The following is a 57,671-nucleotide window of genomic DNA, read 5'->3' on the forward strand; positions in this document are numbered from 1 at the left end:
TTTACATTGATTGGGGCGACGACTAGAGCCGGTTCTTTGTCCGCTCCGCTTCGAGACCGTTTTGGTGTGCCGCTCCGTCTAGAATATTATGGAGAAGTTCCATTGAAGGAAATTGTAATTAGAAGTGCAAGCTTGTTCGATGTCGATATCGACGCCAATGCAGCAGTTGAAATAGCGAGGCGCTCAAGAGGAACGCCACGAATTGCCAACCGTCTCCTGCGCAGAGTGCGTGATTATGCACAAGTGCGTGGCGACGGCAGTATTACAATGAATATCGCGAAAGAAGCGCTTGAAATGCTGCAAGTCGATTCGCACGGTCTCGATCACATCGATCATAAATTGCTTGTCAGTATGATTGAACGATTCCGCGGCGGTCCGGTCGGGATTGATACGATTGCCGCAAGCATTGGCGAAGAGTCCATCACGATTGAGGACGTTTATGAGCCTTATTTGTTGCAAATCGGTTTCCTTCAAAGAACACCTCGCGGCAGGATTGCTACTCGACTCGCTTATGATCACTTCGGTTACGAGCCGCCCGAATCGATTACGTAATAAAAGATGTTCAATTATTGATAGAAGGAGTTCACGCGGATTATGGATGTAAATGATTTTGATTTTGATTTACCTGAAAGCCTCATTGCACAAACACCTCTCAAAGATCGGACTGCGAGCAGGTTGATGGTTTTGGATAAAGTGACGGGAGACGTAAAACATCGTCAGTTCCGTCATATTGTGGACGAGCTGCAGGAAGGGGATATCATTGTTCTGAACGATACAAGAGTCCTGCCTGCACGTCTCATTGGCACAAAGGAAGATACAGGCGCGTCGATTGAAGTTCTCCTTCTGAAAGAGACTGGCTCTGACGAGTGGGAGACACTCGTAAAGCCTGCAAAACGAGTGAAAGTAGGAACTGTTGTTTCGTTCGGGGACGGCAGTTTGGAAGCTGAATGCACTGAAATCCTCGAACAAGGGGGAAGAATATTTAAATTCCGGTACGAAGGCATTTTCTATGAAATTCTAGATGCCCTCGGACAGATGCCCCTCCCACCTTATATAACAGAGACGCTCGACGATCAATCGCGTTATCAAACTGTTTTTGCAAAAGAAAGAGGCTCCGCTGCTGCGCCAACTGCCGGTCTTCATTTCACCGAAGAAATATTGCAGGAGATCAAGAGAAAAGGCGTTGGCGTCGAATTTATCACATTGCATGTCGGCTTGGGAACATTCCGCCCTGTCAGTGTAGATTCCATCGAAGATCATACGATGCATTCGGAGTATTATCAAGTGACTGAAAAGGCGGCAAACGCAATCAATGAAGCGAAGGCGAGAGGTGGAAACGTCATTGCGATCGGTACGACTTCGGCGAGAACTTTAGAGACAATCGCTTCGCAAAATGACGGAAAAATCGTGCCGACCAGTGGGTGGACGTCAATTTTTATCTACCCTGGGTACGAGTTCAGCATTCTTGATGGTATGTTAACAAACTTCCATTTGCCGAAATCGACGTTAATCATGCTTATTTCGGCTATGGCGACACGTGAAAATGTGCTCGCCGCCTATAAAGAAGCGGTGAAGGAGAAGTACCGTTTCTTTAGTTTCGGGGATGCGATGTTCATCAACCCGCACAAAAAGTAAAGAGGTACTAATCCTCGAAATAGAAAGGATCACACGAAATGGCAGCAATTACTTACGAACATATAAAAACATGCAAGCAGACAGGAGCACGGCTTGGCATCGTCCATACGCCTCATGGTTCATTTGAGACACCGGCATTCATGCCTGTCGGGACTCAAGCGACGGTGAAGACGATGTCTCCTGAGGAATTGAAAGAGATGGGAGCCGGAATTATCCTAGGCAATACGTATCATCTTTGGCTCCGCCCAGGAAATGATATTATTAAAGAAGCAGGCGGCCTCCATAAATTTATGAACTGGGATCGACCGATTTTGACAGATTCAGGCGGTTTTCAAGTGTTTTCATTAAGTGAATTCCGTAAAATCGAAGAGGAAGGCGTCCATTTCCGTCATCATTTGAATGGCAGTAAGCTTTTCCTAAGCCCTGAAAAAGCGATGGAAATTCAAAATGATCTAGGTTCGGATATTATGATGGCTTTCGATGAATGTCCGCCATATCCTGCAACTTTCGAATATATGAAGGCGAGTGTCGAGAGAACGTCGAGGTGGGCAGAACGGTGCTTAAAAGCGCATGCCCGTCCTGGAGATCAGGGGCTTTTCGGCATCGTGCAAGGAGGCGAATTTGAGGAGCTTCGCAAACAAAGTGCTAAAGACCTCGTCTCGCTCGACTTCCCAGGATATGCAATTGGTGGGTTATCCGTAGGGGAGCCGAAAGATGTCATGAATCGCGCGCTAGAATTTACAACACCATTATTGCCGGAAAACAAGCCTCGCTATTTGATGGGGGTCGGTTCTCCAGATTCGTTGATTGACGGAGCAATTCGCGGAGTTGACATGTTTGACTGTGTATTGCCGACGCGTATCGCACGGAATGGAACGTTGATGACTAGTGAAGGCCGCCTTGTTGTGAAAAATGCGAAATACGAACGCGATTTCGGACCATTGGATCCGAATTGTGATTGCTATGCTTGTAAAAACTATAGCAGAGCATATATCCGTCACTTGATCCGCGCGAATGAAACATTCGGCATCCGTTTGACGTCCTATCATAATCTGTACTTCCTACTACGATTAATGGAACAGATTAGGGATGCAATCCGAAATGATCGCCTCGGCGATTTCAGAGAAGAATTTTTTGAACAATACGGATTCAACAAACCAAATGCAAAAAACTTTTGAATCTTGTATAATAAACCGAGAGAAGAGGGGGGAATAGAATGAATGATGGTAGTATGCTTGGAACGTTGCTTCCAATTATTGCGATGTTCGCGATCATGTGGTTTTTGTTGATTCGACCTGCACAAAAAAGACAAAAGCAGACGAAGCAGATGCAAGAAAGTTTGAAGCGTGGCGATAAGGTCATTACAATCGGCGGTCTTCACGGCGTGATCGATGCTGTTGACGATACATCCGTATTTTTGAAAGTCGCTGACGGCACAACTTTGCAATTCGATAGACAAGCTGTCGGTCGTGTTGTAGCATCTTAATAATGTACATGTTCAAAGAGGCGGATTCACAGTATTGAAACTGTGAACCGCCTCTTTTTAATTTGGGTATATTCCTGATCGGGAAAAGGCATGCTTTCCTGAAGAGGAGGGATACATAATGAATGATCTTCTTATCATTGGATTCAGGACAATATTGCTATATGCGTTCATCCTGATTATTCTCCGGCTGATGGGAAAACGGGAAGTTGGAGAACTAAGCGTCATTGATGTCGTAGTCTTTGTAATTATGGCGGAGGTTGTTGCGGTTGCATTGGAATCGCCAGATAAAAAGTTGAGCCACTCTGTTTTCCCGGTGCTCCTTCTACTTGTAATCCAGCTGCTGACATCTTTTCTTTCCTTGAAGAGCAAAAAATTCAGAGATGTTGTCGATGGAGACCCGACGTTGATTATACAAGATGGAATCATCCAAGAAGAGCAGATGAGAAAACAGAGATATAACTTGGATGATTTATTTCAACAGCTTCGTGAGCAGCAAATCGGATCAGTACGCGATGTGTCCTATGCATATTTAGAGCCTTCTGGAAATTTGTCAGTATTCACATATGAAAACACCCAACCAGTCCTCGCTCTCATATCCGATGGCGTCGTCCAAAGCCGCCATATTCAATTGATCGGAAGGTCCGAAGATTGGCTCATTCAAGAGCTAGAAAAACAAGGTGTAAATGAAGTAAATCAAGTCTTTTATTGCTCATTCGAAAATGGGAAGATACACTTTCAGCTGAAAAAAGCTTTTCAATAGTTTTTTATCAATCTCTTCAACATGAAAACATCGTTTTTCTTCACTTGCCCGAAAAGCAACAAAATGACGAGAAGGAATGCTGTCGTAATTATGCATTCGGTCAACAGACCGAAATTGCCGATTGGTATGAAAATAGGGCGTATGACGGCAACCATGATAAAGGATACATAAGGCAGAGCGAACATTGTGAAGCCGGCCGCCGCTGCTTTGTTTTTTCGTAATGTTGCTATATGAAGAAATGAAGTGACAAGGACTCCGAACCCAATCGCAAGCACTGCCCCTGTTTCCTGTAAGCCTGGCTGGGATGCTAAGACGAACATGACTCCCAGCTTAGCAATTCCGCCATATACTGAATTCATCATTCCTGCCTTTGCATCCCCAGTTGCTTGCAAAATGGAGTATAACGGGCTTTGGATATAATAAAAGAAAAATATAGGGGCAAGCAATGTCATATAGGAACCGCCATCACTAATATGAAAAAGCTTCTCGGCAAGCGCCTGTCCGTGAATATAAAAAACAGCTGCAGCGAAAGCGCCGGTCAATGCTGAAAGCCGCAAAGCCAAATGGATCCGCTCTTGCAGTCTTTTCTTATTGCTTGCAGCTGCAGCTCCACTTACAGCAGGCACAAGCACGACAGACAATGCGTAAGGGATAAATGAAGGAAAGAGCAGCAAAGGGATGAGAACACCTGAGATGACCCCGTATAGCGATGTAGCCGCTACTGCTCCGACTCCTGCCATTGATAAGGCACGAAGAAAAATGATTGGCTCTAGGAACCATGTGAACGTGCCGAATAATCTGCTGCCAGAAGACGGCAACGCAATCGATAATAGCGGCTCCATTGGATAGCGTTCTTTTTTGACAACAGGCTTCCTGTCACGACGTTTATGTTGTTGATATTTGAACCATAAATAACAGGCGGACAGCCCTTCGGCAAGCAATGTTATACCCATCGCGTAAGCGGCATTCATAGGGTTGTTATCGGGTACTAGAAAAATAGGCAACATCCATGTAATCAAAACGATTCGGAATAGCTGCTCAATAATTTGCGACCAAGCCGTTTCTTCAATTCTGACTATCCCTTGAAAATATCCACGGATCAAACCGCAAACAGCTGCGATCGGAATAATGGCGATTCCAACATATAACGTAGTGGAAGTAGCAGCATTTCCTAATAACGTTTCAGCTAAATAAGGGATGAAAAGAATGGATAGCGGGATGAATATCGCACCTGTGAAAATTGTTATGAAAGTTGCAGTCTTCATGACGGCAGGAAGTTTTGCAGTTTCCCCTTTTACCTTTAATTCCGCAATCACCTTCGCAACTGCGATTGGCACGCCTAGTTGAACGAGTGATAAGAAGAATATGAACGCCGGATAGGCGGTCATGTAGATTCCGACCGCTTCTTCTCCTGCGACGCGCATGAATTGGATGCGATAGACGAATCCTAATAGCTTTGTCATGAATACGGCAATCATCAGTATGGCAGTTCCACGGATGAAAGTGGACAATAAAAACAACTCCTTCTCAATTCCGGTCATTTCGTATACACTAAATCTATGCATAGGTTTGTCTATTTACGACTGAACGGGAAAGGGATGGAAATGGTGACGATTCAATTCGAGCAGATATTCAAACATGCACTGCCTGCTATTCAAAGTAAAAGGGATGAATTCCGTCTTTATGGCTATCACACAGTGACAAATGAAGAAATATGGAAATTCTGTATTCGTAAAAAATGGCGGAAGAAAAATGTGTCTACGATGCGAATCCACGAAATCGTGAATGGCATCTTGGCATTGACGCCTGCTGAATTCATGACGTATACCCAAATCGAGGAACAAAGGGATTCGAATTGGTTCTCAGATTTGAACAGCGATGAGCTGCAGTTGCTACTTTCACCGAAAAGTAAATCGTAATTAGATGTTCAATGAATGTCCAACTATTTGACAGATGCAATACTCTGTTTCATAATTGGAGTGTTGTATTTTCTTAAAAACTGTACATAGCAAACGTCTTACCGTTCCACGTACAGAGGGGGAACTAACTTATGAAAAAAAGAAGCCGGATCGTATCGTTCCTATTATTGCTTGTCTTGTTGGGTTCTTTAATAGGCGTTACGGTAAATCCGATTATAAAAGATGTTAGGCTCGGACTTGATTTACAGGGGGGCTTCGAGGTCCTATACGAAGTTCAGCCACTCAAAGACGGTCAAAAAATTACGGAAGATGTTGTGGCCGATACAGCTGGTGCATTACGAAACCGTGTTGACGTGCTCGGAGTAAGCGAGCCGGTTATCCAAGTCGAATCCAATAACAGGATCCGCGTGCAGTTGGCCGGTGTCGAAGATCAGGAAACGGCACGTGAACTATTATCCACTCAAGCAAATCTGACATTCAGAGATGCAGACGATAACCTGATGTTGGATGGAAATGATTTGAAAGAAGGTAAGGCGAAAGCCAACTTCGATCCAAGTGGTAATCCTGTCGTTACACTCGAGATGAAAGACCCGGACAAATTCGGGGAAGTGACAGCTGAAATTAAAGCGAAAGCTCCTGAAAATGTCATGGTCATCTGGATGGATTTTGAAGAGGGCGTCGATTCATTCAAAGAGGAAAGAATGAAGGAAAAGCCAAAATTCATTTCCGCTCCTTACGTAAGTAATGTTATCAATTCATCCAGTGTTGAAATTTCAGGAAGCTTCACAGTGGAAGAAACAAAAAGTTTGGCAGGCATCTTGAATGCAGGTGCGTTACCAGTTCATCTTGAAGAAATCTACTCTACTTCTGTTGGTGCTCAATTCGGAGCACAGGCGTTGGATAAAACGATTCTAGCTGGTATTGTTGGTATATCATTAATTTTCATTTTCATGTTAATTTATTACCGTATTCCTGGATTTGTCGCTGTTATTACACTGTCTGTTTATATTTACCTTATCCTTACTGTCTTCACAAGCATTAATGGCGTTCTTACACTTCCTGGAATTGCAGCTCTGATGCTCGGGGTCGGTATGGCGGTCGATGCGAATATCCTGACATATGAGAGGATTAGAGAAGAACTACGTGTAGGGAAATCAGTGAAGACGGCATTCTCGGTAGGTGCGAAATCTGCATTCACTGCCATCTTGGATGCCAATATTACAACTTTGCTAGCAGCTGTCGTCCTATTCATTTTCGGGACAAGCTCTGTCAAAGGCTTTGCAACAATGCTAATCATTAGTATCTTAGTCAGCTTCTTAACAGCTGTATGGGGCTCGCGTCTATTGTTGGGCCTACTCGTTAATAGCGGTATGCTTGATGGCAAGACTGGCCTATTCGGAATTTCGAAAAGGCGGGTCCACGCACCAGAAGAAAATGTGGATACGCTTGAACTATCAACGAAATTCGATCGATTCGACTTTGTTCATTCTCGAAAGAAATTCTATGTCATTTCGATGGCATTAATTATTGCTGGCATCATTGTCCTTGGTATTTTCAAATTAAACCTCGGGATTGACTTTGCAGGCGGTACGCGTGTAGAAATTTTATCGGATTCTTCTTTAACGACTGAAGAAATTTCAAATACGCTTGAAAAAATCGGCCATCCAGCAACGGATATTGTCATTTCTGGTGATACGAACAATATTGGCGTTGTACGTTATAAAGAAGAATTTAAGCAAGAAACCGTAAATAAATTCAAAAAAGATCTAGAAGCTCATTACGGTGCAGACCCAAATATTTCAACAGTTTCCAATACTGTAGGTAAAGAACTTGCTGAAAATGCATTGAAAGCTTTGATAGTCGCTGCACTCGGAATCATCATCTATGTTGCCTTCCGTTTTGAATGGCGCATGGGTGTATCATCCATTATCGGCTTGATCCATGATGCTTTCTTCATGGTAGCAGTATTCAGTATTACGAGGCTGGAAGTGGATATTACGTTCATTGCCGCTGTCCTAACCATTGTCGGATATTCGATAAACGATACAATCGTAACATTCGACCGAATCAGGGAGAATTTGCATAAGATCGGGAAAATTGATAATGCGGATACGTTGGCTGATGTCGTCAATAAATCGCTTCGTCAAACATTGGGACGTTCCGTGAACACTGTATTGACAGTCATATTTGTAGTAGTCGCACTAATTGCTCTTGGAGCAGAAGCGATCCGCCCATTCTCGATCGCCTTGCTGATCGGTTTGCTCGCAGGTACGTATTCCTCCATCTTCATCTCAGCTCAAATCTGGTTTGATTTGAAGAAGAAAGAGCTTCAAAAAACAGGCACGTTGAAAGTCGATAAAGTGAAAAAACAATGGGGTTCAGACGAGCCTGTAGTGTAATAACTACGGCTCCGACGACGTTTCAAACCTCAACAGGACAGGGTATACTCTACGTATATCCTGTTTTTTTATTTCAAAAGCGTAGGGCGCTTGCCCAGATACAACAGGCATAAGGCGAAGATGCGAAGTGGCGCTTTTTGCCACATAGCAGATTTGACTTATGACCCGAGCAAATCGAACTGCGAAGGGTTCGATTTGCCTTAATTTCTGCAGCTTTTTACAGAAATTAAGGCATCCTTATAGCGCCTGAAGCTGGATGTTAATTTTTTGAAAAGGAAGGTGGAGAAGAATGAAGATGCAATGGTCGTTAATACTCAGTATTCTTTTCGCCATCATTATCGCTGTATTCGCAATACTTAACGTTGACCCAGTCCAAGTAAACTACTTGTTCGGAGAAGCGCATCTGCCACTCATCCTCGTCATTCTTTTTACAGCTCTACTCGGCGCAGCCATTAGCGGCTTCCTAGCAATGTTCAAATCCATCCATGCCAATAGACAAATCAATGAACTAAAAAAGGAAATGACTGCAAAGGAAATTACAATCGCAAACCAGCAAAACGAACTAGCTGCATTGCAACATCTTGTTGATCCAACAGCCAAAGAGGAGAAACTTGAAGGTGAAACGTAAACAAAGCATCCTATTCGGGTGCTTTTTTCATGCAGTGCAACATAAACGATTTATTTATTAAGGAAACCGGCTATCCCCTTTAAGAGTCCGCCATCTTCCGATATAATGGGGATAAGAGGATGTGAGTCATTATGATAGAATCAATGAAAAACTGGACGATTAACCGTCCGGATGAAACAATCGTAAATACATTCATGAAAGAGCTTAGTATCCCTTCCATCCATGCTAAAATTCTAGCTTCACGAGGGTTTACGGATGTAGAGGTAACTAAGTCCTTTTTACATATGGAAGAAAATTGCTTGCATGATCCGTATCTTCTTTTCGATATGGAAAAAGCTGTCAATCGGATTCAGCTAGCAATTGATACAGGTGAAAAGATTACCGTCTATGGCGATTATGACGCAGATGGCGTCACAAGTGTCACTGTATTGACAACGGCTCTTGAACAGCTTGGTGCAAACGTCGACTTCTCTATTCCGAACCGCTTTGAACACGGATATGGACCGAATATCGGGCTGTTCGATGAACTGCATAAGTCAGGAACAAAGCTGATTATCACGGTTGATAATGGAATTTCCGGCTTGGAGGCTGTTGCCTTTGCTAAATCCGTCGGTATGGATATCATAGTGACAGATCATCATGAAATTGGTAACGAACTGCCGATTGCAGATGCGATTATTCATCCGCGTCATCCAAAAGGCGATTATCCTTTCGGTGAGCTAGCGGGTGTTGGTGTTGCTTTTAAGTTGGCTTGCGCATTACTAGGTGAAGTGCCGGAAGAACTGTTCGAAATCGCTGCGATCGGCACTGTCGCCGACTTAGTTCCATTGAAAGACGAAAACAGGTTCATCGTCAAGGAAGGCATCAAGAGGATGCGCTTGTCGCATCGACCAGCGATTCAGGCGCTCGTCAAAGTAAGTGGGACCGATCAGCATTCGCTGTCCGAGGAATCACTCGGTTTCATGATAGGGCCGCGCTTGAACGCCCCAGGGCGTCTAGGGAGTGCGGATCCCGCTGTCCATCTGTTGAAAACGGATGATCGGATGGAAGCTATGTCCATTGCGCAGCAATTGGATTCATTGAATAAAGAAAGACAAGCACTTGTTACAAAAATAGCAGATGAGGCTGAACAGGCGATGGTTGACATGTATGGCGATATGTTGCCGTATGTCATTGTCATTGCAGGGGAAGGCTGGAATCCAGGGGTAGTCGGAATCGTTGCTTCCCGATTGACCGAAAAATATTACAGGCCATCAATCGTCCTTTCCATAGATCATGATACAGGAATCGCAAAAGGTTCTGGGCGGAGCATAGCAGGTTTTGATTTATTCAAAGAGCTTTCGAAAGCTAGTGACCTATTGCCTCATTTTGGTGGCCATGAGATGGCGGCAGGCATGTCGCTTTCGATAAAAGATGTTGTGGCCTTGCGGAATCGGTTGAACGATCAAGGAAAGTTGAGTTTAACGGATGAAATGCTAACTCCGCAATTGCAAATAGATGTGCCGCTAGAAATCGGAGAGATTGATGTCGACGTTTTGGAAGCATTGGAATTGCTACGGCCATTCGGTGTATCATTCGAAAAGCCTGTTTTTTTAATCGAGAACTTATCATTGTCTTCTGTAAGGAAGATCGGAGCAGCCAAAAATCATTTAAAGCTTGAATTGTCCGATGGAGTGGATAGCCTTGATGTAATTGGTTTTGGTAATGGATATCTCGCCGATGAAATGAGTCCTGGCGTCACTTTATCCATCACTGGCGATCTTCAAGTGAATGAGTGGAATGGACGTAAAAAACCGCAGATGCTGCTCACCGATATCCAATCTAAGGATTGGCAGCTTTTCGATTTGCGTGGTATAAGAGAGCCAAATCGGTGGATTTCAATCATTCCTGAGAAAAATAATTTATTCATCGCCTTCCAGGAAACAACGATTGCCCATTTCCAACCAATCCTGAAAAATATACAAATTCATCAGTTCGGGCAAATAGAACTGTCGGAAACCGATCATATAATCATTTTAGATATGCCGGCAGGGACGGAGCAAATGAAAGAGTTGATTGAAAGAACGAATCCCAAAAGGGTATATGCTCATTTCTTCGTGAATGAATCATTATACTTCGAAGGAATTCCTAGTCGGGAGCATTTTGGATGGTATTATAGCTTTTTGAAGAAGCGGGGTACATTTGATTTGAGGAAGCAAGTACATGAATTGTCCAAGCACCGAGGTTGGAAGATCGACACAATTTATTTCATGACAAAGGTGTTTTCCGAGCTCGGATTTGTTAAGATAGAGAATGGTCTTGCTATAGTAAATGAAGACGCAGGAAAGAAAAATCTTTCTGAAGCGCCTTCTTACCAACAGAGAGAGCGTCAAATCGAATTGGAAAAGATGCTTGTATATGCACCCTATATGGAATTGAAAAATTGGATTGATGGGATTTTCAAAGAAACCGTCAACAGGGAGGAACAATTATGGATTTAAAAAGTTACGTGACAATCGTCCCGGACTATCCAAAAGAAGGTATTAGCTTTAAAGACATTACGACGATTATGGATAACGGGGATGCTTATAAATATGCGACCGATCAGATTGTCGAATTTGCAAAGAAAGTTGGAACTGACATTATTGTTGGTCCTGAGGCGAGAGGGTTCATTATCGGATGCCCTGTCGCATACGCATTGGAAGTCGGTTTTGCACCCGTCCGAAAACCTGGCAAGCTGCCTCGCGAAACGATAGCTGTCGAGTACGATCTTGAATACGGCAAGGATTCGTTAACAATTCATAAAGATGCCATCAAGCCTGGTCAGCGTGTATTGATCGTGGACGATCTGCTTGCAACAGGCGGAACGGTCGGTGCAACAGTTGAGCTTGTTGAAAAACTCGGTGGAGTAGTGGCTGGGTGCGCGTTCCTTATCGAACTATCGTATTTGAGTGGCCGTGAAAAGCTAAAAGGCTACGACATTCAAGCACTTATCACTTATTGAAGAAAAAAGATCCTCGCATTAGTTGCGGAGGATCTTTTTTGTTCTAAGGGCTTTACATTTTTATCTGTTTATACATACAATAGAATTATCTTTAATTTTTTTGCGGAATTAGTCGAAAGGAGTAGAAAAATGGCGAAAAATCGTGACATGACGGCAGAAGATATATTTGAAATCGTTGCCTCATATATGAATGAACAGCATGTCGCGTTCGTCAAAAAGGCGTATGAGGCAGCAGAGGCTGCTCATGAAGGGCAGTTCAGAAGTTCGGGTGAACCTTATATTCTTCACCCTATCCAAGTAGCTGGCATTTTAGCAGAATTGCAGATGGATCCTTCCACTGTCGCCGCAGGTTTTCTCCATGATGTCGTGGAAGATACCGACGTAAGCCGTGAAGATATCATACGTGACTTCGGTGAAGAAGTGGCGATGCTCGTCGACGGCGTGACGAAGCTGGAAAAGCTGAAATTCAAATCGAACGAGGAAAAACAAGCAGAGAACCACCGCAAAATGTTCATTGCGATGGCGAGAGATATCAGAGTCATTTTAATCAAGCTCGCGGACCGTCTCCATAATATGAGGACATTGAAACACGTCCCTGAGGAAAAGCAACGGAGAGTAGCGGCTGAAACTCTTGATATTTTCGCGCCGCTTGCACATCGGCTCGGAATTTCCACAATAAAGTGGGAACTGGAAGACACTGCCCTGCGTTATTTGAATCCGCAGCAATATTACCGGATTGTCAATATGATGAAGAAAAAAAGGGACGAACGGGAAAAGTATTTATTGAATGTGATGGAAACGATTCGTGCGGAAATTTCCGAAATGGGCATTGAAGCTGAAATCAATGGCCGGCCGAAACATCTGTATTCCATATATCGCAAAATGATCCTTCAAAATAAAGAATTCAATGAAATTTACGATCTTCTAGCTATCCGTATCATCGTTAAAAGCATCAAGGATTGTTATGCGGTGCTTGGAATTATCCATACATTATGGAAACCGATGCCGGGCAGATTTAAAGATTATATCGCTATGCCAAAACAGAACCTTTATCAATCTATCCATACGACGGTAGTCGGACCGGCGGGGGATCCGCTCGAGGTTCAAATCCGTACCGAGGAAATGCATAGGATTGCTGAATATGGGGTTGCGGCACACTGGGCGTATAAAGAGGGGAAAACCGTATCGGAAAAGCCGGATAATATTGATTCTAAGCTGAAATGGTTCCGTGAAATACTTGAATTCCAAAATGAATCTTCCAATGCTGAGGAATTCATGGAATCATTGAAATTCGATCTGTTTTCGGATATGGTTTACGTTTTCACACCTGATGGAGATGTCATTGAAATTCCGAAAGGATCGGTTCCAATCGATTTTGCGTACCGGGTCCATTCGGAAGTTGGAAATCGAACAATTGGCGCTAAAGTGAATGGGAAGATGGTTCCGTTGGATACAGAACTATTCACAGGTGACATCGTCGAAATTCTCACATCAAAGCAATCATTCGGACCGAGTCGTGACTGGTTGAAAATTGCGAATACATCGCAAGCTAGAAATAAAATTCGTCAATTTTTTAAGAAGCAGCTGAGAGAAGAGAATATTATTAAAGGCTCAGAACTTGTAGAAAAAGAAGTGAAGCTGCAGGAATTTGATCTGAAAGCCGTCCTCACTCCAGAAAACATTCAAAGGGCCATCGACAAATTCAGCTTTACATCAGAAGAGGACATGTATGCAGCTGTTGGCTCCAATGGCATCACGGCGCAGCAAGTCGTCAACAGGCTCGCTGAAAAGATTCGCCGGGAGCGCGACCAACAGGATGCGATTGATAAAATCGTGTCTGACATGAAAATGCCGCAACAAATGCGAACGACAGAATCTGGTGTTATCGTCAAAGGTCTTGAGAACTTGCTCATCAGACTTTCAAAATGCTGTAATCCGATTCCGGGAGACGAGATAGTCGGTTTCATTACAAAAGGCCGTGGCGTTTCAGTACACCGCGCAGATTGCCCGAATATCCTCACTGATGAAGATAATGATCGACTCATAGACGTCGAATGGTCGGTCGGCATGAACAATGAACGGAAGGAATTCCAAGTCGATATCGAGATTTCCGCATTTGACCGCCAAGGCCTTCTGAATGAAGTGATGATGATGGTGGCGGATACGAAAACACCGATAGTTGCAGTAAGCGGAAAAGCGGATCGTGATAAGCTTGCGAAAATTAGCATGACGATTAAGATTATGGACATTGCCCATTTGCATAGAATTGTCGATCGGATTAAACAAATTCGAGACATTTATTCTGTCCAGCGGGTGATTCATTAAGCAGGAAGGTGTTTGCATGAAAGTTGTTTTACAAAGAGCTAGAAATGCATCTGTAACAGTCGATGGCGAAGTGACTGGTTCCATTATGAAAGGGTATGTCCTCCTTGTCGGAATTACGCACGAGGATACTGAGCAGGATGCGGACTACGTTGCGAAAAAGATTGCGGGTCTTCGTTTATGGGAGGACGAAGAAGGGAAGATGAACCGGGCTATTGATGAAGTGGACGGTGAAATTCTTTCTGTCTCCCAATTCACACTGTATGGCGATGTAAGAAAAGGTCGCCGTCCAAGCTTCATTGAAGCTGCAAGACCGGAAAAGGCAGAACCTATATGGAATTATTTCAACGAAGCGCTCCGCCAGCAAGGCTTGAAGGTGGAAACCGGTGTATTCGGCGCCATGATGGATGTAAGCCTCGTTAATGATGGTCCTGTAACGATAATAGTTGAATCGAAATGATCTCATTGCAGCCCTAATAAAACGGGGCTGTGATTTTTAATTCCATGGCTTATTTTTTCATCAAAAAAACACCATGGAATTAAAAATCCCATGGTGTTGCAAGTCATTCGCCATCGAAAAACTCAAGCAGACCTTGATAAATTCCGTGAGTTGCCTGTTCGCGGAACATTTCGGTAGTCAGAATCCGTTCCTCGGATGGATTTGATAAGAATCCTAATTCGATGAGAACTGCATTTTGACGATTTTCCCGTAATACTAGGAAGTTGGCCGGCTGCGCTCCGCGATTTCGCAAGTTAATCGTCGATGCTAGTCCTTCATTGATAGAAGAGGCCAACGATTTTTGATTGCTATGCGTGTAATACGTTGTGAAACCAGTGACCGATGTATCAGGGTTAGCATCATAATGAAGGCTGACAAATGCATCGGCATTCGATTGCTGGCTGACGGAAACGCGTTTGCGAAGAGAAATGTATGTGTCTGATTCACGCGTCATGACAACAGTGGCACCTGCAGCTTTAAGCTTTGCAGACAACAGCTCTGCAGTCGCCAATGTCAAGAGCTTCTCGTCTGTTCCACGCGCTCCTGTCGTACCGCGGTCATTGCCTCCATGGCCAGCATCCACGACGATTGTGAGACCGTTTAACGTGCCTGATGCCCTAGCTGTCTTCTTCTTGTCGTCAGTACGTTCTGTCTGGGCCACGTTACCTGTTGAAACGACCCACTTGGCAATATAAGCCGTTTCTCCTGAAGATAGTGAAACATTATACCAATCGCCGTCTTCACCGACGACAGATAACTTCTCCCCGGCATTCGCCCTTGTGACGATGGACGATGATGTCGTTGCAGAGGATCTTAAATTTGTTCCATTCGTTAACACGGTTACTTGTTTATTACTAGCTGTTGATTTGCCGCCGGATGTGCTTTTTGGGCTCAATGTTCCGTGGAATGAATACACCCAACCGGAGGATTTCTTTCCTAAGGATAGACGGACCCAGTTTCCATCAGTTTCTTCGACTTGGTAGGATTCTCCTTTATGAATTAAGCCAACTCTCTTAGATGATAAATCTGGATTTTTTCTGACATTCAGCGCATCGACAGATACTGTAAATTGCCCAGTTTTATTCGCTTCCGCCTGCTTATTTTTTGTACCGGCTTGTCCTTTAGCACTTTGTTGAATTTCAGTAATGTAATCAGTATGTACCCATCCGTCAACGGCATTTGTAGAGATGGAAGCCCATTCACCTTGACGGCCTGTCATCACAGCTTCTTCACCGGCATTCATTTGTCCAATGACCGCTGCGTTTAATGAAGGCTCGGTCCGGATGTTCAAGGCATTCACTTTCGATACGGCAGTTGTTGCCGTTTGCTTCGTAGCTCCTTCATTGACAACAAGCCATGAAGCAATCCATCCTGTACCCGCTCCGAATTTGATTTCTTGCCAATCGCCTGCAGTGGATAGCACTTCTGCTCGTTCCCCTCTTTTCATAGAACCGGTCACAGGATAGGTGAGTCCTGGTCCTGAACGGACATTTAGGGATTTTGTATTGATGATGACTGTTTCGCCTTGAGCAGAAATTGTAGGCATCTCACAAACAATCGAAGCGAAAAGGATGATAGCTAGAATCCACTTGCTAAATTTCGACAAACTATCACTCTCCCTTTTTTCCATTGTAGAAGTTTTGTGAAGAAAAAACCACAATGAAATGAAAAAGGTTGACACTTCATGAATGAATGATTAAGATTATGGTTAATTCAAAACAACTATTTGCCGAAGACATGGAAAGTAACTGTATTGCAGGCTGACAAGAGAGGGATGGACGTGGCTGAAATCCATCCTACAGACGGATATAGTGAACAACACCATTGAGGCTCCATGCTGAACAAATTTTATCAGTAGGTATGGACGGAACCGGCCGTTATCCGGGTACGAGTGGGCATGTTTTTTGTGCCAATTTGGGTGGAACCGCGGAAGCTGACATAAGCTCTCGTCCCTTGTATAAACAAGGGATGGGGGCTTTTTTTGTTCTCTCGGTTCAGAAAAAGTGAAAGAAGGGGAAGTCAAATGAATTTCAAAGTGCCAAGAGGAACGCAAGATATCTTGCCTTCTGAATCGTGGAAATGGCAGAAAGTCGAATCGATCATTCGCGATGTGTGTGACAAATACCGTTACAAGGAAATCCGAACGCCAATTTTTGAGCAGACTGAATTGTTTCAAAGGACGGTAGGGGATACTACTGATATTGTGACAAAAGAAATGTACACGTTCACGGATCGTGGTAATCGCTCGATGACCCTCCGTCCGGAAGGGACTGCACCGGTTGTACGTTCATTCGTCGAAAATAAAATGTTTGGCTATCCTGATCAGCCAGTGAAACTGTACTACCAAGGTCCGATGTTCCGGTACGAACGTCAGCAAGCAGGAAGATATCGTCAATTCGTCCAGTTTGGAGTAGAAGCGATCGGCAGTGCGGATCCAGCAATCGATGCTGAAGTAATAGCTTTGGCAATGGGTGTCTATAAGCAAGCAGGTTTAACGGATATAAAGCTCGTCCTTAATTCGTTAGGTGATCGAGATTCAAGAAACGCTCACCGGGATGCTCTCGTTGCTCACTTTACTCCGCATATTGGAGAGTTTTGCAATGACTGCCAATCAAGACTTGAGAAAAACCCACTCCGCATACTGGACTGCAAAGTGGATCGCGAACATCCTCTAATGGGAACTGCGCCTTCACTGGCCAATTATTTGAATGAACAGTCAGCAGCTTATTTTGAACAAGTGAAAGGCTATTTGGATGAGATCGGCATTTCGTATGAACTTGATCCGAATTTAGTTCGTGGCCTCGATTATTATAATCACACTGCTTTTGAAATTATGAGCACTGCAACAGGCTTCGGTGCAATAACAACACTTTGTGGCGGAGGCAGATACAATGGCCTTGCGGAAGAGATTGGCGGTCCATCCGCTCCTGGCATCGGTTTTGGGATGAGCATCGAGCGCCTTTTGCTAGCACTTGAAGCGGAAGGGAAGTCGTTTACACAGGAAGCAGAACTCGACGTATATATCGTAACTCTCGAAGAATCGGCACATAGGAAAGGCTTCAAAATATTGAACGAACTAAGGGATGCTGGCATTCGTACTGATATGGACTATATGGATCGGAAAATGAAAGCTCAAATGAAGTCGGCAGATCGGTTCAACGCGAAAGCGGTCATCGTCATCGGTGAAGAAGAAGTTGAAGAGAATGTTGTTCAACTGAAAAATATGGCTGACGGCTCCCAAGAAACGATTGAAGACACAAGCATCATCGGAAAAATAAAAGAACAGTTGAATTAAGGAAGGTTGATGAACGATATGCAACGGACACATTATTGCGGACATTTGACGGAGAAAGTTATTGGCCAGACAGTTACATTACAAGGCTGGGTACAGAAAAGACGAGATCTTGGAGGTCTCATATTCATTGATTTACGGGACCGTGAAGGGATTGTTCAAGTCGTTTTCAACCCAGATTTCTCTAAAGAAGCGCTTGAAATCGCTGAAACTGTGCGTAATGAGTATGTTCTTGAAGTGACAGGAAAAGTCGTTGAGCGTGAAGAGAAGCAGAAAAACCCGAAAGTGAAAACCGGCTCGATTGAAGTGCATGTAGAAAAGGTGCACATCATCAACGAAGCAAAAACTCCTCCATTCATGTTAGAAGATGAAACGGATGTCAATGATGAGCTGAGGTTGAAATACCGTTACTTGGATCTTCGTCGTCCAGCACTCGCACGAGTATTCAAAATGCGTTCCGATATTACAAAAACGGTTCGTAACTTCTTGGATGGAGAAGGTTTCCTAGAAGTAGAAACTCCGATTTTGACGAAGTCAACACCGGAGGGGGCGAGAGATTATCTAGTTCCGAGCCGTGTCCATCCTGGTGAATTTTACGCATTGCCGCAGTCTCCGCAATTATTTAAACAAATGCTTATGGTGTCCGGTTTCGACAGATATTATCAAATTGCACGTTGTTTCCGCGATGAAGACCTTCGTGCTGACCGTCAGCCAGAATTCACTCAAATCGATATGGAAATGAGCTTCATGTCGATCGAAGACATTATGGAATTGAACGAACGTCTAATGAAAAAAGTGATGAAAGACGTTAAAGGAATCGATATAGAAATCCCGTTCAAGCGCATGCCGTACGATGAGGCAATGGGACGTTTCGGTTCGGATAAGCCGGACACTCGTTTCGGTATGGAACTGCAAGACGTATCCGAAATCGTGAAAGATTCTAGCTTTAAAGTATTTGCAGGAGCAGTCGAATCTGGCGGGCAAGTGAAGGCAATCAATGTAAAAGGCGCTTCGGACAATTACTCGCGAAAAGATATCGATGCATTAGGGGAGTTTGCATCGCGGTATGGAGCAAAGGGGCTCGCTTGGCTAAAAGTTGATGCGGAAGGTTTGAAAGGGCCGATTGCAAAATTCTTTGAAGGTGAAGCTGGAGAAGTTTTGGCGAAATCCCTTGAAGCTGAAGCAGGCGACCTTCTATTATTCGTGGCGGATAAGAAATCGGTCGTCGCCGATGCATTAGGAGCACTTCGATTAAAACTTGGCAAAGAGTTGGATATCATTGACGAAACAAAGTTCAATTTCCTTTGGGTCACTGAATGGCCATTATTTGAATACGACGAAGAGCTAGGGCGCTACTTTGCTGCCCATCACCCATTCACAATGCCTGCTGATGTCGCTGGTCTTGAAGCAAATCCTAACGATGTTAAAGCACAGGCGTATGACCTCGTGTTAAATGGTTATGAGCTCGGCGGCGGATCGTTGCGGATCTATCAACGTGACGTTCAGGAAAAAATGTTCAAAGCTCTCGGTTTCTCCGGAGAAGAAGCACGCGAGCAATTCGGATTCTTGCTTGATGCTTTTGATTATGGGACTCCTCCGCATGGAGGAATCGCATTTGGATTGGACCGAATCGTCATGTTATTATCCGGTTCGACAAATCTCCGCGATACAATTGCATTTCCGAAGACTGCAAGTGCAAGCGACCTGCTGACAGAAGCACCAAGCAGTGTGGATAGCGCACAACTTTCCGAATTAGGGATTTCTATCCAGTCGAAATGAGTAGAATGGACAAGCTATTGAAATAAAAATGTAATAAAATGCGGAAGTAAAATCGTTGAACGCAATTATTATGTATGGTAGTATACAAGTAATACGAATCCTGAAGTGTACGTTTTTTGCAAATCAGTTTTGACCGAACATATTTATCGTAGGGAGCTTTCATTCTGGCTTGGATGGAATGCCCTAGTAAAGGGACTTCAGAAGAGACTGATGAAGCACCCACCTGCTGAGTGCGGGTTCAAAACGATACTACAAAGACGGCACATTCGGGATTCGTTCCTATTCTTTTACAAACACTTGGTAGATTATATCCCCCTCTGGCGTCCTGCGGAGGGGTTTTATATTGACTTATATACGGAGAGGTGGAATACCATTGTTGCACCAATTTTCCCGGAATGAACTGGCTATAGGCAAGGAAGGCGTCGACTTAATGCGTCAAACGACTGTTGCTATACTAGGCGTTGGCGGTGTCGGTTCATTTGCAGCAGAAGCCTGCGCTCGCAGTGGCGTCGGCCGGATTATTCTTATTGATAAAGATACAGTAGACATTACGAATGTCAATCGTCAGCTCGTAGCAACATTATCAACGATCGGCCGGTCAAAGGTTGAAGTGATGAAAGAACGGATCCATGATGTGAACAAAGATTGCGAAGTGATCGGTCTTCATATGTTCTACACAGAAGATACGTACGAAGAGTTTTTCAGTTACAAACCCGATTACGTAATCGACGCATCAGATACAATCAGTTATAAAATCCATTTAATTAAAGAATGTGTTTCAAGAGGCATCAAGATCATTTCAAGTATGGGAGCTGCGAATAAACTGGATCCAACCCGTTTTCAAATTGCGGACATTTCTAAAACGCACACCGATCCAATCGCAAAAGTGATTAGACTCAGATTGAAAAAGGAAGGTATCAAAAAAGGGGTCCCTGTTGTATTTTCCGATGAAAGCCCAATTGTCATCCGAGAAGACGTCGCCGACACAGTCGGAAACCCGGACGCGCAAATTCGCAAGGCGAAGATGCCGCCTGCATCAAACTCCTACGTCCCTTCCGCTGCAGGGTTGGTCTGCGCAAGCTGGGTTCTCAACGATATCGTAAAAGACATTCATATCGAAAGAGTAAGGGACAAGAAGTAAAAATAAAGCTGTTTTCCTGTTATTTAGGGAAACAGCTTTTACTGTTTTCTAAAGGAATCTCCAGGATTGTAGCGAAAGGCGGCGACTCCTGTGGGAAAAGCTTGAGCTGAAAGCCCTGGAGGCGCAAAGCGATGAGGAGATTGAAGCCATGCCCACAGAAAGCGACTGCCTGAAGCGGAAATCCGGTATTGAAAAAGCCTTGTTCCCTTTATCCCCACCTGATACAATCAATTAGTAGGTCGAAAATCATGAAACTTAAGCATTATAATATAGAAATTGGAAGGATTGAAACCATTGCAAAAACAGGATGGAATCTTACTAGAAAGCGGTACGAACGAACTTGAAATCGTCGAATTCCAAATGGGAGACAACCGCTATGGAATCAACGTCATCAAAGTGAAAGAAATCATTCTTCCTACACCGATCACAGTCATCCCACACGCTCATCCATCCATCGAAGGAATCATTCAGCTCAGAGGGGCGGTCCTTCCTGTTGTCAATATGGAAAAAGTAATGGGGCTGCCGCAAACAATCGGCAAAAACGAAGGAAAATACATCGTCGCCGCCTTTAATAAGCAAGAAGTCGTTTTCCATGTCCATGAAGTCGCGCAAATCCATCGCGTATCATGGAATCAAATTGAAAAACCGGCAGATTTGTACACTGGGGACGCTTCCCAAGTAATCGGCGTCATCAAACGTGAGAATGACATGCTTCTACTTTTGGACTTTGAAAAAATCGTCGTTGACATTAATCCGGAAAGCGGAATTCAAGTCGAAGAAGTAAGAAAGCTAGGTGTTAGGGATCGGTCTCATAAAAAGATTCTCATTGCAGAAGATTCTGCGTTGCTACGGAAATTATTAAATGAAACATTAACAGAAGCGGGTTACGGTAATATTGAGTTCTTTGAAAACGGTAAAGATGCATTAGCATTTTTGAAAAATTTGATTGTTGAAGGTAAAAAGGTGAGTGATGAAATTCAACTAATCATTACTGATATTGAAATGCCTCAAATGGACGGGCATCATTTCACGAAGAGAATTCGTGCAAATAATGAACTGGCGATGTTACCGGTAATTATCTTCTCGTCATTGATCACTGATGAACTTAAACATAAAGGAATCAGCGTCGGTGCGAATGATCAAGTGAGTAAACCAGAAATTGCTGAGCTCGTACTCAAAATGGATAAGTATATTCTATAACAGAAAGCACCATCCTCGTATTCGGTGAGGACGGTGCTCTTTTTTGTTTTATTTCTCCTTCTTAAACGCCTTTAGCCGTTCATAAATGCCTGCCAGTCGTTTCTCTTCTCCTGCAATAATCGGCTCGTAAAACTCTGCCTGTTTAATTTTATCTGGCAAGTACTGCTGATTTACCCATCCACCAAATGTGCCGATCGGCGTATCGTGAGGGTAACGGTATCCCTCATGTCCAAGTTCAGCTGCTCCTGCATAATGCGTATCACGCAAGTGAAGAGGGATATCTCCCGTTTTTCCTTCGTTGATCGCTTTCACTGCAGAATCGATCGCTTTATAAGCGGAATTCGATTTGGAGGCAAGGCACATTTCAATGACAGCGTTCGCCAATGGAATTCGCGCTTCGGGCATACCTAGCCGGACAGCTGCCTCAGTTGCAGCAAGCACATGAGGGCCAACTTCCGGTGCCGCCAAACCGATATCTTCGTATGCCATGACAAGTAGACGGCGGGATACCGCAACGAGGTCACCTGTCTCAAGTAAATTAGCCAAATAGAAAATAGCAGCGTTCACATCACTGCCACGCACTGATTTCTGCAAGGCGGATAGCAAATTATAATGATGCGATCCTTTTTTATCCCCGACAAGCCCAATTCTTCCGATTAGATTATCGATAAGCCAGTCTTCAATAACGACTTTGCCTTCTTCTTCATCGCTTGCAGAAATGATAGATTCTAATAATGTTAGCGCTTTTCGGGCATCGCCGTTCACGCCTTCTGCAATTTTACGAATTTGGTCATCTGTCATCTCGATCGTCATTTTACCTAGGCCGCGCTCTTCATCGTGTAATGCCCGTTCAAGCAATTTGACCAAGTCTTCAGACTCCAACCGATTCAATTGAAGAATCTCGCCACATCTAGATCTGATGGCAGGATTTACATCGTGAAAAGGATTTTCAGTCGTTGCGCCGATTAGGATAATTGATCCTTTTTCGACATGAGGAAGCAGTGTATCTTGTTGTAGTTTATTGAAACGATGAATTTCATCAAGGAACAATATGACTTTACCTGTAATCCGAGCCTCTGCAACAACTTCCTCGACATCTTTTTTCCCTGAAACTGTCGCGTTCAATGCGATGAATGGCAAGTGGCTCGTACCTGCAATGGCATAGGCTAATGATGTCTTTCCGATTCCTGGTTCTCCGTATAGCAGCATAGAAGGGACATGTCCTTTGCTGATCATCCGATAAAGTGCCGTTTCTTTTCCAATTATATGTTGCTGTCCTGCAATATCATCTATGTTTTTAGGTCTCATGCGAAACGCTAACGGTTCATTATGCAATCAAATCACTCCCCCGTACATCCGTTCCACTATTATACACGACGGTAAGCACGAAGTCATTTGAAGGAAGCCTGACGGCAGTTATGCTATAATATTTTGAAGTGAACCGATGAATTACTAAGTGAAATGGACGAGAAAAGGACGTTGGTTATATATGAGGATTTCTACGAAAGGCCGTTATGGCCTTACTGTAGTTGTGGAACTTGGGAAGAAGTACGGAGAAGGGCCATTGCCATTACGAAAAATTGCTGAAGAGCATAATTTGTCGGAAGCTTATTTGGAACAGCTCATTCCGGCATTACGAAATAGCGGTATTGTGAAAAGTGTTCGTGGTGCATATGGCGGCTATAAACTTGCAAAGCCGCCAGGTGAAATTACCGCGGGCGACGTTATCAGATTGCTTGAAGGCCCTATCCAGGTCGTAGAAGGAATCGAGGACGACAAAGTTCCGCAACAGTCGTTATGGAACCGAATCGGTGACGCGATACGCGAAGTGCTAGACACAACGACAATCAAAGATTTGGTGGAGTCGGACGAATCGACTGATCTTGATGGATATATGTTCTACATTTGAAGTTAATCATTAAAGGAGTTTTATTATGCAAACGATATATTTGGACCATGCCGCCACTACTCCGATCCATCCAGAAGTAAGTGCAGTTTATATGAATGCAATGGATACAGTTTTCGGCAATCCTTCAAGCATCCATAGCTTTGGACGTAATTCCCGAAAATTGCTGGATGACGCACGCAAGACGATGGCGGAAGCAATCCATGCCGAACCGAATGAAATCATTTTTACATCAGGAGGCACAGAGGCCGATAATATTGCGGTTTTTGGTACTGCCGCTGCAATGAAGGAAAAAGGGAATCATATTATTACGACAGCGATTGAACACCATGCTGTTTTGAATTCGTGCAAGGAGTTGGAGAAAAGCGGTTTTCATGTGACATATTTGCCCGTTGATGAAAACGGTAGGATAAGTGCTGAACAGGTTGCCGAGGCGCTGACCGATCAAACAGTGCTTGTTTCAATTATGTACGGAAACAATGAAGTTGGCACGATTCAACCGATTAAAGAGATTGGCGCAATCGTTAAGGACCATCAAGCTATTTTCCACACCGATGCTGTCCAAGCATTCGGAATTATGGAGTTGAATGTAAATGAACTGCAAGTTGATCTGCTCAGCGTCTCTGCCCATAAATTGAATGGACCTAAAGGCGTCGGCTTCCTGTACCAAAGAAAAGGGCTCCAGACGACTCCGCTTCAATTCGGTGGAGAACAGGAGCGGAAAAGACGCGCAGGAACAGAAAATGTCCCTGCCATTGTAGGTTTTGCGGAAGCAATAAAAATTGCTAGAAATGAAATTGAAAACAATCATCAAAAATATAATCGATATAAAGCAATCATGACTGACATCTTCCGTAAAGAAGGAATTGACTTCGAAGTAAATGCGGATGAAGTCGATCGGCTTCCTCATGTTGTGAATATCAGCTTTCATGGAACTGAAATTGAATCGTTACTCGTCAATATGGATATGGCGGGTATCGCGGTATCGAGCGGCTCTGCATGCACCGCAGGATCGTTGGAACCGTCGCATGTATTATCTGCGATGTGGGGAAATGATTCTCCTAAACTTAGGAATTCTGTACGTTTTAGCTTTGGTCTTGGTCTCGATGAACAGTCGGTCCGCGATGCAGCGATGAAAACAACACAAATTATTAAGCGGCTTGTGAAATGAAAAAATAAAGGATGAATACGTATGAGAACTACAAATAAACCAATAGCCGAAACGCGGGTAGTCATTGGTATGTCTGGTGGAGTGGATTCATCTGTTGCTGCTCTTCTATTAAAAGAGCAAGGATATGATGTAATCGGCATTTTTATGAAAAACTGGGATGATACTGATGAATTCGGTGTTTGCACGGCAACCGAAGATTATGAAGATGTCATCAGCGTATGCAATGAAATCGGCATTCCTTATTATGCGGTTAATTTCGAACAGCAATATTGGGACAAAGTCTTCACATATTTTCTTGAGGAATATAAAGCAGGAAGAACTCCGAACCCTGATGTAATGTGTAACAAGGAAATTAAATTCAAGGCATTCCTGGATCATGCAATGAGCCTCGGCGCGGATTTTCTGGCAACAGGACATTATGCGCAAGTCGTTGAAACGGATCAAGGCGTTGCAATGCTTAGAGGGAAAGATGAAAACAAAGACCAAACTTATTTCCTCAATCAACTATCGCAAGAGCAATTGCAAAAAGTAATGTTCCCGATCGGCGGCCTTGAAAAATCAGAAGTAAGACAAATCGCTGAACGTGCAGGGTTAACGACAGCAAAGAAAAAAGACTCCACAGGCATTTGCTTTATCGGGGAAAGAAATTTCAAGGAATTCCTTGGACAGTATTTGCCTGCTCAACCAGGAGCTATGAAAACAATGGACGGCAAGACGGTCGGCAAACACGATGGCTTGATGTATTATACGATCGGTCAACGACATGGACTAGGGATTGGCGGTGCAGGCGATCCATGGTTCGTTATCGGCAAAGACTTAAAGGAAAATACTTTGCTCGTCGGTCAAGGATTCCATCATGACGCACTTTATTCCGATAGCTTAACGGCTATTAACATTGGCTTTGCGACTGCACGCACAATACCTACTACTTTTGAGTGTACAGCGAAATTCCGCTATCGTCAGCCGGATACGAAAGTGACAGTTCAATTAACTGGTGATGGCAATGCCAATGTCATCTTTGCTGAACCTGTTAGAGCAATCACACCGGGACAGGCAGTCGTCTTTTATGATGGCGAAGAATGTCTAGGTGGAGGAACGATTGATAAAGTAATAAAAAATGGCATGCATTTAGATTATGTAGGATGAGAGGAAATAGTATGGAACACAATGAAATAGGAATCAAAGCCCTGCAAGAAGGGGAATACGAAAAGGCGATTGAAGCGTTTATGAAAGCTGCAGAGCAGGAACCTGAGAATCCAGTTGGCTATATTAATCTTGGAAATGTCTTCGCTTCAGCCGGTGATACAGACAGGGCAGAACGGTTTTTCCAAAAAGCGATCAGTTTGGATGAAAATGCAGGTTCTGCGCTTTATGGATTAGGAAATCTTTATTATACGAATGAAAGATTTGAAGAGGCGGCAAAATTGTATGAAAAGGCGATTCGCGCAGGTTTGAATGAAGCGGATGCTTTTTTCATGCTTGGAAAGAGCTTGAAACAATCAGACAATCCAAAGCTCGCTTTACCGTATTTTCAAAGAGCGGCAGAGTTAGTGCCGGATGATTTGGAAATACGTTTATCGTACGGAATTTTACTAGCGGAAATGGAGCTCTTTGAAGAAGCGAGGAAGGAATTATCGTTTGTCATAGAGAAAGATAAAGAAAATGCGGATGCCCATTATAATTTAGGTGTCCTTTACGCGGTCTCAACCGATCGGAAGGATGATGCACTTTTCCATTTGGAAAAGGCATTTACGATTGAACCTGATCATACACAAGCACGATATATATTCGATATGATCAAATTAGGTTAATGTCTAAAATGGGCTAAACGTAAGGCGGTGATCTGTATGGCTGAAGGAAAAGGAAATAATGAAGCGATTTTTATCGTTGGACGGCCAGTCGTCACTATTTTCCATAATCCTGATAATCTCTTTTCCATTGTGAAAATGAAAATAAGTAAAACGAATAGCGGCTATGGAGATAAGGAAATTGTCATTAAAGGAAATTTTCCTCCTTTGGCGAACGAAGACGACTATAGATTGACGGGAAGACTTGTCAATCATGCGACTTATGGGAAACAGTTCGATGTCCACACGTTCACAAAAGAAATGCCAGAAACCGAAACGGGAATCGTCCATTACTTATCCGGTGATCTATTTCCTGGAATCGGAAGGAAAACTGCCGACACTATTGTGAAAACATTAGGTAAAGATGCCATTAAACAGATACTCGAAAATCCTGATGTGCTTGATCGGGTTCCAAAGCTGTCGGAAGAGCGGAAAGAGACCCTCATTACCGTTCTTCAGGAAAACCTTGGGTTGGAACGAAGCATGGTCCAGTTGAATGAGTGGGGATTCGGTCCCCAGCTTTCGATGCGCATTTACCAGACGTATCGGGAGGAAGTCATCGAGCTGCTAAAAGAAAATCCATTTAGGCTAATTGAAGACGTAGAGGGAGTCGGATTTCAACGGGCAGACGAATTAGGCAGACAGCTCGGAATCACTGGCAAACATCCATCACGAGTAAAAGCCGCAATCCTTCATACGATGAACCAAGGAGTTCAGTCCGCTGGGCATGTCTATTTAGAGGCAGAGACAGTACTGCCCGAAGTGAAGCGGTTGCTTGAATCGAGTCAATCGGAAGAAGTGCCATTTGACAATATTTCCCGAAGTATCATTGAGTTGGTTGAGGAGAGTAAGCTGTGCGGAGAAGGAAAAAGGCTTTATATTCCTTCACTTTATTTTTCGGAAATTGGCATCGCCTCTAAAATGGATAGAATTATGGAGAATGATCTTTCCGACAAGTTTCCGGTATCTGAAATCCGAAAGGCGATAGGTGAAGCGGAAGAGAGGCTTGGCGTCAGCTATGCTGAAACCCAAGTGGCCGCCATTGAAAAAGCTCTCCATTCACCTGTTATGATTTTAACAGGTGGACCGGGAACGGGGAAAACGACTGTCATCCGAGGTTTAGTAGAAGTATTTGCGGAGCTGCACGGCCTATCACTTGACCCGAAGTACTATGCGGATAAAGAAGAGACCTTTCCAATCGTTTTAGCAGCACCTACTGGACGAGCGGCGAAGAGAATGTCTGAATCGACAGGTTTGCCTGCAATGACTATCCACAGGCTTCTCGGATTCAATGGACAAGAAAAGGATGATGCAGTCGGTAGAGAGGTGGAAGGGCGGCTCATCATTATCGATGAAATGTCTATGGTCGACACTTGGCTTGCGCATCAGCTTCTGAAAGCCTTACATGATGATATCCAAGTATTATTCGTCGGCGACCAAGATCAGCTTCCACCTGTTGGTCCAGGCCAAGTGTTAAAGGATATGCTCGACTCGGAAAAGATTCCGGTCGTTGAACTGACTGAGATTTATCGACAAAGCGCCGGATCGACAATCATAGAAATGGCTCATATGATTAAGAATGCAAAGTGGACTGATGATGTCACTAGAAAAACGTCGGACCGCTCTTTCATAAAAGCAAACGGGGATCAGATACTCGAAGTGGTCGAACAGGTCGTGAAAAACGCCGTTTCGAAAGGTCACCATATTAGGAACATTCAAGTTCTAGCACCTATGTATAAAGGACCTGCAGGCATTGATGGACTGAACAAAATGATCCAGCAGATGGTAAACCCACCTGGACCTGATCGGAAAGAAGTCGTCTTCGGTGATGTCGTCTATCGTATTGGGGACAAAGTGCTCCAGCTCGTCAATCAACCCGAAAGCAACGTATTCAACGGTGATATGGGAGAAGTCATTTCCATCATTAAGGCGAAGGAGACAGTCGATAAAAAGGAATTGCTCATTGTTTCTTATGATGGAATCGAAGTGGAGTATGAGCGAAATGATCTAAATCAAATTACGCTCGCTTATTGCTGCTCCATCCACAAGTCCCAAGGAAGTGAGTTTCCTATTGTCGTAATGCCGATAGTCCGAGGATATAGGAAAATGCTGCGGAGAAATCTTTTATATACAGGCATAACTAGGGCTAGAAACTTCCTTATCCTTTGCGGTGAGCCGGAAGAATTCAAAATCGGTATTAACCGGACGGATGAGCTGGAACGGCAGACGACGTTGAAAGACCGGCTGCGGAAGGAATCCACTTTTGAAGACCGGACAGATACTGTAATAGCTCAGCAAGACGATGAGCTACAAGTTGAACCGATCGAAGCCGTCAGTGAAATTCCGGAAATCCCGAAAGAGTATAGGCTGACAAAGGAGACGATTTTCGGAATCGACCCGATGATCGGTATGCAAGGTATCACTCCTTTCGATTTTCTGGAAGCGAAGGATTGACACGGGGACGGGGATTCCCTATAATCCAAAGTATCATATGAAATTCGATGACGGAGAAAGTACGCTTACCGCTATGCTCAGAAAGGAATCCCTAGGCTGCAAGGATTCCCATGGCCGTTTGCCGGAAAGCTACTCCTGAGAGCAACTAACACTTGCCGTTAGCCGCGTTATGGCTTCTTGAGATACCGGCTTTCCGCCGGTAAATTAGGGTGGTACCACGAAAAATCTTCGTCCCTTGTACAGGGGCGGGGATTTTTTTATTTGTATCGCTCAACTATTAAAGGAGGATTACTCATGAAAAAATTAACAGCAGCTGAAATTAGAAGAATGTTTCTCGAATACTTCAAAGAACACGGCCATAGCGAAGAGCCATCAGCACCACTAGTCCCAATTGACGATCCATCACTTCTTTGGATCAACAGCGGCGTCGCAACACTAAAAAAATACTTTGACGGACGTGTAATTCCGACAAATCCGCGCATTGTCAATGCACAAAAATCAATTCGCACCAACGACATCGAAAATGTAGGCAGAACTGCTCGCCACCATACATTCTTCGAAATGCTCGGGAACTTCTCAATCGGTGACTACTTCAAAGAAGAAGCGATCATTCGCGCATGGGACTTCCTAACTAATGAAAAATGGATTGGCTTTGACCGAGAATTGCTCTCTGTCACTGTACACCCGGAAGATAATGAAGCATACGACATTTGGAAAGATAAAATCGGCATTCCTGAGGAACGCATTATCCGATTGGAAGGTAACTTCTGGGATATCGGAGAAGGTCCGAGCGGTCCGAACTCTGAAATTTTCTACGATCGCGGACCAACTTTCGGCGACGACTTCTCAGATCCGGAATTGTACCCTGGCGGAGAAAACGAACGTTATTTAGAAATTTGGAACTTAGTATTTTCTGAGTTCAACCATAATCCAGATCATACGTACACCCCACTACCGAAGAAAAATATTGATACAGGAATGGGTCTTGAACGGATGGCTTCAGTCATCCAAGAAGTGCCTACGAACTTTGATACAGATCTTTTCATGCCAATCATCCATTCAGTGGAAAAAGTGTCAGGTGAAAAGTATGGCGAGGATGATGTAAAGGATACCGCATTTAAAGTTATCGCAGACCATATCCGTACTGTTGCATTCGCGATCGGCGATGGTGCATTGCCTTCCAATGAAGGAAGAGGCTACGTCTTAAGAAGACTTCTACGTCGCGCTGTCCGCTTTGCAAAACAGTTGGGCATCAACAAGCCGTTCATGTATGAACTCGTTCCTGTCGTAGGGGAAGTTATGCAAGACTTCTATCCACAAGTCAAGGAAAAAGAAGCTTTCATTATGAAGGTCATTAAGAATGAAGAAGAACGATTCCATGAAACGTTGAATGAAGGATTGGCAATTTTGAATGGCGTCATCGAAAAAGCGAAAGCGAGCGGCAACACGATCGTATCCGGTGCGGATGCATTTAAGCTTTATGACACATACGGTTTTCCTTTCGAACTGACAGAGGAGTTTGCGGAGGAAGCAGGCGTTGAGGTCGATCGTGCTGGATTCGATGAAGAAATGGAAAATCAACGTAAACGTGCAAGAGCTGCACGGCTTGATGTCGATTCGATGCATGTACAATCGGAAGTGCTTGGCAATATTCACGAACAAAGTGAATTTATCGGCTATGATCAATTGTCTTGCGAGACAAAAATCATTGCACTCTTGCACAATGGCGAATTGGTCGCTCATGCTTCAGAAGGTGATGAAATTCAGTTCATGCTTGAACGCACTCCATTTTATGCGGAAAGCGGCGGACAGATTGCCGATAAAGGAATCATTACAAGTGATACATTTATCATCGATGTGAAAGATGTGAAAAAAGCACCGAATGGTCAACATTTGCATACTGCTGTTGTTCGTTCAGGTGAAGTATCTGAGAAAACCGAAGTATTAGCTGAAGTAAATCCGGAATTACGTAAAATGACGATTAAAAATCATACAGCAACACATCTTCTTCATAAAGCATTGAAAACCGTCCTCGGAGAGCATGTCAATCAGGCAGGATCATATGTCGGTCCTGACCGTCTCCGTTTCGACTTCTCCCATTTCGGGCAAGTGACGAAAGAGGAACTAGAAAAGATTGAAGCGATTGTTAACGAAAAGATTTGGGCAGACATTCCAGTCCAAATCGAACAAAAACCGATCGGCGAAGCAAAAGAGATGGGTGCGATGGCGTTATTCGGTGAAAAATACGGGAATATCGTTCGAGTCGTTTCAGTCGGAGATTATTCTATCGAATTATGTGGCGGCTGCCACGTGCCCGCAACGTCTACAATCGGCCTCTTCAAGATTGAATCGGAAGGCGGCATCGGAGCGGGAACGAGAAGGATTGAGGCGGTAACAGGCCAAGAGGCATATCATTCAATTAAAAACGAAGAGGCTCTTCTTACAAATGCCGCAGCATTATTAAAATCTAACCCGAAAGATATTGTTACGAAGGTTAGTGCATTGTTAGTAGAAATGAAAGATCTTCAACGCGAGAATGAATCACTTTCTGCTAAGCTTGGAAATAGTCAGCTTACGGATATCCTTGCTACTGCACAACAGATTGACGATGTGACAGTGCTAGCGGCAAGGGTAGATGTGAAGGACAATAATGCACTTCGCCAAATGATTGATGAATTGAAGCAAAAAGTGAGTAAAGGTGTAATCGTTTTAGGTGCTGCAGCTGATGAAAAAGTTCTATTGGCAGCGGGAGTGACAGAAGATTTGAAAAATGGGAACTTCCATGCTGGAAAAATCGTCAATCATGTAGCATCTCTCTGTGGTGGCAAGGGCGGAGGCCGTCCAGACATGGCGATGGCAGGTGCGAAAGATGCTTCTAAACTTGATGAAGCACTTCATTCCGTGTATGATTATGTCAAATCCGTTTAAGCGGAAATGGATGTCGGGTATAGAGCAAGTGGGAAAGGTATCCGATTTGTAAACGGACGATTGGAAAGCGGGGTGTCGACTATGAATTCATACGACAAGACGATGAAATTCAACTTTCCTGAAGAATCGATGGAGCAAGAAGTGAAACAAGTTATGCTTCATGTGCACAAAGCACTGGAAGACAAGGGCTACAATCCTATCAACCAAATCGTCGGTTACCTATTATCGGGCGACCCGGCTTACATCCCTCGCCATTACGAAGCGCGTAACCTAATCCGGAAGTTGGAAAGGGACGAGATTCTTGAGGAACTGGTGAAGTTTTATATCCGTGAAAACGGAGGTAAGACGAATTGAGGGTAATGGGAATGGATGTAGGATCCAAAACGGTCGGTATTGCAATCAGCGATGCGCTTGGGTGGACAGCCCAAGGCATCGAAACGATTAAAATCGATGAAAGTACCGGCCAATTTGGCATGTCTAGAATTCAGGAACTTGTAACTGAATATGCTGTCACCTCTTTCGTAGTCGGTTATCCGAAAAACATGAATAACTCTGTCGGTCCGAGAGGGGAAGCATCCGAAAAATTTGCTGACATGTTGAAAGAGACGTTTGGTCTACCCGTTATGCTTTGGGATGAACGACTGACGACGATGGCTGCAGAACGCATGTTGATTGCAGCTGACGTGAGTAGGAAAAAGAGGAAGACGGTCATCGATAAGATGGCAGCAGTCATGATACTTCAAGGGTATCTTGATTCAAAAAATAGATGAGGTGAATAGAATGGAACATGGACAAGAAACAATGACAGTCGTTGATGAGCACGGTGAGGAACATGTGTGTGAAGTAATCTTCACATTTGAGTCGGAGGAATTTGGGAAATCATACGTCCTATATCATATTTTAGGTGAGGAAGAAGTAGGCGATGATGAAGAAGTTGAAATTCATGCTTCTGCATTCATTCCTTCTGAAGACAACGAAGACGGTGAACTATTACCGATCGAAACTGACGAGGAATGGGACATGATCGAAGAGATGCTAAATACTTTCCTTGCAGAAGACGAAGACGAAGAATAATCCATATGTGCACGGACGGAATGGTGCAGGCCATTCCGTCTTTTTCACTGCCATGGACCTATAAATAAATAGTAATTGTTCGGAATGAGGTGATGCTAGATGGATAATGGCTCGAAAAAGGATCAAATGTTTGAAAAAATGCTTGAACAGAAGAAAGAAGTAAAGATAGTCAGGCGTATCGTGTTTGTTGTTGCGCTCGTTCTCATCATCGGAGGTCTAATCGGAGGTCGAGCGGTCTATAAATACATAACGGGAGCCCTTCAACCTGTCGATCCGAACTCGGAGGAAGTAATTGAAGTGGAAGTTCCGATTGGATCTGGACTGACATCCATTTCAGAAATGCTGGAAGATAAAGGTCTCATCAAGGATGCTAAGATCTTCAAATATTACGCGAAGTTCAATAATGAATCCCAGTTCCAGGCAGGAACATACGGCTTGACAAAAGCGATGACGTTAGATGAATTGATTGAAAGCCTTAAAACGGGGAAAGTGTATAGGACGCCTGTGTTTACGATGACAATTCCCGAAGGCTTGACGTTGGACCAGATTGCCGCAATCGTTGAAAAAAGGACAAGCATTACGAAAAAAGAGTTTTTGGACTATGTCAATAATGAACAGATAATTACCGATCTGATGGGTAGGTATCCGAACATCCTTACAGAAGAAATCTTGGGAGAGGATGTCAGATATCCACTGGAAGGTTATTTATTCCCTGCGACGTATCCGTTTTATGAAGAAAAACCGACTGTCGATACAGTCGTTTCGACGATGCTAAATGCAACGTCTGATAATATTACTCCATATTTTGCCTATCTTGAAAGTAATGAAAAATCGGTTCATTGGCTGCTCACTTTTGCCAGTTTGCTTGAAAGGGAAGCGACGGCAAAAACGGACCGTGAGACGATCGCTAGTGTGTTTTATAATCGACTCGATGACGGTATGCCATTACAGACCGATCCGACTGTCCTATACGCTTTAGGTGAACATAAGGATCGAGTCTTATTTGAGGATCTTGAAATCCAGGATCCATATAACACGTATGTAAACACCGGTCTTCCTCCAGGTCCGATTGCAAATGCAGGTAAATCTTCGATAGAGGCCGTTGTTGACCCTTCTATTACAGACTATTTATATTTCCTTGCCGACAAGGAAGGAAATAATCACTTTGCGAAGACCTATGATGAGCACTTGGCAAATCGGGCAAAATATATTGATTAAGTGATTCAAAAGAATGGAAGTGCCTTGAATGAAAGACATAGAAGCCTATATTTCGGAATTGCGGGAAGAAGATAACTCGCTGATTCGTGAGATGGAGGAGTTCGCAGCGCAAAATCGTATTCCAATAATGGATCGTAACGGAATAGAAACGTTTATCGGCCTCCTTAGGATTCAGCGTCCAAAGTTTATACTTGAAATCGGAAGCGCAATAGGCTATTCTGCTATCCGGATGGTATCTGCATTAGAGGGAACTTCAGTCGTTACAATTGAACGGGACAAGGAGCGCTATGCATCCGCATTGGAATATATTGAACGAAGCGGTTTTGGGGAGAGGATTACGATCATTGAAGGAGATGCCCTTCTCCTACATGATGAATCGCTTCCTTCCTTGAAGTATGACGCCCTTTTCATCGATGCGGCTAAAGGGCAATATAAGCGATTCTTTGAAAAATACGCAGAGCATTTGACGCCGGGTGGCATCATTTATTGTGATAATATGTTTATGCATGGTGCTGTGATGCTGCCTGATGAAGAAGTGCCAAAACGGAATCGGACGATGATTCGTAATTTGAAGGAATTCACTTCATGGGTCATGAAGCATCCTAAATACGAAACATCATTGCTGCCAGTCGGCGATGGAATCCTGGTTGCTGTCAAAAAGAGGGACTGAGCAAGATCCCTGTAATTTGTGGGAGGAAAAGAAATGGATAAAAGAAAGCCTCTTGTCATCGGTATCGCCGGTGGTTCGGGATCAGGAAAGACAAGTGTAACGCACCGAATTTATGACGTCTTTAAGGAGCACTCCGTTGTCGTCATCGAACAGGACTTTTATTACAAAGACCAATCTCATTTGGAGTTTGAAGAAAGATTGCGGACGAATTACGATCATCCTCTTGCATTCGATACGGATCTGTTGATTGATCATATCGGAAAGCTTCTTGATCGGGAGCCGATTGAAAAGCCGGTTTACGATTATGCGCTTCATACTAGGTCTGATCGAAAAATAGCCATTGAACCGAAAGATGTTATCATTCTTGAAGGAATTCTCGTTTTAGAGGATGAAAGGCTTCGGAATCTCATGGACATTAAACTCTTTGTCGACACGGATGCAGATTTACGCATCATTAGACGCCTTATGAGGGACATAAATGAGCGAGGAAGAACAATCGAATCGGTTATCGAACAATATCTTTCGGTAGTTCGTCCGATGCATAATCAGTTCATTGAACCGACAAAGCGCTATGCGGATATTATCATTCCTGAAGGCGGTCATAATGAAGTTGCAATAGACTTGATGGTCACGAAAATAAAAACAATTCTTGAATTTGGAACGAAATTGTAATATGATAAAGTCAGAATTCAATATAAATAAGACTATGTCGCATACCTCTTGCAGGAGCGGCATAGTGTTTTTATGAACAGGAATATGAGGAGTGTTGTATGATGGTATCAGAGAAAAAGTTTCCGATGACAGCATCGGGTAAGAAGAAATTAGAAGAGGAACTGGAATTCCTAAAAACCGTAAAACGTAAAGAAGTCGTGGAGCGCATCAAAATTGCACGAAGCTACGGAGACCTTTCGGAGAACTCGGAGTACGATTCCGCTAAAGAAGATCAAGCATTTGTAGAAGGCAAAATTTCTACATTGGAGTCGATGATCCGCAACTCTGTCATCATTACAGAAAACGAAATGAATACCGATGAAGTTCAACTCGGGAAAACGGTTACATTCAAGGAGTTGCCCGATGGAGACGAGGAGACATATACAATTGTCGGCTCTGCCGAAGCAAATCCGATCGAAGGGTTGATTTCGAATGATTCCCCGATTGCGAAAGGCTTGATTGGCCGCAGTAAAGGCGACGAAGTGAAGATCTTGACTCCTGGTGGAGAAATGTCGGTCGTTATTGTTGAAATTAAGTGACCTTAAATGGCCGCCTTCAATTGAGGGCGGCCATTACTCGTTAGCAAGAAGATAGGGGGAAGGATATATGAAAGGAAATGATCCTAGATACTCGCGTGTGAATCGGAAGAAAATGCGCAATAAGAGCAACCAGCTATTGAATATTATGATTGGCCTCGTCGTCATGTTAATTATTATTGTCGGTGCTTCTATTATCATTGGCAATAATGACGACGGAAAAGAGAGCGCCCTTAAAGAAGAGGTGCTCGATGATGCCGGTTCATCTACAGATGAGACCCAAGATGAAGAAGATGACTCTAATTCCGAATCCGAGGATGAAAATGGCTCGGGTGAAGAGGAAAGTGAAGGGGAGGGTCAGTCTTCAACTGAAAGCGAGGATGTAAGCGGGTCAGACAGCAGTGATGGAGATGCTAAAGATGAAGAGGAATCTGGCAATGTGACGATTGTTCCGGATAACGACGAGATCATTAAGGAAACTGTTATCAATCCTGGATGGCAGCCGGTCGGCACAGCCCAAACGGGTGTCCACGAATCGAAGTATGACGGTGAATCCGTTGATTGGAATGAGAAGAAGAAGGCAATCTCATATGCAGTCGGACATTCCGAGGAAGAGTTGATCTTCTGGAAAATTAAAAATGGCGGCGGTCCTCAGAAGTCGATTGGTATCGCTTCAACGAGGGACAAATCGGAGAAGTATCGCGTTTATCTTGAATGGGTCGATGAAAAAGGTTGGAAGCCCGTTCAGATGGACATCTTGAATACGTTAGATTTTGAATATTGAACAGTGTCATCTGACACAAGTTCGGTCGGAGGATTTTAAAGATGAAAATAGCTATTATCGGAGCAATGGAGCAGGAAGTAGAAATTTTGAGAGGGAAAATCGAAAACCCGCAAATCGAAACAATTGCAGGATGTGAATTCGTCGAAGGGAAAATCGGCTCCCATGATGTTGTACTTGTGAAAAGCGGAATCGGAAAAGTGAACGCCTCAATTGCGACGACATTGCTTATTCAGAGCTACTCGCCGGATGTCGTCCTTAACACAGGCTCAGCGGGCGGCTTCAAAGAATCTCTTGATGTTGGAACAGTTGTCATTTCAGACGAAGTGAGACATCATGACGTCGATGCAACAGCCTTTGGCTATGAGATTGGTCAAGTACCTGGAATGCCAGCTTCTTATCCGGCAGATGAAAGACTTATCCAGATTGCAAAAGAGGCAGTGGAGGAAATCGGTGAGCATGAACATGCTGTTGGTTTGATCGCTTCTGGTGATGTATTCATGAGCGATGCAAAGCGGGTTGAAATAGTAAAGGAACAATTCCCTGCAATGATTGCAGCGGAAATGGAAGCTGCAGGTGTAGCGCAAGTTTGCCATCAGTTTGGAACGCCGTTTGTTGTCATCCGTGCTTTGTCTGATATTGCAGGTAAGGAATCGTCCATCAGCTTCGATGAATTTTTACCGCTTGCGGCGAAACACTCTTCGGAAATTGTCATGCACGCTATCTCGAAATTCTAAATTGATTATGGTATGATGAAAGCATGATACATATTGCTGCGAAGGAGGTAGTCAAGGATGTTTTATTTAATGGCTGGAGTATTCTTTGTAACAACGGTTATTGCTGTCGTCATCGCTCGTGAGGTAAGTGCAGACTGAGTTCGGCATGTATAAAAGAACGATAAAGAGGCGTTTCCTTTCCGAGGGCCATGGCCCCGTGTCAGGAAACGCCTTTTCATTTGTGCTGTAGATCTGTTTCATTCGTTGTACTCATGCTTAAATAGCTGGTACAGCTTTACGATCGCCCTTTTTTCAATGCGTGAGACATAACTTCTTGAAATGTTCAACTGCTGTGCAATTTCCTTCTGCGTCATCGGTTGGTCGTCGAGTAAGCCGTACCTTCTTTGAATGATTTCCAGCTCTCTGCCGTCCAGCTTGCCTAGATGGCGGTACAGTCTCTCTTTCTGCTCTTTCTGTTGGACAGTGTCAATCGGCGCCTCCTCATCGGTTTGCAACAGATCCGCTATCTGAAGGGACTGACCATCTTTATCCGTCCCGATTGGATCGAATAATGATACATCCTTCTGTACTTTCTTTTGTGTTCGCAAGTACATAAGAATTTCATTTTCAATACAACGGGCCGCATATGTCGCAAGCTTCGTCTTCCGATCGAGTGTAAAACTGTTAACAGCTTTCATAAGCCCGATTGTTCCGATGGAAATATAATCGTCTAGTTGTTCGTGTTTTGGATGGAATTTTTTTACGACATGAGCAACGAGGCGCATATTCCTTTCGATGAGTTCATCTCTTGCACTTTCATCGCCTTCTGCCAATCGTTTCAAGCAATCAGCCTCTTCCGCTTTCGATAGCGGTCGACGGAACGCCTGCCCCCTGATATAACCGACCATAGCAGGGACTTCGACCCACAGTTGGACGAGTGCCATGACAAACCCGCTCATCGGTCCACCTCCTGTGTCGTTATATGACAGCATATGCGATGACTGCTTGTTTACATTCAATATTGCATAAATGGAAATCGTACAGATTTACGGCTTGGTCCAATCCGTGCCATTAGAGGTCAATATGGTATAATCGGAATACAATTAGTGAAATAACGGAGTGGTAAACATGTATAAATATTTCTTGCCAGATGAATATGTTAAAGATATATTTCAAATCTCGCCTGAGGCACTAAAAGAAAGAGGAATTAAAGGAATCATCACCGATTTGGATAATACTTTGGTGGAATGGGATCGTCCTGAAGCGACGCCTGAAATTATTGCATGGGTGAAGATGATGCAAGACGCCGGTCTGCAAGTGACAATCCTTTCGAATAATAATATAGGAAGGGTAGAAACTTTCTGCGGTCCGCTTGGCACCCCGTTCATTTGCGAAGCCCGGAAGCCGTTAGGTAGAAATTTCAAAAACGCTCTCGAAAAGATGGGTTTGAAGAAGGAAGAGGCCGTCATGGTTGGTGACCAGCTTATGACAGATATTTTAGGCGGCAACCGTTTTGGTCTTCATACGATACTCGTAGTTCCTGTTGCAAGCTCGGATGGTTTCGTGACAAAATTCAATAGGATGATCGAAAGAAGAATTATGGCAAAACTGAAAAGACAAGGTTTGATTAAATGGGAGGAATAAGGTTGGAACGACTCACATGCATAGGTTGTGGAATTGAAATTCAGACAGAGGACCCGAAAAAGGAAGGATATGCACCTGCAGCTTCTTTGGAAAAAGAGGAAGTGATTTGCCGCCGCTGTTTCCGTCTTCGGAATTATAATGAACTACAGCCCGTCTCATTGTCGGGTGACGATTTCCTTGCGATTTTGAATGGGATTGGTGAAAAGGACGGGCTTATTATCAAGGTTGTCGATATATTCGATTTCAATGGTAGCTGGATTACTGGATTGCAACGTTTTGTCGGAAAGAAAGACATTCTTTTGATTGGCAATAAGTCCGATGTTCTGCCCAAGTCGATTAATCGCAACCGACTGGTTAACTGGATGAAAACAGAGGCAGCGAAGCTTGGCTTAAAGCCGATAGATGTTATGCTTATTTCTGCACATAAAGGGCATGGCATGGAAGAAGCTCTCGAAGCTATTGATAAATATCGAAAAGGAAAAGATGTCTATGTCGTCGGATGTACGAATGTCGGGAAATCTACATTCATCAACAGAATCATAAAAAATGCGACTGGCATGGGCGAAGTGATTACTACTTCTCATTTCCCAGGGACGACACTCGACTTAGTTGAAATTCCGCTCGATGATGGTAAAGCTATTTACGACACACCGGGCATTATTAACGACCACCAAATGGCTCATCATTTGGATGCAAAAGACTTGAAAGCGATCACGCCAAAGAAGGAACTTAAACCAAAAGTGTTCCAATTGAACGCAGAACAGACACTATTCATCGGTGGTCTTGCGAGATTCGATTTTCTGGCAGGGGATCGCTCGTCCTTTACCATACATGTATCTAATGAAATACCGATTCATCGTACAAAGCTTGAAAATGCCGATTCGTTATATGCAACGCATTTAGGGGAAATGCTTTCTCCGCCAAGTGGTGAATCTCTCGAAAAAATGCCGCCGCTTGTTAGGCACGAATTCTCGATTAAAAAACCGAAAATGGATCTTGTCATTTCGGGATTGGGTTGGATTACTGTGCAGCACCCGGGTGTCGTCGTAGCTGTACATGCGCCTCGTGGAGTCGATGTAGTGCTCCGTCCATCTCTTATTTAAGGAGGATTGCTTCATGAAAAAATGGTATGCGGTCATTGGTGATCCGATAGAGCAATCAAAATCACCAATGATGCACGATATATGGTTTCAAGAAAATGGAATCGATGCATCATATATACCGGTCCATGTGGAGTCGAATCATCTGGAGGATGCCGTAGCAAGCTTGAAAAGATTAGGCTGCAGCGGCTGGAATGTTACGGTGCCTCATAAAAGTGCGATCATCCCATTCATGGATCATGTAGACGAGGAAGCAAGACGAATGAACGCCGTCAATACGGTTAAGGTTCTAGATGATGGAACCCTTTTCGGAACAAACACCGACGGACGCGGCTTTGTAAAATCCTTGCAAGAAATCGGTGCCACATATGATGGCGTCGGCGATCTACTTGTCGTAGGGGCGGGCGGTGCCGCAGCAGGCATTTCCTTTGCACTTGCGTCTGCGGGTTTTGGACCGATCACCATTACGAATCGCACAATCGAGAAAGCGGAAAGAATGACTGAAAGCTTACCGGGTAGTTCCGTTCTCTCATCTGATGAAGCACAAGCGACAATTGAAAAGTTTGGTTTGATCGTTCAGACGACTTCGGTCGGGATGAATTTTGCCCATAATGGAATGCCGCTTGATCCGGCTCGTATATCGGACGGAACAATTGTAGCTGATATTATTTATAATCCGTTGGAAACCGAATTTTTACGCCATGCCCGGGAGGCTGGCGGCAAGACAATCAATGGTGTCGGAATGTTTGTCCATCAAGGTGCTTTGGCCTTTGAACTATGGACAGGCATTTATCCTGATACTAAAAAAATGAATGAATTAATTTCAAATGAACTTGGAGGAAAATAAATGTTAACAGGTAAACAGAAAAGTTATTTGCGAAGTGAAGCGCATCATCTTCAACCAATCTTTCAAATTGGAAAGGGTGGTTTGACTGAGCCGATCATCAAACAAATCGAAGAGGCGCTGGAAGCCCGTGAGTTAATAAAAGTGAGCATTCTTCAAAACTGTGAAGAAGATAAAACTGATATTGCAACAAAACTTCAAGAGGCTGGAATCGGAGTTGTTCAAGTGATTGGAAAAATCCTTGTACTATATAAAGAGTCGAAGGAGAAAAAGCGGATCGTTTTACCTTAAGGAGGACAACATGAAAAAGGTCGGACTGTTGGGCGGTACTTTCAATCCACCGCATATCGGGCATCTCATCATGGCAAATGAAGTGAAGCATGCATTGCAACTCGATGAAGTAAGGCTCATGCCAACTTCAATTCCTCCCCATAAGGCGGATCCTTCAGATGCAACTCCTGTACAACGATTGCGGATGGTTGAAATCGCCGTATCAGACACTCCTGGATTACACTCATCTTCATTTGAAGTGGATAGGGGAGGTGTCTCGTATACGTTTGATACGATGAAAGCTTTGACGGAACAAGAGCCGGGCACGGAATTCTTTTTTATCATCGGCGGCGATATGATTGATATGTTGCACAAATGGTATAAAATCGATGAGCTGATGAATATAGTGACGTTTGTTGGTGTAGCGAGACCGGGTACAATAGGGAAAACGCGATATCCAATTACAATGGTTCAAATTCCTGAAATTGATTTGTCATCGACCTTGATTCGTAAACGAATGCAAACTGGAGGCACAATTCAATATCTCGTTCCGGATGATATTGAGACATATATCCGACAGGAGGGACTTTATGCAAACCGGCCCGTTACGGATTGAACTTGAAAAAAGATTACCGAGAAAACGATTTGAACATGTAGTAAGAGTTACGGAAACGGCTAAGGAAATGGCTTCCCGTTTTGGAATACCGGTGGAAAAGGCAGAACAGGCAGCTCTTTTCCATGATATTGCGAAATTCATGGAACCTTCCGAAATGCGTAGACTAATTGAAGAGAATGGTGAGGACGCTAGGCTTCTTTCTTTCCATCACGAACTTTGGCATGCGGCTGCTGGATGCATCATCGCGGAGAAAGAATTCGGCGTAGAGGATCCGGATATCCTAAACGCTATCCGCTATCATACAACTGGCAGAGCTGGCATGTCCCCTCTTGAGAAACTTATTTACATTGCCGATCTTATTGAGCCTGGACGAGAATTTCCGGGCATCGATGAATTGCGCAAGAGTGCTGAACAGCAGATTGACGACGCGATGAAAGCTTGTATCGTTCACTCGGTGCTTTATTTAATCGATCGGCGTGCGTCTGTTTTTCTGGACTCCATCGAATGCTATAATGAACACGTACAACGAATTTGAAACAGCCAACTATGAAAGGAAACGTGAAAATATGCCAACTTTACTTGAAACAGCCTATAATGCAGTAGACGATAAGAAAGGGCAAGATATTGTCGTTTTAAATATGGAAGGGATCTCACTCATCGCAGACCAATTCATCATTTGCCATGCGAACTCTGAGCGCCAAGTGCAAGCGATTGCCAGGGAAGTCGCCGATAAAGCTGCAGAGAACGAATTTGAAGTGAAAAGAGTAGAAGGTCTTGAAAATGGAAGATGGGTTCTCGTCGATTTGGGCGATGTAGTCGTTCACGTATTCCATAAGGACGAGCGCGGTTATTATAACTTGGAGAAGTTATGGGGAGACGCTCCATCACTGAACATGGATAATGGACAATAAAGAAGCTTATACAGATTTCGCCCTCGTCTATGATGAATTGATGACCGATATCCCTTACGATGCTTATGTCGATTTGATCTCCATTGCAGCGAACGGGGTAAAAGGAAAGAAAATCATCGATGTCGGTTGCGGGACAGGGCTGCTATCTGTGAAACTATCGAAAGCTGGAGCGATTGTTACGGGAATTGATCTTTCTCGAGACATGCTTAATATAGCGGAAAAACGTGCAAATGACCTTTCATTGAAAATCGATTTTCAGGAAAAGCCTATGCAAGAAATAGATGGGACGGAGCAATATGACGCTGCTGTCATTGCAATTGATTCCCTTAACTATTTGTCTGACCGTGAAAGTGTCCTATCAACCTTCAAAGGAATCCATTCGGTCTTGAAAAGCGGTGGAGTGCTCATTTTCGACGTGCATTCCACTTTCAAGACCGATGTCATTTTCATGGAAGGGCCTTTCACGTTCGACAACGACCGTATTGCGTACATTTGGCATACGGAGGAAGGCGATGTGGATCATTCCGTCCTATCTGAACTAAGCTTCTTCGTCAGAGAAGAAAGCGGTCTTTATCGTCGTTTTAATGAAAAGCATGTACAACGGACTTTTCACGTGTATGAATATGTGGATTTCTTACGGGAAGCCGGTTTTACGTTAGAACGCATCTTTGCTGACTGGGAGGATGAGCCTCCGCACGAAGAAAGTGAAAGAATATTTTATCAAGCGCGTAAATGAATCTTTCATTTTTCGTTGTAATCATATATAGTGGGATATGACTCCATATGGATGCCTCATAGAAAGGGTGGGAAAGCTGTTTCTATCGATCGTATCCGGAAAATGGCGTAAGATCATCACCCCTATCGCAGCAATCGCTGTACTTTCCGCAATTCTGTTCTTTCCCCGAGGACAGGCAGGCAGTAAACAGACAGCCGCAAGCGGACAAACCCCAATTATTGATGTATTACAAGAGCAAGACGAAGAGCATGAGCAACCGATTGATATCGTTGAGGCGGCTTCGTCTATGATTATGGTGGATATTCAAGGCGCCGTTAAATATCCGGGTGTCTATTCACTAAATGAGGGCGATCGTCTCATCGATGCGATTCATGCTGCGGGAGGCTATCTGGCAGAGGCAGACTCCCGAATGCTCAACCATGCGATGAAACTACCCGACGAATTTTTTATTTATATTCCGAGACACGGTGAAGAAGTTGACTTTTCTGATGCCTCTATCTTATCCCATCCACTGTTGGGTGAAGAGGAGGATGATGGAAAAGTGAATATTAATACTGCGGATGCTCAGCAACTTATGACGATCCCGGGAATTGGACCTGCTAAGGCGACTGCCATTATTCAATATCGGGAGGAGCATGGTCCATTCGCTTCACCGGAATCGATAATGGAAGTATCGGGAATCGGGCAAAAGACATTTGAAAATCTTGAGTCTTTCATTACAGCAAAATAATTGATACTTTTTGGAGGCATACATATGGAGCGTATTACATGGGATCAGTTTTTCATGGCGCAATGCCATTTGTTAGCAGTAAGAAGCACATGTACAAGGCTGACAGTCGGGGCGACAATTGTCAGAGACAACAGGATTATTGCTGGGGGCTATAACGGTTCCATATCAGGCGGAGACCATTGCATCGATCATGGATGCTATGTCGTCGGGAATCATTGTGTGCGAACTATTCACGCGGAAATGAACGCGTTACTCCAATGTGCGAAATACGGAAGTCCTGTTGAAGGAGCATCGTTATATGTTACACATTTCCCGTGCTTGCAATGTTCAAAAGCGATCATCCAATCAGGAATTAAGACCGTCAATTACGCATCAGATTATAAAAACGACGAGTACGCTTTAGAGCTTTTCAAACAATCCGGAGTCGAAATTAGGCATATTCCTTTTGATGTGAGGGAAGTCGATTTCTCGAAGGAAGGGAAGCTAGAGCTTATTAATGACTTGCTTGTAGAAATGAAATCATTGGGTGCGCCCGCTGAAGAACTTGTTCCATTTAAAAGAAGGATGGATGACCTATTTGGCAAGTGATCAGTGAAGTTCGTTTTATTTATATTTGTATTCCGGTCGCCGTATCCGCTTTTGCTGCATACGGCCCGGTTCAAGTATTACTCCTCAACCTTTTGCTTATCCCCATCTTTCTTCGTAGAAAAGAAGCTATCACTCCCATTCTTGCATTGGTGGCTTCATTACTCTCCTATTTTTTCATTTCCATGCATGTACCTGAAATTAACGAAAGCGGACAGCAAACAATCATTAATCTTACATGGACAGATCAAGTAAAAATCGACGGTGGCAAAATGAAAGGCTTTGCAAAAACCGACTCTGGTGACGTTGTGTATGCCTTGCTGAAATTTGAAAACGAAGCGCAGAAATTGCAATTCCAAAACTTACATATCCCTTCATATCGATTTACATTGGAAGGTTCCTTTCAAGAACTACCGCGCTCCGCACATGAATATTCCTTTAACATGGAGCGTTATTTGAACATGTACGGTGCAGTAGGCATGTTTGAATCCGATAGATTGAAAGGATATGGACTAAATACCGGATTACAGAAAATATTGGCTGAGCATAGATGGAACGTGAAGCATCACATTAAGGAAACCTTTCCCGAATCCCTCATAGTGGAAGCGGAAGCTTTACTAATTGGAGATCGAAGCGGTATGGACGAAGAGGTGGCTTCTAGGTACAGGATGCTCGGAATAACTCATCTTTTCGCCATATCTGGCCTCCATGTCGGGCTGTTGACGTTTTTATTTCGTCATCTACTAATCAGATTATCGATCAGAATTGAAACAATTGATAATTTGCTGATTGTTCTATTGCCGCTATATGCAGTTATGGCTGGCGGCGCCCCATCGGTATGGCGGGCTGTGTCCGTGACGATTATAATCTTGTTGACGGCGACAGGGCGATTCAAGATAAGGATGGATGATGCACTTTCTTTGAGTGCAATCGGCTTTATACTTTGGCAGCCGTTTGTCGTATTCCAGCCTGGTTTTCAACTTTCTTATTTGGCGGCATTCTCACTAATTTACTCAGTAAAGATTCTATCACGCCATGCATCCGCAATAATGGTGTCATTTCTCGTGACGACCATTACTCAATTGGCGTTGTATCCGGTTCTCTTATATCACTTCTACGAGTTGTCTCTGTCGTCTTTCTTTGTGAATCTTTTTTATGTTCCTCTTTATTCTTTTGTCATTCTGCCGATGAATATCATTTTGCTTTTATTGTCTTTTATAATGCCTCCAATTGCACATGCAGTTTTTTTATTCTATGAACCGCTAAGAGGCTGGGTCGAGACTCTTACTGTATTTCTAGCTTCCATCCCGTACCAAGTATGGGTGCCTGGTCGACCGGGAATCCTTGCGTCCGCATTAGCTGTCGGTGGTACATTCCGGTTTCTCATTGTCCTTGAAAGGGGAATAAATGCAATTCGAGCTATGCCGTTCATCATAGTTCCTGCGATTCTCATCCACATCATCCCCTATGCTGAATCAGAGTTAAGAGTGACATATCTTGATGTGGGACAGGGTGACTCAATCGTCATCGAACTACCCTATCGGCGAGGGGTATATGTCATTGATACAGGAGGAGCAGTGAGTTTTGGAGAACCGAATTGGCGCACACCGGAAAAAGTATTTGAAGTTGGCAGGAGCATAGTTGTTCCGTATTTGAAAGGAAGGGGTATTACGACAATTGATAAATTGATTATCTCTCATGCGGACAGTGACCATATGGAAGGTGCGGATGAAGTGATTGAGGAGGTACAAGTCAAGGAAATCCATATTTCACCGGGTAGTGAAAAAGAAAAGACGATGGAAGATGTGTTTCGTTTAGCTGGAGAAAAGAGGATACCGATATTTGCGATGACAGAAGGAGCAAATTGGTCGGTTACATCCGTCAATTTGTTCTATATAGCGCCTTCTGGAGGTGCTTACAAAGGGAATGATAGCTCTCTCGTACTTTACATGACGACAAAAGGGCCATCGTTTCTTTTTACTGGAGATTTAGAGATTGAAGGGGAGAAGAAGCTAATTAGAAAATATGGAGATTTGGATTGGGGAAAATTGATTCTGAAAGCAGGCCATCATGGCAGTCAAACTTCCAGTTCCGATGAATTCATACGAGCTCTACAACCGGTACTGTCAATTTTCTCTTATGGCAACAATAATCGGTATGGCCATCCACACGCAACAGTTGTGGAGACGTTTGAAAAATATCAAATTCCGATGATGGCTACAGCAGATCATGGCTCCATAACGATTTCCGTGAAGAGAGATGGCAGTTATACTATTTTGACACGAGAAAAATGAAAAGGCGGCCATGTCCATTTCGTTATCGAAATGAACAAGCCGCCCTTCAGGAGTGCTATTAGTGCGCGACGAAGTCTATAATTGTAGCAATAACGAAAATTGCAGAAAAAGCAACGAAAGCTACAATGAAACCGACACCAGAGTCAATTAAATCATTGCGTTTAGACTGTACGTCATGTTCAAACTCATTCATTGCTACACCTCCTAATTCCTTTATAGTATAGATGATACCGGATAAAAAATCTATATCAAACGATCTTTTATGCCGAGTTTATGACAAACGACACAAATTGTTCATAGTCGTGTATCGGTAATGTATAATGAAACAATGTGAGTGACTGGAGGGATTCAGATGGTCAACGCTATATGGAAGAGTATAGGAGAAGGGAAAATCGAACCTGTTTATTTATTGACAGGCATCGAACAGCATCTAATTGACACGACAATTAAAAGAATTACAAAGGCGATGCCGGATATCGATGAAAGTTCGGTCATCCGCTTCGATTTAGAAGAAACGCCAATAGAAGCAGTTCTTGAAGAGGCGGATACACTACCTTTTTTAGAAGATAGGAAATTGATCATCGCGAATAATGCATCTTTTTTGAAGGCAGCCGATAAGGCAAAAGAGAAAGTTGTACATAATATTACATTGCTTGAAACGTGGTTAGACAATCCTTCGCCAACAGCGACTGTCCTCTTCTTAGCACCTTATGAAAAACTGGACGGTCGGAAAAAGATCGTAAAGGTGATGCAGCAAAAAGCGATCGTCGTAGAAGCGATGCCGCTGACAGGCCGTGATCTGACAACTTGGATTCAAAACGAAGCAGGTACGAACGGCATTAAAATCAGCCCGGAAAATGCACAAGTCCTCGTCGATATGGCAGGCGACAGCCTTTTGACACTATCGAATGAAATTAACAAAATCGGAATGTATATGAATAGCAATGGCGACGTAACGAGAGAAATCGTCGAAATGCTTGTCCCCCGCCTGCCTGAAATGGACGTCTTCCGCCTGACGGACGCATATATGACCGGCAATGTGAAAAGAACGATATCGATTTACCATGACCTGCTTCGAAATGGAGAAGAGCCGATCATGCTGACATCCCTCATAGCGGGACAAATACGCCTAATGATTCACGTTAAATCATTAGTGAAAAAAGGATACCAGCAACAGCAAATCGCAAAAACATTAAACGTGCATCCATACCGTGTAAAGCTGATTATGGAAAATAGGAGCATCCCCCAAATGGAAAGGCTTCTTCTCATTTTGCAAAAGCTGGCAAATATCGATCACCAATTGAAGTCAACAAGCGGAAAAAGGGAAAGAGTTCTAGAAATCTTCTTTATGGAGCCACTGAGGGTATAAATACAATTTTTATGGTGGGTGGTACTTTAAAGTATAGGTTAGCAGAATTCTTACGAGGATTGGAGCGGAAGGCGGCGACTCCAGCGGGAACAGCGCGAGCTGAAAGCCCCACAGGAACGCAGTGACGAGGAGATTGAAGCCGTGCCCGCGGAAAGCGTCCGTCTGAAGCGGAAATCCGGGTTTATAGCATTTTTATAAATAGAAAAGGCTGTCCACTTTGTCGAGTTAACGACACAAGTGACAGCCTTTTTTACGTCCAGACTTCGGGTGGTAGCTGTTCGGGTCATAAGCCAGCTCTGCTGTACGGCTAAAAGCACCATTTCGCAGATCTGTCTTATGCCTGTCGCAGCTAACCGCCACCCTCCGCTTTTGATTATTACAAAGCTTTTTTTGTAAGACGTGCTTTTTGACGAGCAGCTGTATTTTTGTGGATAAGACCTTTACGAGCAGCTGTGTCCAATTTTTTGACTGCGTCTTTCAAAAGTTCAGAAGCGTTCTCTTCTTTATTGATGAGCGCAGTGTCAGCTTTACGTACAGCAGTACGCATTGCAGCTTTGATTTGTGAGTTCTGCTCATTCGCAGCGGCACTTTGTTTTACGCGCTTAATTGCACCTTTGATGTTTGGCATTCCATTCACCTCCAATTTCAGGTAAGGCAAGAGTGTTTCCATAATAGTATTCGGATATCTCTTTACAACATTAACATTTTAGCAAAAACCTAGCTTTAACGCAATAAAAATATGCAAAGAATATTTCCTTGACACAACGTGCAAACTGCATGTTGAGGTGATGACAATGGATAAATACGATTTTTACCGTACCGACCTGCTCGTGGAAAACGAGGAAATGGTTCGCCATCGGACGGAAAAAGAAAAGCAGAAATTAAAGGATTCCGAAGGCATACAATTTGACGAACGGAGACAAGGAAGGGTTATCTTGACATCCGTCAAAATTAATGCTGAAGGCGAGAAGAAGATCGGCAAGAAAATGGGTACCTATTTGACATTGACAAACCCTACGTTAACGCACACGGATCGTGAAGGGCTACAAGAGATGGCGAATATACTCAAATCGAAACTGACAGAACTTACCACAGGAATAAAGAATTTACGGACAGGAAAAATCCTCATGGTCGGTCTAGGAAATCGTGAAGTAACTCCAGACGCTGTTGGCCCGTTGACAATGGATCGATTGAAAGAAATCGTTCCCTTATACTATTCGGACGAAGGGAGTGAACTGTTCGTCTATGCACCAGGAGTGACGATTCAGACTGGTCTCGAGACGGCTGATTTCGTAAAAGCGTTAGTGAATGAAATCCAACCTGATGTATTGATTGTTATTGATGCGCTTGCTGCCCGGGACAGTTCGAGACTGTGCAAAACAATTCAGATGACAGACACGGGCATACATCCCGGCTCAGGTGTAGGAAATAGTCGTAAAGAGCTATCAAGAGAGACATTGGGCATCCCAGTCATTGCAATTGGCATCCCAACTGTCGTGGACGGTCCGGTATTAATTGCAGATGCTATCAATACTCTTTTTAGTTACATCGCTTCCAAAATAGAGGAGGAGAGTAATCCATCCTCCAGGCTATCCGTCGGGAATTGGTTGCATACTCCAAACAAGGATGCGGACCGGACGAAGCTAATTCCGATTTTCGGAGATTGGACATCGTGGCCGCATGAGGAAAGGGTTCAATTATTTGAGGAAGTATTATCGAATCATGATTTGAATACATTCATTTCCCCGAAAGAGATCGACTCCTGGGCGGCACTTTACTCAGAAGTATTAACGGATTCCATAAGTGAATGGATTGAGGAAATCAAAACAAGTCATTGACCTATCCCCCCGCGCATATAGTTGAAGACGGGGGGATGTCGCATGAAGAAAAATCTGCAAATATGGACTGCAATCGTATTCGTTCTTTTCCTTTTCCCAGTACTCATCCAATTCATACCGGAAGATTCAAAAATCACAAATTCCAAAATAATAAAGGAAAACGCCCTCATCGTCTATGCATCAAATGTAGTGGCAGTGGATGAGCCAGTTCCTGAAGTTGAAAGTGAAGCCGAAGTAGATGTCGAAGAAAAACCTAGACTTGGTACAGTATTGATTTATAATACACATTCCACTGAAGCATACAAGCCGATCACAAAAGCAGTGGATGGAAAAATCGCTGTAAACCATCAGGTTGAAAATGTTGTGAAGATGAGCGAAAAACTTAAAAGCTTACTTGAAATCAATGGTATGGATGCAGAAACGCTAAAAAAGGAAGTACCATATGCACGCGCCTATAAGGATATAAGGCCGTTTGTGAAAAAGCAGCTTTCTGAAAAAGAGTATGATTTAATTATTGACATTCATCGGGATTCAGTAGGTCCCGAAAAGACGACAATCGTACACGAAGAGGAACGTTACGCGAAAGTCGCTTTTGTACTCGGTTTGGATAATCCTTCCTACAAGAAAAACGAAGCGATGACGAATAGATTGAAAGCAGAAATGGAAAAGAGGATACCGGGTATTACGAGAGATGTCATTCCAAAAGGTGGGGCAGGTGTGGATGGGAAATATAACCAAGATCTTCACCCGAACCTTGTATTATTGGAACTTGGCGGGATCGGAAACACAGAAGAAGAGCTGAACAGGACGTTAGCAGTCATTTCAGAAGCAATTGTGGAAATGTTCAATGAGAATGAATCAATAGGGAAATGAATGAAATCAAAGGCTTTGTGGATAAACATCCATGAAGCCTTTTTAGATGTGCAAAGACCAATCTTTATCAAAACGCCGTCATCTGTTAGACTTGATAAGTCAAATGAATGCTTTCATTATTTGATTTTCGGGAATAAGAAAATGTAACATGTTTATCAGTTATTTGCTATAATGCAAATAGCTTATATAGGAGTGAACTGACAGATGAATAATGAAGAAAGATTGGCACGTCAAAAAAATATTAGAAACTTCTCGATCATTGCCCATATCGATCACGGGAAATCGACGTTGGCCGATCGTATATTGGAAAAGACAGAAACAGTGAGCTCTCGAGAAATGAAATCACAGACACTGGATTCAATGGATTTAGAGCGCGAACGTGGAATCACAATAAAATTAAACGCAGTGCAGTTATCATACACGGCTAAAAATGGCGAAGAGTATACGTTTCACTTAATCGATACTCCGGGTCACGTCGACTTTACGTACGAAGTGTCACGAAGCCTCGCAGCATGTGAAGGGGCTATCCTAGTTGTCGATGCAGCACAAGGGATTGAAGCACAAACATTGGCGAATGTTTATTTGGCATTGGACAATGATCTGGAAATTTTACCTGTCATTAATAAAATCGACTTACCTGCAGCAGACCCTGATAAAGTGAAGCAGGAAATAGAAGATGTTATTGGTCTTGATGCTTCCGAGGCAGTCCACGCATCCGCGAAAGCTGGCATCGGTATCGAAGAGATTCTCGAGCAGATTGTCGAGAAAGTACCTGCTCCAATTGGAGATCCGGAAGCGCCATTAAAGGCGTTGATCTTCGACTCACATTATGATCAGTACAAAGGTGTCATCGTCAACATTAGAATTGTAGAAGGAACAGTCAAGCCTGGAGATAAGATTCGTATGATGGCGACAGGAAAAGAATTTGAAGTCATCGAAACAGGAGTATTCACGCCAAAGATCTCCTTGCGAGATGAATTGTCGGTAGGCGATGTAGGATTCCTATCCGCCGCCATTAAAAATGTCGGGGATACGCGGGTCGGGGATACGATTACGAACGCGAAAAATCCTGCGACTGAACCGTTGCCGGGCTATCGGAGACTAAATCCGATGGTGTTCTGCGGGTTGTACCCGATTGACTCGTCCAAATATGTTGATTTGCGCGAAGCGCTCGAAAAACTTGAGTTGAATGACTCAGCTTTAGAATATGAAGCAGAGACATCTCAAGCACTAGGCTTTGGATATCGATGCGGATTCCTCGGACTCCTCCATATGGAAATCATCCAGGAGCGGATTGAACGGGAATTCAAGATAGACTTAATAACTACTGCCCCGAGTGTTGTATACAATGTTGTTACTACAGATGGAAAAGAATTGAAAGTAGACAACCCATCTATGATGCCGGACGCACAAAAGATCGATCACGTCGAAGAGCCGTATGTGAAAGCATCGATTATGGTGCCGAATGAATACGTCGGTGCAGTAATGGAACTTTGTCAGCAAAAACGAGGTAATTTCAAGACGATGGATTACTTGGATTCATCTCGTGTTAATATCATCTATGAATTGCCTCTTGCTGAAATTGTATATGACTTTTTCGATCAATTGAAATCGGGCACGAAAGGTTATGCGTCGCTTGACTATGAATTGATTGGCTATAAAACATCGAAGCTTGTTAAAATGGATATCCTGTTGAATGGTGAGCAGGTCGACGCACTTAGCTTCATTGTCCATCGCGACTTTGGCTACGAGCGCGGTAAAGCAATCGTTGAAAAACTGAAGACGCTTATCCCGCGTCAGCAGTTCGAAGTGCCTGTCCAAGCTGCCATCGGTCAAAAAATCGTTGCCCGTTCGACAATCAAATCGATCGGTAAAAACGTTCTTGCCAAATGTTACGGCGGAGACATCTCCCGTAAACGAAAATTGCTAGAAAAGCAAAAGGAAGGGAAAAAGCGGATGAAGCAAGTCGGTTCCGTCGAAGTTCCCCAAGAAGCGTTCATGGCAGTTCTCAAAATGGACGAGGACTAAAGCGAAGTGAGCCTGAATTGAGACGACGGGCATAAGGCGAAGATGCGGAGTGGCGCTTTTTGCCACAGAGCAGCTTTGACTTATGACCCCGAGTCTCTGGCTCACGGAGCTGGATGAAGACTGATATTAAAAAAAGAAAAGGAGTCCAAAATTGGGCTCCTTTTTGCACGACCGGCATTGCCGAGGAAAGGGGACACAATAAATGCGAGGCATGTATATTCATATTCCTTTCTGCCACCAGATTTGCCATTACTGTGATTTCAATAAAGTGTTCTTTAAAAATCAACCTGTAGATGAGTATATCGAATCGATCGGAAACGAGCTTGCAATCATGGTGAAGGAAGGCCACTCTTTCGAAGGACTGGAGACGGTCTTCCTTGGAGGCGGAACACCGACTTCGTTATCGGAGAAGCAGTTAGATCGTCTGCTTGAAATAATCCATCAACATGTCGATGTACAATCTCTGCGGGAATTTTCGACGGAAGCAAATCCCGATGAATTGACCCGTGGAAAACTGGCTGTCTTAAAAAATGGAGGCGTCGAACGGCTCAGCATCGGCGTACAGTCTTTTGACGAGCAACTATTAAAAAGGATCGGCAGGACGCATGGGGCAAATACTCCGCAAAAGGTCATCCGAGAAGCGCGTGAAATCGGCTTTGAAAACATAAGCATCGATCTCATCTATGGATTGCCAGAGCAGTCTATCCGCCAATGGGAAGATACACTCGATAAAGCACTAGCATTGGAACTGCCCCATTATTCCGGATACTCGCTTATCGTCGAGCCGAAAACAGTATTTTATAACTTGATGAATAAAGGAAAGTTGCCTTTGCCGGGTGAGGATATGGAGGCAGAGATGTTTTCCATGCTAATTGATCGCATGGATCAAGAGGGCAAACAGCAATATGAAATTAGCAATTTTGCGAATCCAGGGAATGAATCGATACATAATCTCATTTATTGGGATAATGACGAGTATGCTGGAATCGGCGCAGGAGCTCATGGTTATTTGAAAGGACAAAGGTATGCAAATTACGGTCCGCTCAAAAAATATATGGAATCTATGGAAAGCGGGTCGCGTCCTATAATGGAAAAGCATGAAGTGACGTTGACAGAAGAAATGGAAGAAGAAATGTTTTTAGGGCTACGAAAAATGGACGGTGTATCTCTACATTTATTCAAATCGAGATTCGGGAAATCGTTGACAGATGTGTATGGCGATGTTCTTGAGGAACTATCCGGAAAAGGACTGATTTATGAATCTGAGGGTAGTATAAAATTGACAGGGAAAGGCGTATTTCGAGGGAACGAAGTATTCCAGCAATTTCTTAAATGATCGAGGCTTAATTCGTTGACACTGACAATACGATTTGTTAAATTATGAGTAGTATTAGCACTCGTCATTAAGGAGTGCTAACAGGAGTGATGATTATGTTGACAAACAGACAATTGCTTATTTTGCAACTGACGGTTAACGATTTCATCGAATCCGCCCAACCTGTCGGATCAAGGCAGTTATCTAAAAAACCGGAAGCTCCGTTTAGTCCTGCGACCATTCGGAATGATATGGCAGACTTAGAGGAATTGGGTTATTTAGAAAAGACCCATACTTCCTCAGGTAGAGTCCCATCCGAAAAAGGCTACCGTTTCTATGTCGATCATTTATTGACACCTGAAAAGCTGACATCGGAAGACAGTATGCAATTACGTTCCTTATTTCAAAATCGGGTTACGGAAACGGAAGAACTTATACGGAATTCCGCAAAGATCATATCCGAATTGACGAATTATACGTCAATATTGTTAGGACCCGATATGTCCATGCATTCAGTGAAGCGGTTTTCCATCGTTCCATTGGATGATACGAAAGCGGTCGCCATCATTGTGACCGACAACGGGCATGTGGAGAACAGGGTCTTCGATGTTCCACAAGGCATGCTCGCATCGGATATTGAAAAGATGGTCAATATTTTAAATGAAAGGCTTGTTGGGACGCCATTGAGCGCTCTGCAAAACAAGCTTGCCCTGGAGACAAGAACTGTTTTCGAACAGCATGTGCACCATGCCGGAGAATTGTTCACCTCCTTCCAAAGGGCGATGACAATTAAGCCGGAAGAACGCCTGTATTTCGGCGGTAAAATGAATATGATGAAGCAGCCGGAATTCAACGATCTCCAAAAAATGAAAATGTTCTTCGAGTTGATGGAAAATGGCGTGCCTGCGATGACATTTTTTCAAGATGATTCAAAAGGCATTCATGTCCGCATCGGTTCCGAAAACAAACATAATGCAATGGAGGATTGCAGTGTGATAACTGCCAATTACTCGGCAGGCGATACGATGGCTGGTTCAATTGCCATAATTGGACCGAAACGAATGGACTACGGCAGGGTCATTACGATGCTTGACATCCTAAGTGAAAACTTATCTCAAGCATTATTGAATATGACCATTGGATTGGATAGGAGGAAAGATCAGTGACGGATAAAAAGGAAGAAGTGGAAAAGGACGTACAACAGGAAACAACAGATAATGAGATGGAGACCGTAAATGCGGAGGACATTGCTACAGAGAAACAAGAAACGGTTGACGAAGTCAGCGATGTAGGAGAAGACGCTGAAGAAGTAGATGAAAAGGATCAGAAAATCAGCGAGTTGGAATCCCAATTACAGGATCAGGAAAACAAGCTGCTACGCGTCCTTGCAGACTTTGAAAATGTCAAAAGAAGGAATGCTTTGGATCAGGAAGCGCTTGTCAAATACAAAGCGCAAAGCTTGTTAACATCTATTCTTCCTGTCTTGGACAACTTCGAGCGTGCTCTTGCTGTTGAAGTAAAAGTAGAAGAGGCACAATCGATCATGACAGGAATGGAAATGATTTATCGCAATCTTCTTGATGCGCTTAAAGGGGAAGGCCTTGCCGAAATAGAGGCGTTAGACAAGGAATTCGATCCGAATTTCCACCAGGCTGTCATGACGGGCAGTGATGCCGATAAGTCATCAGGCATCGTGCTTGAAGAGCTCCAAAAAGGGTATATGTTGAAAGATCGTGTACTTCGTCCTACCATGGTCAAAGTGAACGAATGATGATTGTAGATTAGTTGAAGATGCATTATTTAGGAGGAATTTAAATGAGCAAAATTATTGGTATCGACTTGGGTACAACAAACTCAGTAGTAGCAGTATACGAAGGTGGAGAAGCGAAAGTTATTCCGAACCCGGAAGGTAACCGTACAACTCCATCCGTAGTTGCGTTCAAAAACGGAGAACGCCAAGTCGGTGAAGTGGCAAAACGCCAATCTATTACGAATCCAAATACGATCATGTCAGTGAAAAGACATATGGGATCAGACTATAAAGTAAAAGTTGAAGATAAGGAATATACCCCGCAAGAAGTATCTGCAATGATCCTTCAATACATGAAAGGTTATGCGGAAGAATACTTAGGTGAAAAAGTGACGAAAGCAGTCATCACCGTTCCGGCATATTTCAACGATGCACAGCGTCAAGCTACGAAGGATGCTGGTACTATCGCAGGACTTGAAGTCGAAAGGATCATCAACGAGCCGACAGCTGCCGCTTTAGCTTACGGTCTAGATAAGACCGATGAGGATGAAACGATCCTTGTTTATGACCTTGGGGGCGGTACATTCGACGTATCGATTCTTGAGCTTGGCGATGGTGTCTTCCAAGTCCGTGCGACAGCAGGGGACAACAAATTGGGCGGAGACGACTTCGACGATGTTATCATCGATTACTTAGTGCAAGAATTCCGCAAA

Annotated in this window: 56 protein-coding genes, 1 other RNA gene and 2 other annotated features (2 of these 59 cut by a window edge); of the genes, 51 read left to right on the forward strand and 6 right to left on the reverse strand. The window is 43.6% G+C overall.

Features of this window, described 5'->3' with window-relative positions; genetic code table 11:
• From ruvB to ACR65H_RS16030, 5 genes are all read left to right on the forward strand, one after another.
• Positions 1-552, forward strand: the 3' portion of a protein-coding gene (ruvB, locus tag ACR65H_RS16010; protein ID WP_440501613.1) for a Holliday junction branch migration DNA helicase RuvB. The gene continues 453 nt to the left of window position 1, outside the view; the window shows 552 of its 1,005 coding nt (coding positions 454-1,005); the start codon falls outside the window, past its left edge; its stop codon occupies positions 550-552.
• Between the two features lie 42 nt (positions 553-594).
• Positions 595-1,635 carry a tRNA preQ1(34) S-adenosylmethionine ribosyltransferase-isomerase QueA gene (queA, locus tag ACR65H_RS16015; protein ID WP_440501614.1) on the forward strand — a complete coding sequence of 347 codons (1,041 nt, stop codon included), beginning with the start codon at positions 595-597 and terminating at the stop codon, positions 1,633-1,635.
• Between the two features lie 38 nt (positions 1,636-1,673).
• Positions 1,674-2,813: a tRNA guanosine(34) transglycosylase Tgt gene (tgt, locus tag ACR65H_RS16020; protein ID WP_440501616.1), complete on the forward strand. Its 1,140-nt coding sequence runs from the start codon at positions 1,674-1,676 to the stop codon at positions 2,811-2,813.
• 38 nt (positions 2,814-2,851) lie between these two features.
• Positions 2,852-3,121 carry a preprotein translocase subunit YajC gene (gene yajC / locus ACR65H_RS16025; protein WP_440501618.1) on the forward strand — a complete coding sequence of 90 codons (270 nt, stop codon included), beginning with the start codon at positions 2,852-2,854 and terminating at the stop codon, positions 3,119-3,121.
• A 118-nt stretch (positions 3,122-3,239) separates the two neighbouring features.
• Positions 3,240-3,881 carry a DUF421 domain-containing protein gene (locus ACR65H_RS16030; RefSeq protein ID WP_440501620.1) on the forward strand — a complete coding sequence of 214 codons (642 nt, stop codon included), beginning with the start codon at positions 3,240-3,242 and terminating at the stop codon, positions 3,879-3,881.
• Here the strand turns inward: ACR65H_RS16030 and ACR65H_RS16035 are convergent.
• Positions 3,875-5,446 carry a putative polysaccharide biosynthesis protein gene (locus ACR65H_RS16035; RefSeq protein WP_440501621.1) on the reverse strand — a complete coding sequence of 524 codons (1,572 nt, stop codon included), beginning with the start codon at positions 5,444-5,446 and terminating at the stop codon, positions 3,875-3,877. The genes ACR65H_RS16030 and ACR65H_RS16035 overlap by 7 nt on opposite strands.
• 39 nt (positions 5,447-5,485) lie before the next feature.
• On the opposite strand from ACR65H_RS16035, the gene ACR65H_RS16040 reads away from it, so the two are divergent.
• The 7 genes from ACR65H_RS16040 to dtd all read left to right on the forward strand — a co-directional run bounded on the left by ACR65H_RS16040 (position 5,486) and on the right by dtd (position 14,592).
• Positions 5,486-5,800, forward strand: a complete 315-nt coding sequence (locus ACR65H_RS16040) for a post-transcriptional regulator (RefSeq protein WP_440501623.1) — start codon at positions 5,486-5,488, stop codon at positions 5,798-5,800.
• Positions 5,801-5,931: 131 nt separating this feature from the next.
• A complete protein-coding gene (secDF, locus tag ACR65H_RS16045; protein ID WP_440501624.1) occupies positions 5,932-8,199 on the forward strand; it encodes a protein translocase subunit SecDF in 2,268 nt (755 codons plus the stop codon).
• A gap of 289 nt (positions 8,200-8,488) precedes the next feature.
• Entirely contained in the window at positions 8,489-8,827 is a 339-nt protein-coding gene (locus ACR65H_RS16050; protein WP_440501626.1) for a LapA family protein, read from the forward strand.
• Positions 8,828-8,958: 131 nt separating this feature from the next.
• Positions 8,959-11,307: a single-stranded-DNA-specific exonuclease RecJ gene (gene recJ / locus ACR65H_RS16055; protein ID WP_440501627.1), complete on the forward strand. Its 2,349-nt coding sequence runs from the start codon at positions 8,959-8,961 to the stop codon at positions 11,305-11,307.
• Entirely contained in the window at positions 11,298-11,810 is a 513-nt protein-coding gene (locus ACR65H_RS16060; protein WP_440501629.1) for an adenine phosphoribosyltransferase, read from the forward strand. The genes recJ and ACR65H_RS16060 overlap by 10 nt, the downstream gene beginning before the upstream one ends.
• 129 nt (positions 11,811-11,939) lie before the next feature.
• Positions 11,940-14,135 (forward strand): RelA/SpoT family protein, encoded by a 2,196-nt coding sequence (locus tag ACR65H_RS16065; RefSeq protein WP_440501631.1) that lies wholly within the window; start codon positions 11,940-11,942, stop codon positions 14,133-14,135.
• Between the two features lie 16 nt (positions 14,136-14,151).
• Complete coding sequence (gene dtd / locus ACR65H_RS16070; RefSeq protein ID WP_440501633.1) at positions 14,152-14,592, forward strand: D-aminoacyl-tRNA deacylase; 441 nt, start codon at positions 14,152-14,154, stop codon at positions 14,590-14,592.
• Between the two features lie 103 nt (positions 14,593-14,695).
• On the opposite strand, the gene ACR65H_RS16075 is transcribed toward dtd, so the two are convergent.
• Positions 14,696-16,237 carry an N-acetylmuramoyl-L-alanine amidase family protein gene (locus ACR65H_RS16075; protein ID WP_440501635.1) on the reverse strand — a complete coding sequence of 514 codons (1,542 nt, stop codon included), beginning with the start codon at positions 16,235-16,237 and terminating at the stop codon, positions 14,696-14,698.
• A gap of 117 nt (positions 16,238-16,354) precedes the next feature.
• Positions 16,355-16,588 (forward strand) — a binding site (T-box leader).
• Between the two features lie 66 nt (positions 16,589-16,654).
• Between ACR65H_RS16075 and hisS the strand changes: the two genes are divergently transcribed.
• From hisS to ACR65H_RS16100, 5 genes are all read left to right on the forward strand, one after another.
• The gene (gene hisS / locus ACR65H_RS16080; protein ID WP_440501637.1) at positions 16,655-17,926 is read left to right on the forward strand and encodes a histidine--tRNA ligase; all 1,272 of its coding nucleotides are present in this window, start codon (positions 16,655-16,657) and stop codon (positions 17,924-17,926) included.
• A gap of 18 nt (positions 17,927-17,944) precedes the next feature.
• Positions 17,945-19,702 (forward strand): aspartate--tRNA ligase, encoded by a 1,758-nt coding sequence (gene aspS / locus ACR65H_RS16085; RefSeq protein WP_440501638.1) that lies wholly within the window; start codon positions 17,945-17,947, stop codon positions 19,700-19,702.
• Between the two features lie 94 nt (positions 19,703-19,796).
• Positions 19,797-19,979: non-coding RNA, 6S RNA (ssrS, locus tag ACR65H_RS16090), on the forward strand.
• A 96-nt stretch (positions 19,980-20,075) separates the two neighbouring features.
• The gene (locus ACR65H_RS16095; protein ID WP_440501640.1) at positions 20,076-20,843 is read left to right on the forward strand and encodes a tRNA threonylcarbamoyladenosine dehydratase; all 768 of its coding nucleotides are present in this window, start codon (positions 20,076-20,078) and stop codon (positions 20,841-20,843) included.
• A gap of 294 nt (positions 20,844-21,137) precedes the next feature.
• Entirely contained in the window at positions 21,138-22,043 is a 906-nt protein-coding gene (locus tag ACR65H_RS16100) for a chemotaxis protein (protein WP_440501642.1), read from the forward strand.
• 48 nt (positions 22,044-22,091) lie between these two features.
• On the opposite strand, the gene ACR65H_RS16105 is transcribed toward ACR65H_RS16100, so the two are convergent.
• Positions 22,092-23,378: a replication-associated recombination protein A gene (locus ACR65H_RS16105; protein WP_440501643.1), complete on the reverse strand. Its 1,287-nt coding sequence runs from the start codon at positions 23,376-23,378 to the stop codon at positions 22,092-22,094.
• 154 nt (positions 23,379-23,532) lie between these two features.
• Here ACR65H_RS16105 and cymR point away from each other — a divergent pair, with 154 nt between their 5' ends.
• From cymR to mtnN, 15 genes are all read left to right on the forward strand, one after another.
• Entirely contained in the window at positions 23,533-23,952 is a 420-nt protein-coding gene (gene cymR / locus ACR65H_RS16110; RefSeq protein ID WP_440501645.1) for a cysteine metabolism transcriptional regulator CymR, read from the forward strand.
• A 25-nt stretch (positions 23,953-23,977) separates the two neighbouring features.
• A complete protein-coding gene (locus ACR65H_RS16115; protein WP_440501647.1) occupies positions 23,978-25,120 on the forward strand; it encodes a cysteine desulfurase family protein in 1,143 nt (380 codons plus the stop codon).
• A gap of 21 nt (positions 25,121-25,141) precedes the next feature.
• A complete protein-coding gene (gene mnmA / locus ACR65H_RS16120) occupies positions 25,142-26,266 on the forward strand; it encodes a tRNA 2-thiouridine(34) synthase MnmA (RefSeq protein ID WP_440501648.1) in 1,125 nt (374 codons plus the stop codon).
• An 11-nt stretch (positions 26,267-26,277) separates the two neighbouring features.
• Entirely contained in the window at positions 26,278-26,931 is a 654-nt protein-coding gene (locus ACR65H_RS16125; RefSeq protein WP_440501649.1) for a tetratricopeptide repeat protein, read from the forward strand.
• A gap of 36 nt (positions 26,932-26,967) precedes the next feature.
• The gene (gene recD2 / locus ACR65H_RS16130) at positions 26,968-29,421 is read left to right on the forward strand and encodes an SF1B family DNA helicase RecD2 (RefSeq protein WP_440501651.1); all 2,454 of its coding nucleotides are present in this window, start codon (positions 26,968-26,970) and stop codon (positions 29,419-29,421) included.
• 38 nt (positions 29,422-29,459) lie between these two features.
• Positions 29,460-29,660 (forward strand) — a binding site (T-box leader).
• Positions 29,661-29,715: 55 nt separating this feature from the next.
• Positions 29,716-32,349: an alanine--tRNA ligase gene (gene alaS / locus ACR65H_RS16135; RefSeq protein WP_440501652.1), complete on the forward strand. Its 2,634-nt coding sequence runs from the start codon at positions 29,716-29,718 to the stop codon at positions 32,347-32,349.
• 81 nt (positions 32,350-32,430) lie between these two features.
• Positions 32,431-32,703, forward strand: a complete 273-nt coding sequence (locus ACR65H_RS16140; protein WP_060206092.1) for an IreB family regulatory phosphoprotein — start codon at positions 32,431-32,433, stop codon at positions 32,701-32,703.
• Positions 32,700-33,119: a Holliday junction resolvase RuvX gene (gene ruvX / locus ACR65H_RS16145; protein ID WP_440501653.1), complete on the forward strand. Its 420-nt coding sequence runs from the start codon at positions 32,700-32,702 to the stop codon at positions 33,117-33,119. Before ACR65H_RS16140 ends, ruvX begins: the two co-directional genes overlap by 4 nt.
• Before the next feature lie 10 nt (positions 33,120-33,129).
• Positions 33,130-33,423: a DUF1292 domain-containing protein gene (locus tag ACR65H_RS16150; protein WP_440501655.1), complete on the forward strand. Its 294-nt coding sequence runs from the start codon at positions 33,130-33,132 to the stop codon at positions 33,421-33,423.
• A 99-nt stretch (positions 33,424-33,522) separates the two neighbouring features.
• Positions 33,523-34,641, forward strand: coding sequence for an endolytic transglycosylase MltG (gene mltG / locus ACR65H_RS16155; RefSeq protein WP_440501657.1), 1,119 nt, complete (start codon positions 33,523-33,525; stop codon positions 34,639-34,641).
• Positions 34,642-34,669: 28 nt separating this feature from the next.
• Complete coding sequence (locus ACR65H_RS16160; protein WP_440501659.1) at positions 34,670-35,311, forward strand: O-methyltransferase; 642 nt, start codon at positions 34,670-34,672, stop codon at positions 35,309-35,311.
• Positions 35,312-35,344: 33 nt separating this feature from the next.
• A complete protein-coding gene (gene udk / locus ACR65H_RS16165; protein ID WP_440501660.1) occupies positions 35,345-35,983 on the forward strand; it encodes a uridine kinase in 639 nt (212 codons plus the stop codon).
• A 101-nt stretch (positions 35,984-36,084) separates the two neighbouring features.
• Positions 36,085-36,561, forward strand: a complete 477-nt coding sequence (greA, locus tag ACR65H_RS16170) for a transcription elongation factor GreA (protein ID WP_440501662.1) — start codon at positions 36,085-36,087, stop codon at positions 36,559-36,561.
• A gap of 67 nt (positions 36,562-36,628) precedes the next feature.
• Positions 36,629-37,342 carry a YrrS family protein gene (locus tag ACR65H_RS16175; protein WP_440501664.1) on the forward strand — a complete coding sequence of 238 codons (714 nt, stop codon included), beginning with the start codon at positions 36,629-36,631 and terminating at the stop codon, positions 37,340-37,342.
• Positions 37,343-37,383: 41 nt separating this feature from the next.
• On the forward strand, positions 37,384-38,076 hold the full coding sequence (gene mtnN / locus ACR65H_RS16180; protein WP_440501665.1) for a 5'-methylthioadenosine/S-adenosylhomocysteine nucleosidase: 693 nt from the start codon (positions 37,384-37,386) through the stop codon (positions 38,074-38,076).
• Between the two features lie 236 nt (positions 38,077-38,312).
• Here mtnN and sigK read toward each other — a convergent pair whose 3' ends face one another.
• The gene (sigK, locus tag ACR65H_RS16185; protein WP_060206077.1) at positions 38,313-39,014 is read right to left on the reverse strand and encodes an RNA polymerase sporulation sigma factor SigK; all 702 of its coding nucleotides are present in this window, start codon (positions 39,012-39,014) and stop codon (positions 38,313-38,315) included.
• A 169-nt stretch (positions 39,015-39,183) separates the two neighbouring features.
• Between sigK and ACR65H_RS16190 the strand changes: the two genes are divergently transcribed.
• The 11 genes from ACR65H_RS16190 (at position 39,184) to ACR65H_RS16240 (ending at position 47,785) form a co-directional block, all read left to right on the forward strand.
• Positions 39,184-39,699 (forward strand): YqeG family HAD IIIA-type phosphatase, encoded by a 516-nt coding sequence (locus ACR65H_RS16190; protein ID WP_440501668.1) that lies wholly within the window; start codon positions 39,184-39,186, stop codon positions 39,697-39,699.
• On the forward strand, positions 39,687-40,802 hold the full coding sequence (gene yqeH, locus ACR65H_RS16195) for a ribosome biogenesis GTPase YqeH (RefSeq protein WP_440501669.1): 1,116 nt from the start codon (positions 39,687-39,689) through the stop codon (positions 40,800-40,802). Before ACR65H_RS16190 ends, yqeH begins: the two co-directional genes overlap by 13 nt.
• 13 nt (positions 40,803-40,815) lie before the next feature.
• Entirely contained in the window at positions 40,816-41,646 is an 831-nt protein-coding gene (gene aroE / locus ACR65H_RS16200) for a shikimate dehydrogenase (protein ID WP_440501671.1), read from the forward strand.
• Complete coding sequence (gene yhbY / locus ACR65H_RS16205) at positions 41,647-41,934, forward strand: ribosome assembly RNA-binding protein YhbY (RefSeq protein WP_440501673.1); 288 nt, start codon at positions 41,647-41,649, stop codon at positions 41,932-41,934.
• Positions 41,935-41,944: 10 nt separating this feature from the next.
• Complete coding sequence (locus ACR65H_RS16210) at positions 41,945-42,529, forward strand: nicotinate-nucleotide adenylyltransferase (protein ID WP_440501674.1); 585 nt, start codon at positions 41,945-41,947, stop codon at positions 42,527-42,529.
• Complete coding sequence (yqeK, locus tag ACR65H_RS16215) at positions 42,504-43,064, forward strand: bis(5'-nucleosyl)-tetraphosphatase (symmetrical) YqeK (RefSeq protein WP_440501675.1); 561 nt, start codon at positions 42,504-42,506, stop codon at positions 43,062-43,064. The genes ACR65H_RS16210 and yqeK overlap by 26 nt, the downstream gene beginning before the upstream one ends.
• A 31-nt stretch (positions 43,065-43,095) precedes the next feature.
• On the forward strand, positions 43,096-43,440 hold the full coding sequence (gene rsfS, locus ACR65H_RS16220; RefSeq protein ID WP_440501678.1) for a ribosome silencing factor: 345 nt from the start codon (positions 43,096-43,098) through the stop codon (positions 43,438-43,440).
• Positions 43,430-44,176 carry a class I SAM-dependent DNA methyltransferase gene (locus tag ACR65H_RS16225; protein ID WP_440501680.1) on the forward strand — a complete coding sequence of 249 codons (747 nt, stop codon included), beginning with the start codon at positions 43,430-43,432 and terminating at the stop codon, positions 44,174-44,176. The genes rsfS and ACR65H_RS16225 overlap by 11 nt, the downstream gene beginning before the upstream one ends.
• Before the next feature lie 67 nt (positions 44,177-44,243).
• Entirely contained in the window at positions 44,244-44,906 is a 663-nt protein-coding gene (locus tag ACR65H_RS16230) for a helix-hairpin-helix domain-containing protein (protein ID WP_440501681.1), read from the forward strand.
• A 24-nt stretch (positions 44,907-44,930) separates the two neighbouring features.
• Entirely contained in the window at positions 44,931-45,494 is a 564-nt protein-coding gene (locus ACR65H_RS16235; protein ID WP_440501683.1) for a ComE operon protein 2, read from the forward strand.
• Positions 45,491-47,785, forward strand: a complete 2,295-nt coding sequence (locus tag ACR65H_RS16240) for a DNA internalization-related competence protein ComEC/Rec2 (RefSeq protein WP_440501684.1) — start codon at positions 45,491-45,493, stop codon at positions 47,783-47,785. The genes ACR65H_RS16235 and ACR65H_RS16240 overlap by 4 nt, the downstream gene beginning before the upstream one ends.
• A 58-nt stretch (positions 47,786-47,843) precedes the next feature.
• Here the strand turns inward: ACR65H_RS16240 and ACR65H_RS16245 are convergent, their stop codons facing one another.
• Positions 47,844-47,978, reverse strand: a complete 135-nt coding sequence (locus ACR65H_RS16245; RefSeq protein ID WP_082713522.1) for a YqzM family protein — start codon at positions 47,976-47,978, stop codon at positions 47,844-47,846.
• Between the two features lie 159 nt (positions 47,979-48,137).
• Between ACR65H_RS16245 and holA the strand changes: the two genes are divergently transcribed.
• Positions 48,138-49,154 (forward strand): DNA polymerase III subunit delta, encoded by a 1,017-nt coding sequence (gene holA, locus ACR65H_RS16250; protein WP_440501686.1) that lies wholly within the window; start codon positions 48,138-48,140, stop codon positions 49,152-49,154.
• A gap of 376 nt (positions 49,155-49,530) precedes the next feature.
• On the opposite strand, the gene rpsT is transcribed toward holA, so the two are convergent.
• On the reverse strand, positions 49,531-49,782 hold the full coding sequence (gene rpsT, locus ACR65H_RS16255) for a 30S ribosomal protein S20 (protein WP_440501688.1): 252 nt from the start codon (positions 49,780-49,782) through the stop codon (positions 49,531-49,533).
• 166 nt (positions 49,783-49,948) lie between these two features.
• Between rpsT and gpr the strand changes: the two genes are divergently transcribed.
• The 7 genes from gpr to dnaK form a co-directional block, all read left to right on the forward strand.
• Positions 49,949-50,992, forward strand: coding sequence for a GPR endopeptidase (gene gpr, locus ACR65H_RS16260; protein ID WP_440501689.1), 1,044 nt, complete (start codon positions 49,949-49,951; stop codon positions 50,990-50,992).
• Between the two features lie 42 nt (positions 50,993-51,034).
• Positions 51,035-51,865: a stage II sporulation protein P gene (spoIIP, locus tag ACR65H_RS16265; RefSeq protein WP_440501691.1), complete on the forward strand. Its 831-nt coding sequence runs from the start codon at positions 51,035-51,037 to the stop codon at positions 51,863-51,865.
• 204 nt (positions 51,866-52,069) lie between these two features.
• Entirely contained in the window at positions 52,070-53,893 is a 1,824-nt protein-coding gene (gene lepA, locus ACR65H_RS16270; RefSeq protein ID WP_440501692.1) for a translation elongation factor 4, read from the forward strand.
• A gap of 202 nt (positions 53,894-54,095) precedes the next feature.
• Entirely contained in the window at positions 54,096-55,229 is a 1,134-nt protein-coding gene (hemW, locus tag ACR65H_RS16275) for a radical SAM family heme chaperone HemW (protein ID WP_440501694.1), read from the forward strand.
• Between the two features lie 95 nt (positions 55,230-55,324).
• Positions 55,325-56,374 (forward strand): heat-inducible transcriptional repressor HrcA, encoded by a 1,050-nt coding sequence (gene hrcA / locus ACR65H_RS16280; RefSeq protein ID WP_440501696.1) that lies wholly within the window; start codon positions 55,325-55,327, stop codon positions 56,372-56,374.
• Complete coding sequence (grpE, locus tag ACR65H_RS16285) at positions 56,371-56,979, forward strand: nucleotide exchange factor GrpE (RefSeq protein WP_440501698.1); 609 nt, start codon at positions 56,371-56,373, stop codon at positions 56,977-56,979. Before hrcA ends, grpE begins: the two co-directional genes overlap by 4 nt.
• A gap of 44 nt (positions 56,980-57,023) precedes the next feature.
• Positions 57,024-57,671: the 5' portion of a molecular chaperone DnaK gene (gene dnaK, locus ACR65H_RS16290; protein WP_440501700.1), read on the forward strand. The gene runs 1,191 nt beyond the window's last position; 648 of the gene's 1,839 nt are visible here — the first part of the coding sequence; its start codon is at positions 57,024-57,026; its stop codon lies beyond the right edge, outside the window.

The sequence above is a fragment of the Sporosarcina sp. SAFN-015 genome (assembly GCF_059415085.1).

Coding starts and splice junctions, on each gene's coding strand:
- queA (WP_440501614.1), top strand. CDS start 595: ATGGATGTAAATGATTTTGATTTTGATTTACCTGAAAGCCTCATTGCA.
- tgt (WP_440501616.1), top strand. CDS start 1,674: ATGGCAGCAATTACTTACGAACATATAAAAACATGCAAGCAGACAGGA.
- yajC (WP_440501618.1), top strand. CDS start 2,852: ATGAATGATGGTAGTATGCTTGGAACGTTGCTTCCAATTATTGCGATG.
- ACR65H_RS16030 (WP_440501620.1), top strand. CDS start 3,240: ATGAATGATCTTCTTATCATTGGATTCAGGACAATATTGCTATATGCG.
- ACR65H_RS16035 (WP_440501621.1), bottom strand. CDS start 5,446: ATGCATAGATTTAGTGTATACGAAATGACCGGAATTGAGAAGGAGTTG.
- ACR65H_RS16040 (WP_440501623.1), top strand. CDS start 5,486: ATGGTGACGATTCAATTCGAGCAGATATTCAAACATGCACTGCCTGCT.
- secDF (WP_440501624.1), top strand. CDS start 5,932: ATGAAAAAAAGAAGCCGGATCGTATCGTTCCTATTATTGCTTGTCTTG.
- ACR65H_RS16050 (WP_440501626.1), top strand. CDS start 8,489: ATGAAGATGCAATGGTCGTTAATACTCAGTATTCTTTTCGCCATCATT.
- recJ (WP_440501627.1), top strand. CDS start 8,959: ATGATAGAATCAATGAAAAACTGGACGATTAACCGTCCGGATGAAACA.
- ACR65H_RS16060 (WP_440501629.1), top strand. CDS start 11,298: ATGGATTTAAAAAGTTACGTGACAATCGTCCCGGACTATCCAAAAGAA.
- ACR65H_RS16065 (WP_440501631.1), top strand. CDS start 11,940: ATGGCGAAAAATCGTGACATGACGGCAGAAGATATATTTGAAATCGTT.
- dtd (WP_440501633.1), top strand. CDS start 14,152: ATGAAAGTTGTTTTACAAAGAGCTAGAAATGCATCTGTAACAGTCGAT.
- hisS (WP_440501637.1), top strand. CDS start 16,655: ATGAATTTCAAAGTGCCAAGAGGAACGCAAGATATCTTGCCTTCTGAA.
- aspS (WP_440501638.1), top strand. CDS start 17,945: ATGCAACGGACACATTATTGCGGACATTTGACGGAGAAAGTTATTGGC.
- cymR (WP_440501645.1), top strand. CDS start 23,533: ATGAGGATTTCTACGAAAGGCCGTTATGGCCTTACTGTAGTTGTGGAA.
- ACR65H_RS16115 (WP_440501647.1), top strand. CDS start 23,978: ATGCAAACGATATATTTGGACCATGCCGCCACTACTCCGATCCATCCA.
- mnmA (WP_440501648.1), top strand. CDS start 25,142: ATGAGAACTACAAATAAACCAATAGCCGAAACGCGGGTAGTCATTGGT.
- ACR65H_RS16125 (WP_440501649.1), top strand. CDS start 26,278: ATGGAACACAATGAAATAGGAATCAAAGCCCTGCAAGAAGGGGAATAC.
- recD2 (WP_440501651.1), top strand. CDS start 26,968: ATGGCTGAAGGAAAAGGAAATAATGAAGCGATTTTTATCGTTGGACGG.
- alaS (WP_440501652.1), top strand. CDS start 29,716: ATGAAAAAATTAACAGCAGCTGAAATTAGAAGAATGTTTCTCGAATAC.
- ACR65H_RS16140 (WP_060206092.1), top strand. CDS start 32,431: ATGAATTCATACGACAAGACGATGAAATTCAACTTTCCTGAAGAATCG.
- ACR65H_RS16150 (WP_440501655.1), top strand. CDS start 33,130: ATGGAACATGGACAAGAAACAATGACAGTCGTTGATGAGCACGGTGAG.
- mltG (WP_440501657.1), top strand. CDS start 33,523: ATGGATAATGGCTCGAAAAAGGATCAAATGTTTGAAAAAATGCTTGAA.
- ACR65H_RS16160 (WP_440501659.1), top strand. CDS start 34,670: ATGAAAGACATAGAAGCCTATATTTCGGAATTGCGGGAAGAAGATAAC.
- udk (WP_440501660.1), top strand. CDS start 35,345: ATGGATAAAAGAAAGCCTCTTGTCATCGGTATCGCCGGTGGTTCGGGA.
- greA (WP_440501662.1), top strand. CDS start 36,085: ATGGTATCAGAGAAAAAGTTTCCGATGACAGCATCGGGTAAGAAGAAA.
- ACR65H_RS16175 (WP_440501664.1), top strand. CDS start 36,629: ATGAAAGGAAATGATCCTAGATACTCGCGTGTGAATCGGAAGAAAATG.
- mtnN (WP_440501665.1), top strand. CDS start 37,384: ATGAAAATAGCTATTATCGGAGCAATGGAGCAGGAAGTAGAAATTTTG.
- sigK (WP_060206077.1), bottom strand. CDS start 39,014: ATGAGCGGGTTTGTCATGGCACTCGTCCAACTGTGGGTCGAAGTCCCT.
- ACR65H_RS16190 (WP_440501668.1), top strand. CDS start 39,184: ATGTATAAATATTTCTTGCCAGATGAATATGTTAAAGATATATTTCAA.
- yqeH (WP_440501669.1), top strand. CDS start 39,687: ATGGGAGGAATAAGGTTGGAACGACTCACATGCATAGGTTGTGGAATT.
- aroE (WP_440501671.1), top strand. CDS start 40,816: ATGAAAAAATGGTATGCGGTCATTGGTGATCCGATAGAGCAATCAAAA.
- yhbY (WP_440501673.1), top strand. CDS start 41,647: ATGTTAACAGGTAAACAGAAAAGTTATTTGCGAAGTGAAGCGCATCAT.
- ACR65H_RS16210 (WP_440501674.1), top strand. CDS start 41,945: ATGAAAAAGGTCGGACTGTTGGGCGGTACTTTCAATCCACCGCATATC.
- yqeK (WP_440501675.1), top strand. CDS start 42,504: ATGCAAACCGGCCCGTTACGGATTGAACTTGAAAAAAGATTACCGAGA.
- rsfS (WP_440501678.1), top strand. CDS start 43,096: ATGCCAACTTTACTTGAAACAGCCTATAATGCAGTAGACGATAAGAAA.
- ACR65H_RS16225 (WP_440501680.1), top strand. CDS start 43,430: ATGGACAATAAAGAAGCTTATACAGATTTCGCCCTCGTCTATGATGAA.
- ACR65H_RS16235 (WP_440501683.1), top strand. CDS start 44,931: ATGGAGCGTATTACATGGGATCAGTTTTTCATGGCGCAATGCCATTTG.
- ACR65H_RS16245 (WP_082713522.1), bottom strand. CDS start 47,978: ATGAATGAGTTTGAACATGACGTACAGTCTAAACGCAATGATTTAATT.
- holA (WP_440501686.1), top strand. CDS start 48,138: ATGGTCAACGCTATATGGAAGAGTATAGGAGAAGGGAAAATCGAACCT.
- rpsT (WP_440501688.1), bottom strand. CDS start 49,782: ATGCCAAACATCAAAGGTGCAATTAAGCGCGTAAAACAAAGTGCCGCT.
- gpr (WP_440501689.1), top strand. CDS start 49,949: ATGGATAAATACGATTTTTACCGTACCGACCTGCTCGTGGAAAACGAG.
- spoIIP (WP_440501691.1), top strand. CDS start 51,035: ATGAAGAAAAATCTGCAAATATGGACTGCAATCGTATTCGTTCTTTTC.
- lepA (WP_440501692.1), top strand. CDS start 52,070: ATGAATAATGAAGAAAGATTGGCACGTCAAAAAAATATTAGAAACTTC.
- hemW (WP_440501694.1), top strand. CDS start 54,096: ATGCGAGGCATGTATATTCATATTCCTTTCTGCCACCAGATTTGCCAT.
- hrcA (WP_440501696.1), top strand. CDS start 55,325: ATGTTGACAAACAGACAATTGCTTATTTTGCAACTGACGGTTAACGAT.